General features: G+C 62.7%; 45 protein-coding genes. 27 read left to right on the forward strand and 18 right to left on the reverse strand.

Annotated elements, in window-relative coordinates; translation table 11 throughout:
• Positions 1-1,006 (forward strand): porin (locus tag VGO12_RS12040; protein WP_327512984.1); only part of this gene is annotated, 1,006 nt, incomplete at its 5' end.
• A gap of 310 nt (positions 1,007-1,316) precedes the next feature.
• On the opposite strand, the gene VGO12_RS12045 is transcribed toward VGO12_RS12040, so the two are convergent.
• From VGO12_RS12045 to VGO12_RS12055, 3 genes are all read right to left on the reverse strand, one after another.
• Positions 1,317-2,192, reverse strand: coding sequence for an alpha/beta fold hydrolase (locus VGO12_RS12045; protein WP_327512985.1), 876 nt, complete (start codon positions 2,190-2,192; stop codon positions 1,317-1,319).
• Positions 2,193-2,378: 186 nt separating this feature from the next.
• Positions 2,379-2,876 (reverse strand): BA14K family protein, encoded by a 498-nt coding sequence (locus VGO12_RS12050; protein ID WP_327512986.1) that lies wholly within the window; start codon positions 2,874-2,876, stop codon positions 2,379-2,381.
• 113 nt (positions 2,877-2,989) lie between these two features.
• A complete protein-coding gene (locus tag VGO12_RS12055) occupies positions 2,990-5,056 on the reverse strand; it encodes a lytic transglycosylase domain-containing protein (protein WP_327512987.1) in 2,067 nt (688 codons plus the stop codon).
• 295 nt (positions 5,057-5,351) lie between these two features.
• Here VGO12_RS12055 and dapA point away from each other — a divergent pair, with 295 nt between their 5' ends.
• Positions 5,352-6,236 carry a 4-hydroxy-tetrahydrodipicolinate synthase gene (gene dapA / locus VGO12_RS12060; RefSeq protein WP_327512988.1) on the forward strand — a complete coding sequence of 295 codons (885 nt, stop codon included), beginning with the start codon at positions 5,352-5,354 and terminating at the stop codon, positions 6,234-6,236.
• Positions 6,236-6,715: an SsrA-binding protein SmpB gene (gene smpB / locus VGO12_RS12065; protein WP_327512989.1), complete on the forward strand. Its 480-nt coding sequence runs from the start codon at positions 6,236-6,238 to the stop codon at positions 6,713-6,715. Before dapA ends, smpB begins: the two co-directional genes overlap by 1 nt.
• A gap of 288 nt (positions 6,716-7,003) precedes the next feature.
• Here the strand turns inward: smpB and VGO12_RS12070 are convergent, their stop codons facing one another.
• On the reverse strand, positions 7,004-7,582 hold the full coding sequence (locus VGO12_RS12070) for an NYN domain-containing protein (RefSeq protein ID WP_065777234.1): 579 nt from the start codon (positions 7,580-7,582) through the stop codon (positions 7,004-7,006).
• Positions 7,583-8,047: 465 nt separating this feature from the next.
• Between VGO12_RS12070 and rpoZ the strand changes: the two genes are divergently transcribed.
• The 8 genes from rpoZ to era all read left to right on the forward strand — a co-directional run bounded on the left by rpoZ (position 8,048) and on the right by era (position 15,014).
• The gene (rpoZ, locus tag VGO12_RS12075) at positions 8,048-8,455 is read left to right on the forward strand and encodes a DNA-directed RNA polymerase subunit omega (protein ID WP_077961836.1); all 408 of its coding nucleotides are present in this window, start codon (positions 8,048-8,050) and stop codon (positions 8,453-8,455) included.
• Between the two features lie 305 nt (positions 8,456-8,760).
• Positions 8,761-10,980, forward strand: coding sequence for a bifunctional (p)ppGpp synthetase/guanosine-3',5'-bis(diphosphate) 3'-pyrophosphohydrolase (locus tag VGO12_RS12080; protein WP_327512991.1), 2,220 nt, complete (start codon positions 8,761-8,763; stop codon positions 10,978-10,980).
• Between the two features lie 176 nt (positions 10,981-11,156).
• The gene (locus VGO12_RS12085; protein ID WP_327512992.1) at positions 11,157-11,306 is read left to right on the forward strand and encodes a DUF3563 family protein; all 150 of its coding nucleotides are present in this window, start codon (positions 11,157-11,159) and stop codon (positions 11,304-11,306) included.
• 189 nt (positions 11,307-11,495) lie between these two features.
• Entirely contained in the window at positions 11,496-12,050 is a 555-nt protein-coding gene (locus tag VGO12_RS12090) for a DUF2062 domain-containing protein (protein ID WP_327512993.1), read from the forward strand.
• Positions 12,047-12,466, forward strand: a complete 420-nt coding sequence (gene acpS / locus VGO12_RS12095) for a holo-ACP synthase (RefSeq protein ID WP_327512995.1) — start codon at positions 12,047-12,049, stop codon at positions 12,464-12,466. Before VGO12_RS12090 ends, acpS begins: the two co-directional genes overlap by 4 nt.
• Positions 12,467-12,616: 150 nt before the next feature.
• Positions 12,617-13,360 (forward strand): signal peptidase I, encoded by a 744-nt coding sequence (gene lepB, locus VGO12_RS12100; RefSeq protein WP_327512996.1) that lies wholly within the window; start codon positions 12,617-12,619, stop codon positions 13,358-13,360.
• On the forward strand, positions 13,360-14,076 hold the full coding sequence (gene rnc, locus VGO12_RS12105) for a ribonuclease III (RefSeq protein ID WP_327513027.1): 717 nt from the start codon (positions 13,360-13,362) through the stop codon (positions 14,074-14,076). Before lepB ends, rnc begins: the two co-directional genes overlap by 1 nt.
• Before the next feature lie 8 nt (positions 14,077-14,084).
• Complete coding sequence (gene era / locus VGO12_RS12110) at positions 14,085-15,014, forward strand: GTPase Era (RefSeq protein ID WP_327512998.1); 930 nt, start codon at positions 14,085-14,087, stop codon at positions 15,012-15,014.
• A gap of 138 nt (positions 15,015-15,152) precedes the next feature.
• Here era and VGO12_RS12115 read toward each other — a convergent pair whose 3' ends face one another.
• On the reverse strand, positions 15,153-16,142 hold the full coding sequence (locus VGO12_RS12115; protein ID WP_327512999.1) for a glycerophosphodiester phosphodiesterase family protein: 990 nt from the start codon (positions 16,140-16,142) through the stop codon (positions 15,153-15,155).
• A gap of 175 nt (positions 16,143-16,317) precedes the next feature.
• On the opposite strand from VGO12_RS12115, the gene VGO12_RS12120 reads away from it, so the two are divergent.
• The 4 genes from VGO12_RS12120 (at position 16,318) to VGO12_RS12135 (ending at position 21,925) form a co-directional block, all read left to right on the forward strand.
• Positions 16,318-17,316: a glutathione S-transferase family protein gene (locus VGO12_RS12120; protein WP_327513000.1), complete on the forward strand. Its 999-nt coding sequence runs from the start codon at positions 16,318-16,320 to the stop codon at positions 17,314-17,316.
• Between the two features lie 332 nt (positions 17,317-17,648).
• Positions 17,649-18,953 carry a cyclopropane-fatty-acyl-phospholipid synthase family protein gene (locus tag VGO12_RS12125; RefSeq protein WP_327513001.1) on the forward strand — a complete coding sequence of 435 codons (1,305 nt, stop codon included), beginning with the start codon at positions 17,649-17,651 and terminating at the stop codon, positions 18,951-18,953.
• 139 nt (positions 18,954-19,092) lie between these two features.
• A complete protein-coding gene (locus tag VGO12_RS12130; protein ID WP_327513002.1) occupies positions 19,093-21,399 on the forward strand; it encodes a Tex family protein in 2,307 nt (768 codons plus the stop codon).
• A 208-nt stretch (positions 21,400-21,607) separates the two neighbouring features.
• The gene (locus VGO12_RS12135; RefSeq protein ID WP_327513003.1) at positions 21,608-21,925 is read left to right on the forward strand and encodes a hypothetical protein; all 318 of its coding nucleotides are present in this window, start codon (positions 21,608-21,610) and stop codon (positions 21,923-21,925) included.
• Between the two features lie 52 nt (positions 21,926-21,977).
• On the opposite strand, the gene rkpK is transcribed toward VGO12_RS12135, so the two are convergent.
• The 3 genes from rkpK to VGO12_RS12150 all read right to left on the reverse strand — a co-directional run bounded on the left by rkpK (position 21,978) and on the right by VGO12_RS12150 (position 24,876).
• Positions 21,978-23,291 (reverse strand): UDP-glucose 6-dehydrogenase, encoded by a 1,314-nt coding sequence (gene rkpK / locus VGO12_RS12140; RefSeq protein WP_327513004.1) that lies wholly within the window; start codon positions 23,289-23,291, stop codon positions 21,978-21,980.
• 167 nt (positions 23,292-23,458) lie between these two features.
• Entirely contained in the window at positions 23,459-24,475 is a 1,017-nt protein-coding gene (locus VGO12_RS12145) for an NAD-dependent epimerase (protein ID WP_327513005.1), read from the reverse strand.
• A gap of 77 nt (positions 24,476-24,552) precedes the next feature.
• Complete coding sequence (locus VGO12_RS12150) at positions 24,553-24,876, reverse strand: helix-turn-helix transcriptional regulator (RefSeq protein ID WP_327513006.1); 324 nt, start codon at positions 24,874-24,876, stop codon at positions 24,553-24,555.
• A gap of 50 nt (positions 24,877-24,926) precedes the next feature.
• Here VGO12_RS12150 and VGO12_RS12155 point away from each other — a divergent pair, with 50 nt between their 5' ends.
• Positions 24,927-25,409: an SRPBCC domain-containing protein gene (locus VGO12_RS12155; protein WP_327513008.1), complete on the forward strand. Its 483-nt coding sequence runs from the start codon at positions 24,927-24,929 to the stop codon at positions 25,407-25,409.
• Between the two features lie 86 nt (positions 25,410-25,495).
• Positions 25,496-25,855, forward strand: coding sequence for a hypothetical protein (locus VGO12_RS12160; RefSeq protein WP_327513009.1), 360 nt, complete (start codon positions 25,496-25,498; stop codon positions 25,853-25,855).
• 61 nt (positions 25,856-25,916) lie between these two features.
• Here VGO12_RS12160 and VGO12_RS12165 read toward each other — a convergent pair whose 3' ends face one another.
• A complete protein-coding gene (locus tag VGO12_RS12165; RefSeq protein WP_327513010.1) occupies positions 25,917-26,672 on the reverse strand; it encodes a L,D-transpeptidase in 756 nt (251 codons plus the stop codon).
• Between the two features lie 237 nt (positions 26,673-26,909).
• Between VGO12_RS12165 and recO the strand changes: the two genes are divergently transcribed.
• Positions 26,910-27,656, forward strand: coding sequence for a DNA repair protein RecO (gene recO / locus VGO12_RS12170; RefSeq protein WP_327513011.1), 747 nt, complete (start codon positions 26,910-26,912; stop codon positions 27,654-27,656).
• A gap of 15 nt (positions 27,657-27,671) precedes the next feature.
• Positions 27,672-28,178 carry a PaaI family thioesterase gene (locus VGO12_RS12175; RefSeq protein ID WP_327513012.1) on the forward strand — a complete coding sequence of 169 codons (507 nt, stop codon included), beginning with the start codon at positions 27,672-27,674 and terminating at the stop codon, positions 28,176-28,178.
• A 227-nt stretch (positions 28,179-28,405) separates the two neighbouring features.
• On the opposite strand, the gene VGO12_RS12180 is transcribed toward VGO12_RS12175, so the two are convergent.
• The gene (locus tag VGO12_RS12180) at positions 28,406-30,418 is read right to left on the reverse strand and encodes a PhoX family phosphatase (protein WP_327513013.1); all 2,013 of its coding nucleotides are present in this window, start codon (positions 30,416-30,418) and stop codon (positions 28,406-28,408) included.
• Between the two features lie 195 nt (positions 30,419-30,613).
• Between VGO12_RS12180 and VGO12_RS12185 the strand changes: the two genes are divergently transcribed.
• The 3 genes from VGO12_RS12185 to VGO12_RS12195 all read left to right on the forward strand — a co-directional run bounded on the left by VGO12_RS12185 (position 30,614) and on the right by VGO12_RS12195 (position 35,119).
• Positions 30,614-33,448 carry a DUF2339 domain-containing protein gene (locus VGO12_RS12185; RefSeq protein WP_327513014.1) on the forward strand — a complete coding sequence of 945 codons (2,835 nt, stop codon included), beginning with the start codon at positions 30,614-30,616 and terminating at the stop codon, positions 33,446-33,448.
• Positions 33,449-33,457: 9 nt separating this feature from the next.
• Positions 33,458-34,114, forward strand: coding sequence for an HD domain-containing protein (locus tag VGO12_RS12190; RefSeq protein WP_327513015.1), 657 nt, complete (start codon positions 33,458-33,460; stop codon positions 34,112-34,114).
• Between the two features lie 153 nt (positions 34,115-34,267).
• Complete coding sequence (locus VGO12_RS12195; protein ID WP_327513028.1) at positions 34,268-35,119, forward strand: MOSC domain-containing protein; 852 nt, start codon at positions 34,268-34,270, stop codon at positions 35,117-35,119.
• 21 nt (positions 35,120-35,140) lie between these two features.
• On the opposite strand, the gene VGO12_RS12200 is transcribed toward VGO12_RS12195, so the two are convergent.
• Positions 35,141-36,073: a phytanoyl-CoA dioxygenase family protein gene (locus VGO12_RS12200; RefSeq protein WP_327513016.1), complete on the reverse strand. Its 933-nt coding sequence runs from the start codon at positions 36,071-36,073 to the stop codon at positions 35,141-35,143.
• Between the two features lie 126 nt (positions 36,074-36,199).
• On the opposite strand from VGO12_RS12200, the gene VGO12_RS12205 reads away from it, so the two are divergent.
• The 5 genes from VGO12_RS12205 (at position 36,200) to nadC (ending at position 42,262) form a co-directional block, all read left to right on the forward strand.
• On the forward strand, positions 36,200-37,066 hold the full coding sequence (locus VGO12_RS12205) for an AraC family transcriptional regulator (protein WP_327513017.1): 867 nt from the start codon (positions 36,200-36,202) through the stop codon (positions 37,064-37,066).
• Positions 37,067-37,164: 98 nt separating this feature from the next.
• A complete protein-coding gene (locus VGO12_RS12210; RefSeq protein WP_327513018.1) occupies positions 37,165-38,403 on the forward strand; it encodes an MFS transporter in 1,239 nt (412 codons plus the stop codon).
• Positions 38,404-38,574: 171 nt separating this feature from the next.
• On the forward strand, positions 38,575-39,654 hold the full coding sequence (nadA, locus tag VGO12_RS12215) for a quinolinate synthase NadA (protein ID WP_327513019.1): 1,080 nt from the start codon (positions 38,575-38,577) through the stop codon (positions 39,652-39,654).
• A gap of 57 nt (positions 39,655-39,711) precedes the next feature.
• Positions 39,712-41,310 (forward strand): L-aspartate oxidase, encoded by a 1,599-nt coding sequence (locus VGO12_RS12220; protein WP_327513020.1) that lies wholly within the window; start codon positions 39,712-39,714, stop codon positions 41,308-41,310.
• Positions 41,311-41,353: 43 nt separating this feature from the next.
• On the forward strand, positions 41,354-42,262 hold the full coding sequence (gene nadC / locus VGO12_RS12225; protein ID WP_327513021.1) for a carboxylating nicotinate-nucleotide diphosphorylase: 909 nt from the start codon (positions 41,354-41,356) through the stop codon (positions 42,260-42,262).
• 64 nt (positions 42,263-42,326) lie between these two features.
• Here nadC and VGO12_RS12230 read toward each other — a convergent pair whose 3' ends face one another.
• From VGO12_RS12230 to VGO12_RS12260, 7 genes are all read right to left on the reverse strand, one after another.
• A complete protein-coding gene (locus tag VGO12_RS12230; protein WP_327513022.1) occupies positions 42,327-42,569 on the reverse strand; it encodes a hypothetical protein in 243 nt (80 codons plus the stop codon).
• A gap of 118 nt (positions 42,570-42,687) precedes the next feature.
• Positions 42,688-43,656: an NUDIX hydrolase gene (locus VGO12_RS12235; RefSeq protein WP_327513029.1), complete on the reverse strand. Its 969-nt coding sequence runs from the start codon at positions 43,654-43,656 to the stop codon at positions 42,688-42,690.
• 1 nt (position 43,657) lies between these two features.
• A complete protein-coding gene (locus VGO12_RS12240) occupies positions 43,658-44,197 on the reverse strand; it encodes a tyrosine phosphatase family protein (protein WP_327513023.1) in 540 nt (179 codons plus the stop codon).
• A 1-nt stretch (position 44,198) separates the two neighbouring features.
• A complete protein-coding gene (locus VGO12_RS12245) occupies positions 44,199-44,807 on the reverse strand; it encodes an HD family hydrolase (protein WP_327513024.1) in 609 nt (202 codons plus the stop codon).
• Positions 44,804-45,655, reverse strand: coding sequence for a folate-binding protein YgfZ (locus VGO12_RS12250; RefSeq protein ID WP_327513025.1), 852 nt, complete (start codon positions 45,653-45,655; stop codon positions 44,804-44,806). Before VGO12_RS12250 ends, VGO12_RS12245 begins: the two co-directional genes overlap by 4 nt.
• 148 nt (positions 45,656-45,803) lie before the next feature.
• The gene (locus VGO12_RS12255) at positions 45,804-46,601 is read right to left on the reverse strand and encodes a hypothetical protein (RefSeq protein ID WP_327513026.1); all 798 of its coding nucleotides are present in this window, start codon (positions 46,599-46,601) and stop codon (positions 45,804-45,806) included.
• A 13-nt stretch (positions 46,602-46,614) separates the two neighbouring features.
• Complete coding sequence (locus tag VGO12_RS12260; RefSeq protein WP_093232155.1) at positions 46,615-46,884, reverse strand: hypothetical protein; 270 nt, start codon at positions 46,882-46,884, stop codon at positions 46,615-46,617.
• Positions 46,885-47,091 lie beyond the last annotated feature (207 nt).

The raw sequence follows: 47,091 nt of genomic DNA on the forward strand, positions 1-47,091 counted from the left end.
TTCCGGCGCACAGGCAGCTGACGCAATCGTCGCAGCCGAGCCGGAGCCCATGGAATACGTTCGCGTTTGCGACGCTTTCGGCACTGGCTACTTCTACATCCCGGGCACCGAAACCTGCCTCAAGATCGGCGGCTTCATCCGTTTCCAGACTGATTTCGGCCGCGACGCTGCCGACAACAAGTGGAACCAGGAAGACTACGAAGTTGCTCCGGGCGTAGACGGTCAGTCGACGTCTGACTGGGATGCCTTCTCGCGCGCTTACATCTCGTTCGACGCCAAGAGCGACACCGAGTACGGCACGCTCACCGGCTTCTTCGCTGCTGAATTCAACGCCGACAACGACACCGACGATGGCGACAGCCTCATCGACGTTGACGAAGCCTACATCCAGCTCGGTGGCCTCAAGGCCGGCTTCTTCTACAACTGGTGGGATAAGGGCCTGAACGGCGAAACCGACTCGCTCGGCAACGTCACCGAATTCAACTCGATCGCCTACCTCTATGACGGCGGTTCGTTCCAGGCCGGTATCTCGATCGACGAACTCGAAGGCGCTTCGACGAAGGCTAACGGTGTTGGCGTTTCGGGTATCGTTTCGGCTTCGCTCGGCGGCGTATCCTTCGACCTGCTCGGCGGCTACGACTCTGAATTCGAAGAAGGCGCAATCCGCGCTCTGCTCTCGGCTGACCTCGGCCCGGGCGTCTTCCAGCTCGCTGGTATCTGGGCTTCGAACCCGAACGCTTACTGGGCAAAGTCTGAGTGGACCGTTGCTGCGTCGTACCGCTTCAACGCCACCGACAAGCTCGCCATCACCCCCGGCGTTCAGTACTTCGACAACCTCGCATCCTCGATCACCGACTTCGGCAACGACGATGCATGGCGCGCTGGCGTAACGCTGGACTACAAGATCACCGAAGGTCTCGCGACCCGCGTGTCGGTCCAGTACGAAGATGCTGACAACCGCGACGACCAGGTATTCGGCTTCGTCCGCCTGCAGCGCGACTTCTAATATCGTGTGACTTCGGTCAGAAGAGAGAAGCCCGGCTTTCGAGCCGGGCTTTTTCGTTTGCAGGTCCGTGTGGAGCGCGAGGCCTGTCTCGGCGAACCGGCAGCCGCAGGGTCGTTCCGCGCTACCGTTGAAATCACAGAATTCCGCGCGCCGCCGCATCCGCTCCGGCAGTCCGGGATTTCCGGGCGGATGGCTGTTGGCGGCCGACACGAAAGTGCGTAGCGATCTTTCAGATCAGCGCTGCGTGTCTTAAGTCGTTGATATGGTGGATGTCTTTATCGCAAGGCCACGTCGCTCTCGAACACATGTTCTATGCGATGCTGTCGGCAAAGGCCGTCACGGCCTGACGGGGACCGTCAAGGTGCAGAAGAGGGGCATGACCCTGGCCAAGCGCCGTGTGCGCCAGGATTTTTGGGTTCCGCCGCCTCATGTCGTCGAAGATGGTCTGAGAGAGCAGCTTTGAGTGCTCGCCTCGAACGACCATCAAGGGTCTTTCCGCCAGCGCCTCGAGCTGGGGCCAGAGTGTGGGTAGCGACGTCTCGCCTGTCAGGCCGCGCAACGGCAAGGCGATCGCCGGGTCAAAATCGGCGCAGGGGATGCCGGCTTCATCGCGATAGATCGCCCTTGCCATTTGTTCCCAGTCGGACGCGCCAAGGATCGGAAAGTCGGCACCATGTACGGTTCGCAGATAGTTGGGCGCCTCGGCCCAGCGTGTCGGACCATGGGGCGCGTTGAGGTAGTCCCTGATTGCCAGCAATCCCGCGATCTCGATCACGGGGCCGATATCGTTGAGCACGGCTGCGGCAATCAGGTCGGGGGCCACCTCGATGAGCTGGTGCAGGATCAGCCCGCCCCGAGACGTGCCGATGAAGCAGGCCCTTTCGATGCCGAAATGGGCGCAGGCCGTGACGACGTCGCGCGTTTCGACGGCGATGCTGTAGTTGCTTTTATCCGGGTCACGCGCCGCGTTGCCGCGCCCGCGGTAATCCAGTGAGACAACGGGGTGGCTACCTCCGGATGAAGAGGTGAGGAAGAGGGCGAGCGCGTGAAAATCGCGGCTGTTTCGCGTCAGGCCCGGCAGGCAGACGACAGGTATCGCCGTTGAAATTTCAACCGGTGCGTATCTGCGGGCATAGAGCTGCAAGCCGTCATTTGCCTGAAATCGGTGCTCCCGATACTGCTCCATTCCAACCCCTCCATACCGCTCTGTTGCCGATCCTAGCCGATGATGGCCGTCGGACAAGCGCTTCGGTTGCGGTTTGGCGAAGGGATGGGGCAGATGTCCTTGCGCAGCGCGCTCCGAACAGCGCGGTGCACCGCGCGTTTCCCGTTTCCCATAGCCATCGCTACGGGAAACGGATGGGTGAGACGATCAATACGGCGAGTAACATTGACGCCGGGGGCCACCATAGGGCTGATAGCTGTTGTCGTAGGCGCGATAGGACCGGTAGCGCGCATAACACCAGCGTGTGTGGGAGTTGCCGCCCACGGCCCGAGGCTCGTTGTAATATCTCGGCTGGTTGATCAGGCCGCCGATGATTGCGCCTGCGGCGAGGCCACCGATGATCGCACCGACATTGTCGTTGTCATCATCGTGATAGTACCGGCGATAGCGGTCGCGGTAGTGACCGTCGCGATAATACCCGTCGCGATAGCGTCGTTCGTTCCGTACGGCGCCGCGGTTGCCGCAATAGGGAAGGGCGCAACTCGAACGGCTCTTGCGTCCTTCGCCACGCTCATAGGGGAATTGAACCTGCTGGACATCGGTCGTACGCGAAACGACCACGGGAGCGCCAGGGAAGGCAAAAGCAGACGGAACGCTGCTCAGTGCAGTCACCAGCGACAGGGCAACCATTGTTAACGTCTTCATAGTGCTCACCATTTCCTTCCGAGGAAGTTCCAAGCTCTGGGAAGGAATGGTTGAGCGCGTCGTTTGTGCCGTCCCTCACGATCACGTTTACTTGATCGTGAGGGACGCGAGAATTACCGTCGGCCCATTCTCAGGTCTTCGACGATATCCGCTTTCTGCCCGAGCCGTGATTTGTATACCTGGTAATTCTCCATGACCCGCTGCACGTAGTTGCGTGTTTCCTGGAAGGGGATGCGTTCGATCCAATCGACGACTTCGTCGATCGGCCTGCCCCGCGGATCGCCATAGCGGTCGAGCCAGTCGGGTACGCGGCGCGGACCGGCATTGTAGGCGATGAAGGTGAGGATGTAGGACCCGCCGAAACTGCTGATCTGTTCGCCGAGATAATGCGCCCCGAGCGTTGCATTATAGCCCGCATCGGTGGTCAGGCGTTCCTGCGAATAGGCAAGCCCATATCGGCCGGCCACGCCCTTGGCCGTGCCTGGCATCAGTTGCAAGAGGCCACGCGCATTGGCGGTGGAAATGGCTGCCGGATTAAAGGCGCTTTCCTGGCGCGCAATGGCATAGGCAAGCGCCTTGCCGGAACCGTCGATATTGGCGCTCGGCGGAATGACGCCGACAGGAAAGGCAAGGGCAGCGACATCGATCCCGCGCCCGAACGCAATCTTGCCCACCTGCAGCGACAACTGATGATTGCCGCTTTTTTCCGCGCGCGCGGACAGCAGGGCCAGTTCACCGGGGCTCGTCAATTCATCGGCGAGCGCGCGATAGATGCTGTCGGCGCGCCACGCATGGCCGGTGCTTTCGAGCCGCGTTATCGCCCGCACCGCTTCGCGGTTTTCGAACTGCATCCGGTCTTGAGGCGCGGGTGCGGGGTAGGCGACGTTCAGCGTCTTTCGGCCAAGTCTTGCGGCCGCGAGCTGGCCATAGAACGTTCCAGGGTAACGCGCCGCATTGGCGAAATAGGCGCTGGCGTCGCCCGGTCCGCCGGCCTCTGCCGACCGGCCGAGCCAATACCAGGCGCGTGACGCCGAGAGCGGGCGATTGGAGACGTCGAGTATGCGCCGGAAGTGGCGCTCGGCGATCGCCGGATCCTCCATGCCGCGGAGAGCGAACCAGCCGGCATGGAATTCCGCGTCGACAATGTCGGTCGCCTCGGTTGCCAAATGGCCGGCCGCGACGCGGTAGGCACCGCGAAAGTCGCCGAGGTCGAGAAGACCCCGGCTGATGATACGCTGCTCCACCCACCATTCGCCGGGATCGACGAGCGCCGATGTATCCCTGGGCATGCGGCCGAGAAGTTTGGCCGCCTCCTCGTACTTCTTTTCCTTGCGCAGGTATTCGATCTGAATGAAGAGAAAAGCCGGATCCTTGCGCCAGGCGTTGTCGATAGCGGCAATCAGCGCGGCAGCGTCGCCGGCCCCGCGATTGACGGCAGCCCAGGCGCGGTAAAGTGATTGGGCCTTGCCGAGGTCCCCGAACCGTTCCGCTTGCTCGACCCGGTTGCGATAAAGCAACATCGCCATGCGCCTCTGGTGGTCGCTCGCGGTCAGCAGTCCGGAAAACTCGCCGAGGATCGTCGTTTCGAGATCCTTGTCGAGGGCTTGTTTTCGCCAGACTTCGCTCAGCCGCTTCGCCGCCGCCTCGCTTTTCCCTTGAGCGACGAGTGCGCGAACCAGGATGACGGTCCCTTCGGTCGTTTCCGGCTGCGTGTCGCCAAAGGCGGCCAGCACGTCGGCCGCCGGCGGGTTTTCGCGATAGAGCGCGCGCTCGGAGTTGGCGCGCAGGGATTTGAGACCCGGCCACCCCTGAAGCTCGCGTTGGGCGTCGGCGATCTCGTGGGACGGAACGCCGCGCTGTCCGGAAACGGCAATGGCCCAGGTCAGGATATGCCGGTCGAGCGTGCCTTCGCCCATGGCGTTGCGGATCGCTATCGCCTGGCTCGGCTGCCGGTTGGACAAGGCATCGAGACCCAACTTCAGCTCGCTGCTGGTGATGGCCGGAACTGCCGGAATGGCGCTTGTCGTTTCATCTGTCGCAACCGGGGTTGCGGCACCGTGACTGGCGGGCTTGCGCGCGGGAACCGGTACGCGATCGGGAGTTTCGGAACTTGATGCAGCCGAGGGGAGAAATGCCGCGCTGATGATGACGGCAACAGGCAGAAAGATCGATCCGCGCATCAATGGCCCCGTGTTCCCCGCATCTTGCATTCACTACACTTCCGGATGGTCTCGGGCGAGACTATTGGTCGGCATCAATCATGGCAATTGCACCTTCTCACGCCGTTCGACCTTGGTCGAGGACGCCGACTATGTGGGCTGAACGCCAAGCTTTTGCGCGAAAACCGGCATGAAATGCCGTGTCACAGTGCTTGCCGCGGCCATCTCACATGATTATGGTGCGGCAGTTTTCTAACCGTCGATTACGGCCAAAGCATGAGTGCATAGGTGCTCTTTGCGCCGTCAGGAGTTGTGCATGTTCAAGGGTTCCATTCCCGCTCTCGTAACACCGTTCACCGCCACCGGCGCAGTGGACGCGGATGGTTTCGTCGCGCATGTGGAATGGCAGATAAAAGAGGGCAGCCACGGCCTCGTGCCCGTCGGCACGACCGGCGAATCCCCGACCCTTTCGCACGACGAACACAAGAAGGTCGTCGAGCTCTGCATCGAGGCGGCCGCCAAGCGGGTGCCCGTCATTGCCGGCGCCGGTTCCAACAACACGACGGAAGCGATCGAGCTTGCACAGCACGCCGAAAAGGCGGGCGCCGATGCGATCCTGGTGGTCACGCCCTACTACAACAAGCCGACCCAGAAGGGTCTGTTCGCACACTATGCGGCGATTGCCGAAAGCGTGAAGGCTCCGATCGTCATCTACAACATTCCCGGCCGCTCGGTGGTCGACATGAGCGTTGAAACGATGGCAGCCCTCAGCAAGGCCTATCGCAACATCATTGGCGTCAAGGATGCGACCGGAAAGATCGAGCGCGTGTCGGAACAGCGCATGGCCTGCGGTCCTGATTTTGTTCAACTTTCCGGCGAAGACGCGACAGCGCTCGGGTTCAATGCCCACGGCGGCGTTGGTTGCATCTCGGTGACGGCGAACGTGGCGCCGCGCCTCTGCGCGGAGTTCCAGGAAGCGACGTTGGCAGGCGACTTCGCCAAGGCGCTCGCCTATCAGGACAAGCTGATGCCGCTGCACAAGGCGATCTTCATGGAGCCGGGCCTCTGTGGCGCGAAGTATGCGCTGAACCGCCTTGGCCGCATGAGCCGTGCCGTGCGTTCGCCGCTCCTGTCGACGCTTGAGCCGGGAACCGAAGCGGCGATCGACGCGGCACTTCTCCATGCAGGATTGATGAACTGATGGCACCCAAAGGAAGCCAGCGCACGGTCAACAAGGTTGTGGCGGAAAACCGCAAGGCCCGCTTCAACTATGAGATCGTCGACACCTACGAGGCCGGTCTGGTTTTGACCGGCACCGAGGTCAAGTCGCTGCGCGAAGGCAAGGCCAATATTGCCGAATCCTATGCGACCGACGAGGGCGGGGAGATCTGGCTGATCAATTCCTATCTGCCGGAATATCTGCAGGCGAACCGCTTCAATCACGAGACCCGTCGCCGTCGCAAGCTGCTCTTGTCGAAGCGCGAGGTCAACCGGCTGCAGGGTGCCGTCAACCGTGAAGGCATGTCCCTGATCCCGCTCAAGATCTACTTCAACGACCGCGGCAGGGCGAAGCTCGAGCTGGCGCTCGGCAAGGGCAAGAAGCTGCACGACAAGCGCGAGGCCTCGAAGGAGCGCGACTGGAACAGGCAGAAGAGCCGACTGCTGAAAGATCGTGGCTAGCGTTCCCGCCTTCAAGTGCAAACGCTTGATGGCCTAAGATACTCGAAAACGTGAGATACAGGGTGCGCGCTGGCTTGAGCTGGCCGATCATGCACCGGCTCGACCGTTGTCACAGGCGCAAGGTCAATCAGAACGGAAATGGGTGGAGTGTCGGGGCAGGGCCTGCCTGACGATGCGACCCGCTTCGCTGGCCACCAAGGCGGCCCGGCAATCAAATTTCGGTATTTTCAGGTTTCGAAAGAATCTCTGGCCTGGCGCGGAACGATTCCGGCGCTTCGGCGTTTACCCCTAAATTTCAACGGGATCTGCGACGGGCTCGCTGTGTCTCGGGGTACGTTCGGAGGGTTCACGGCCGATTTCGGCGCGAAGCGTGGCAAGGTCGATGAAGTGATCGGCCTGGCGGCGCAGGTCGTCGGCGATCATCGGCGGTTGCGTCGACATTGTGGAAACGACGGAAACCTTGCGGCCGCGGCGCTGCAGCGCTTCGACGAGGGTGGTGAAATCGCCGTCGCCGGAGAAGATAACGAGATGGTCGACGGTTTCCGATTGCTCCATGGCGTCGATTGCAAGTTCGATGTCCATGTTGCCCTTGATCTTGCGGCGTCCAAGTGAATCGGTGAACTCCTTGGCAGGCTTCGTCACGACCTTGTAACCGTTATAGTCTAGCCAGTCGATCAGCGGACGGATTGACGAGTATTCCTGATCTTCGATCAGGGCGGTGTAGTAGTAAGCGCGCAGCAGGTAGCCGCGCTTTTGAAACGCCTTCAGGAGTTTGCGATAGTCGATGTCGAAGCCAAGGCTTTTCGACGCCGCGTAGAGATTGGCGCCGTCGATAAAAAGTGCGATTTTTTCGCGGGGGTCGAACATCGTCGTTCCTTTGTCAATGGCGGCGCATCAATACCACCTGCCAGCGGTGCGCAAAAATAAGTCGTTTACATTAATAATTGCTGATATTGCAAATAATGTAGCTTATGTATTGCATTATTCCAGCCGATCGCCCGCGAATATAGCTAGTTTTAGCAGTTGCTATAGGTCGTCCACACCCCAGCTCCGCCTTTTCTACCGGACGTTTCCGCCAGTCGATCCGCGTTGCAACCAGGGTGTGTGGCGTAGGTCTCCAACCCGTCCGGATCGCATTTTATCACGAAGTATGACGTTACGTGAGCACCACTTGAAGGAAAAACTTGAACTTGGCTTGTTTTGATTGTATCCGGGCGGCTAAATCCAGAAATCGGAGCCGACGGGGCCGTTGCTAGACGGCCGTTCCGGTTTCGAGTCGTCAATCCGTGCAGCGGCGATTGCCGCCGCGCTCCGAGCCCAAAAGGACAGGCAATGGCCCGCGTCACCGTCGAAGATTGCATCGACAAGGTCGATAACCGTTTCGAACTCGTTCTGCTTGCCAGCCACCGCGCGCGCCTGATTTCTCAGGGCGCCGCCATCACTATCGATCGCGACAACGACAAGAACCCGGTCGTTGCCCTTCGCGAGATCGCGGATGAAACGCTTTCTCCCGGCGACCTCAAGGAAGACCTGATCCACTCGCTGCAGAAGCATGTCGAAGTGGACGAGCCCGAGCCGGATCCGGCTTCGCTGCTGCAGACGGACGCCGAGACGACGTTTGCCGAAGTTGCCGAAGACGAAGACCAGCCGGAAGCCATCACCTTCGACCGCATGTCGGAAGAAGAACTGCTGGCCGGCATCGAAGGCCTGGTTCCGCCGGAAAAGAGCGACGACTACTGAGATCCGTCGCGGAACGCCCGTTCCCACGTGTTTTCAAAGGAGTGCGCCACTCGTATGATTGGCGCACTTTTTTATTGATTTCGTCTGCAGCGCCGCGCGTCCTGTCAGAGCAAGTGTCGCTGTAGCACTTTGGACTGCAGCATGTTTCCTTCAGGCCCGATTAAGGAAACATGCAGTAGAGCCGGACGAGGAAGTGTGTGCGGATTTCCGCCCGCATCCCGCTCTCTCTTGTGAGTGACGATCGCGTTCATGATTTTGAGGTCGCTTCGGCCTGAAATCTTCCTGATCTAGAGGACCGCCAGCGAATGATGCGCCAATACGAGCTCGTTGAGCGCGTGCAGAAGTACAAGCCCGACGTCAATGAAGCCTTGCTCAACAAGGCTTACGTCTATGCGATGCAGAAGCATGGCCAACAGAAGCGGGCAAGCGGCGATCCCTATATTTCCCACCCGCTGGAAGTCGCCGCGATCCTGACGGAGATGCGGCTCGATGAATCGACCATCGCCGTTGCACTGCTGCACGACACGATCGAGGACACGACGGCAACGCGCCAGGAGATCGACGATCTCTTCGGCGAGGATATCGGCGCACTCGTCGAGGGGCTGACGAAGATCAAGAAGCTCGATCTCGTCACCAAAAAGGCCAAGCAGGCCGAGAACCTGCGCAAGCTGCTTCTCGCCATTTCGGACGATGTCCGCGTGCTCCTGGTCAAGCTTGCCGACCGGCTGCACAACATGCGTACCCTCGACCACATGTCGGCGGAAAAGCGCGCCCGCATTTCCGAAGAAACGATGGATATCTATGCGCCGCTCGCCGGCCGCATGGGTATGCAGGATATGCGCGAGGAGCTGGAAAACCTCTCGTTCCGCCACATCAACCCCGAAGCCTTCGAGACGGTCACCCGGCGGCTGGAAGAACTGTCCCAGCGCAATGAGGGGCTGATCAAGAAGATCGAGGACGAACTGCGCGAGTTGCTTCAGGCCGAGGGTCTGAAGGCGGCCCAGGTCAAGGGGCGGCAGAAGAAGCCCTACTCGGTCTTCCGCAAGATGCAGTCGAAGTCGCTGTCCTTCGAGCAGCTTTCCGACGTCTGGGGCTTCCGCCTCATCGTCGACGACATTCCGTCCTGCTACCGGGCGCTCGGCATCGTCCACACCCGCTGGCGCGTGGTGCCCGGGCGGTTCAAGGATTACATCTCGACGCCCAAGCAGAACGACTACCAGTCGATCCACACCACGATCGTCGGCCCCTCGCGCCAGCGCATCGAGCTGCAGATCCGCACGCGTCGCATGAACGATATCGCCGAATACGGTATCGCTGCACACTCGCTCTACAAGGACGGGGAGGGGAACGCCTCCGATACGGCGCTGTCGCCGAATTCCAATGCCTATTCCTGGCTCAGGCGCACGATCGAATCGCTTGCCGAGGGCGACAATCCGGAGGAGTTCCTGGAGCATACCAAGCTCGAGCTCTTCCAGGACCAGGTCTTCTGCTTCACGCCCAAGGGCCAGTTGATCGCGCTGCCGCGCGGCGCGACGCCGATCGACTTTGCCTATGCCGTGCACACCAACATTGGCGACACCTGCGTCGGGGCCAAGATCAACGGCCGCATCATGCCGTTGGTCACTCGTCTCAACAACGGCGACGAAGTGGAGATCATCCGCTCGGGCATCCAGGTGCCGCCGCCGGCTTGGGAAGAGATCGTCGTCACCGGCAAGGCGCGTTCGGCGATCCGCCGGGCGACCCGGGCTGCCATCCGCAAGCAATATGCCGGTCTCGGCTACCGTATCCTCGAGCGCACCTTCGAGCGCGCCGGCAAGACGTTTTCGCGCGAGGCACTGAAGCCGGCGCTGCATCGCCTCGGCCAGAAGGAGGTCGAAGACGCGATCGCTTCGGTTGGCCGCGGCGAACTCTCGTCGCTGGACGTGCTGCGCGCGGTCTTCCCAGATCATCAGGACGAACGCGTGACGGTGAAGCCGAGCGCCGACGACGGCTGGTTCAACATGCGCAGCGCCGCCGGCATGGTGTTCAAGCTGCCCGGCCACTCCAAGGATGCCAACGGCTCGGTCGAAGGGCCCGAGGCTTTGCCGATCCGCGGGATCTCCGGCAATGCGGAGGTGCACTTCAGCCCGGCCGGCGCGATCCCCGGCGACCGCATCGTCGGCATCATGGACAGGGACAAGGGCATCACCATCTACCCCATCCAGTCGCCGATCCTGCAGAAATTCGATGAAGAGCCGGAACGTTGGATCGACGTGCGCTGGGACCTGGACGAGGCCAACAGCAGCCGCTTCATGGCGCGCATCGCCATCAGCGCGCTCAACGAGCCGGGAACACTGGCGGAACTGGCCCAGGCGATCGCCACCAGCGACGTCAACATCCGCTCGCTGTCGATGGGGCGCGTGGCCGCAGACTTCAGCGAATTGCAGTTCGATCTCGAAGTCTGGGACCTGCGTCAGCTCAACCATCTGATCACGCAGCTCAAGGAACTGCCGAGCGTCTCGCTGGTGAAGCGGCTGTTCGAATAAGCGGCCCGCGCCACGCCGGCACGCTATCGCCCGCAGATGCCTCCAAAACAGGCATGGGCGCATGATAAAACGGCAAGCCATGTCGTGGGAGCATGGCTGCCGCTACTTCCTGGAACTGGTAGAAAAGGGGGCGCTAAACTATCTTCAGCGTCGGGAGGTAAACAAAGAGGTTTGCCATGTTCAATCAGTTGAAGAAAATCACCCGCGCCCTGCGCATCCCTACTCAGGAAGAGCGTGAGCTCGCCTATCTCAACAATTCGGTCGATCGTATCGATCTCGAATACCGTCAGCGCCAGATCGATCGCGGCCTGTTCCGCAACTACTAAGTCGATCGCGTCCCGCCTTGTGGCGGGATGCTGAAGCCATGCGCTCCGTGAATGGCTTGTGTGCGACATATGCGCGGCGCGGTCGCGGGTTGCAAGCGAAGGGCATGACGCCTATCTTGCGGCCAGCAAACAGGCGGACGCGCCCTCTTGTGCCGGCTGACGGTGTCAAGACGCGGTCATGACGGCATAATGTTATTCAGACGCAGAAAACCGGTCACGATTTCCGAAAGACTTCGCGCGTTCCTTTGGCCGCGCAAGGGTCTTTCGCGCGGGCCGCGTTATATCGCGCTTCGCATCCTGCGCCTGTCGTCGACGCCGCACGCGATCGCCGTCGGTGTGGCAGCGGGTGCTGCATCCTCCTTCACGCCGTTCTTCGGGCTGCATATCATCATCGCGGTCGGGATCGCCTTTCTGTTTTCGGGCAACCTTGTTGCCGCGGCAATCACGACGGCGCTTGCCAATCCGGTGACGATCCCGATGATCCTCACCGCCTCCTACGAGCTCGGGATTGCGATCCTGGGGGTGGAGAGCGCGCACGCCGCAAGCAGCGCCGATGTGATGCGAATGGTCGAACATTTCGACTTTTCCGCTCTCTGGGGACCGGTTTTCAAGCCGATGCTGATCGGCTCCTTGCCCTTGTCGGCCGCAGGTGCCGTCATTTCCTATCTCGCCGCCTATCAGGCGGCCCGTCTTTTCCAGAAGCGGCGCCAGGCGCGCGTCAAGGACCCCGGATCCTCCACATGATCATTGGCATCGGCAGCGACCTGATCGATATCAGGCGGATCGAAAACTCGCTTTCGCGCTTCGGCGAACGCTTCATCCAGCGCTGCTTCACCGAGGTGGAGATTGCAAAGTCCGAGGGCCGGAAGAACCGTGCGGCGTCCTATGCCAAGCGATTTGCCGCCAAGGAGGCCTGTTCGAAGGCGCTGGGCACCGGCCTTGCCCAGGGCGTCTTCTGGAAGGACATGGGCGTCATCAATTTGCCCGGCGGAAAGCCGACGATGAAGCTGACCGGTGGTGCGGCGGAGCGGCTCGAGCGCATGTTGCCGCCGGGGCATCGGGCAGCCGTTCACCTGACCATCACCGATGATTTCCCCCTGGCGCAGGCCTTCGTGATTATCGAAGCGCTGCCCGTTGCCCCGGTTGAGGGAACGGTTTAGAGCATTTCGCTGGAAAACCCGGGCCCGGGCGATTGAAGGGCAGGCGATCTGCATCATATGAGACCGGAATGCTGGGCAGGGTCGAGACTGCGGACCAAAGATAAGAGCAAGCCCCAAGAGGGTGTTGCGATGATAAAGGAAAACAGACGCGTGGCAGAAAAGACAGAAGCGAAGCAGAGCGGCCTCTGGGAGAACGTGAAGGTCGTGATCCAGGCGCTGCTCCTGGCCGTCGTCATCCGGACGGTCCTCTTTCAGCCCTTTACCATTCCCTCCGGTTCGATGATGCCGACGCTGCTTGTCGGCGACTACATCTTCGTCAACAAGTTCGCCTACGGCTTCTCCAAGTATTCGCTGCCGCTCTCGCCGGATCTCTTCTCCGGTCGCATCTTTGCAAGCGAGCCGAAGCGCGGCGACATCGTGGTCTTCCGCTTCCCGCCGAACCCGGACATCGACTACATCAAGCGCCTCGTCGGCCTGCCGGGCGATCGCGTTCAGGTGCGCAACAGCATCCTCTACATCAACGACAAGCCGATCGACCGCGTTCCCGATGGCGGCTTCCGCGCCGACGACCAGTATGACACCGGCGGCGACGTTCCTGTTTACCGCGAGACGATGGACAACGGCGTCTCCTACGACACGCTCGATCAGTTCCCGGACTCCCGTGGCGACAACACGCGCGAATTCATCGTGCCTGCGGGTCATTACTTCATGATGGGCGACAACCGCGACAACTCCGCCGACAGCCGCTTCGATGTCGGCTTCGTGCCGGCTGAAAACCTCGTCGGGCGCGCCAGCATGATCTTCTTCTCGCTTGGCAACGACACGTCGTTCCGCGAAATCTGGAAGTGGCCGGCGAACCTGCGCTACGACCGTCTGTTCAAGGCGGTCGAATGATGAAGTCGCGGTCGCTGAGCACGGAGGACCGGGCCAAGCTCGAGGCTGTGATCGGCTATCAGTTTGCAGAAAAGGAGCGCCTCGATCGGGCGCTCACCCATTCCAGCGCCCGTAGCGCCAAGGGCTCGAACTATCAGCGGCTCGAGTTTCTCGGCGACCGGGTGCTTGGGCTTTGCGTTGCCGAACTGCTGTTCCAGACGTTTCGCGATGCGAACGAGGGCGAGCTTTCGGTCCGGTTGAACCAGCTCGTCAGCGCCGAAAGCTGCGCCAAGGTCGCCGACGACATGGAATTGCATCAGTTCATCCGCACCGGCTCCGACGTCAAGAAGATTACCGGCAAGGCGATGATGAATGTGCGCGCCGATGTGGTAGAGTCGCTGATCGCAGCGATCTATCTCGACGGCGGCCTCGAGGCGGCCCGCGGGTTCGTGATGCGCCACTGGAAGGACAGGGCTGCGCGCGCCGATGGTGCGCGCCGCGATGCGAAGACCGAATTGCAGGAATGGGCCCACGCCAAGTTTGGCGGGTCGCCCACGTACCGGACGGATGACCGGTCCGGTCCCGATCACGATCCCCGCTTCACGGTCACCGTGGAGGTGGCGGGTGTCGCGCCGGAGACTGGGACCGACAGGTCCAAACGCGGCGCCGAACAGGTCGCTGCGACGAAATTGTTGGAACGCGAAGGCGTGTGGCGGAAGACTTCTGCCGGAAATTGACGGAAAAAATGACGGACATGGAAAAAGATACGGCCGCCGAAGGCGCGCCGACCCACTCGGGCTTCGTGGCGCTGATCGGCGCGACCAATGCAGGCAAGTCGACCCTGGTCAACCGCCTGGTGGGCGCCAAGGTTTCGATCGTCAGCCATAAGGTCCAGACGACGCGCGCTATCGTGCGCGGCATCGCCATCCACGACAACGCCCAGATCGTCTTCATGGATACGCCCGGCATCTTCAAGCCGCGCCGCAGGCTCGACCGCGCCATGGTGACGACCGCGTGGGGCGGCGCCAAGGATGCCGACGTGATCATGTTGCTGATCGATAGCGAGCGTGGCCTCAAGGGCGATGCGGAAGCGATTCTCGAAGGCTTGAAGGAAGTCCACCAGCCGAAGATCCTGGTTCTGAACAAGATCGACCAGGTGCGGCCCGAGGACCTGCTGAAGCTTGCGGCGGCTGCCAACGAGACGGTCCAGTTCGAGCGCACCTTCATGATCTCGGCGCTGAACGGCTCGGGCTGCAAGGATCTGATGGATTACCTGGCAGAGACTTTGCCGGAAGGTCCCTGGTACTATCCGGAGGACCAGATCTCCGATCTGCCGATGCGCCAGCTTGCAGCCGAAATCACCCGCGAGAAGCTGTTCCTGCGCCTGCATCAGGAACTCCCCTACGCCTCGCATGTCGAGACGGAGAAGTGGGAAGAACGCAAGGACGGCTCGGTGCGCATCGAGCAGGTGATCTACGTCGAGCGCGAAAGCCAGAAGAAGATCGCACTCGGCAAGAACGGCGATGCGATCAAGGCGATCTCGACCGCTTCGCGCAAGGAGATCTCGGAAATCCTCGAGCAGCCGGTGCACCTCTTCCTGTTCGTGAAGGTGCGCGAAAACTGGGGCGACGACCCCGAGCGGTTCCGCGAGATGGGACTGGAATTCCCGCGGTAAATTCTCGCGCGTCGACCTGTTGCGATACGATATCGGCACCCGTGCAAACGGGTGCCTTTTTGTTACCGGCCTCACGCGCCGGATAAGTGCTTTCGCATGCAGCCGTTCCGGATGACGCAGCGACCTTGGCGCATGCGGTCAGCCACGCCCGGCTTCTGCCGCTTGACGCCCCTTCAATGCGGGTCCGATGGTCTCGACACGATTGGTCCAGACGTAGCCGGCAAATCCTGGCGGCACCAGATCGAGATCTTCCGTGGTGTCGATGCCGGTGGAGAAGTCACCGCCTTGATAGGGGCCGATCAGGATGATTTCGCTGCCGGCCGCTTTCATGCGCTGGGCGAAACGGTCGGGCCAGCCCCAAAGGTAGGGCGCGTAATTTCCAGGCACGATGACAAACGTGTTTCTGCAGGCCTCCGGCACCAGGCCGGTCCATCCATAACCGAGATAGTGGGTAAAGCAGGCCATCACCGACGACCGGTCATAACCGCGCATGCCCTCGATCGTCTTCTGCGCCTCACGCGTCGGGTTCTCGCCGCCATAGACCCCGAAGACGGCTGCGCGCCATTCCGGCTGAGCGTCAAGAAGGGCGGCCAGCGCCGTTCCTTCCTCGGTGCGCCGGCTCTTGAAGTTGACCAGAAACTTGCGGTCGGGCAGGGCTGCCAGGACCTCGTCAAGCGTCGGCATCTGGCCAACCCCCTTGCCGCGGAAGGGATAAGTCTTGCCGCCGTCGGCCGTGTAACCGTAGCCGATATCGAGGGTTTTCAGCGTTGCCATCGGCGTCTCTTCGGTCACGCCCCTGGCTTCCGTGCGGCAATCCAGCGTCCAGTCATGGAAGATGGCGAATTGCTTGTCGGGGGTCAGGTGCACGTCGAGCTCGACCACGTCGGCGCCGGCGTCGAAGGCCGCCTGCATCGAGGGAATGGTGTTCTCGAGATGGGCGTGCTCAGGCGGATTGATGATCGTCGCCGTGCAGGTGTCGTTGCCGACATTCGCCTTCGCATAGGTCTGGTGGACGCCGCGGTGTGCAAGCAGCTTTGCAGGGCCGCCGGGCGGGGTGGCAAGCAATGATGTGTTCAGCAGCCAGACGATGGCGGCAAAAAGGGCAATGACGGCAAGGACTTTCTTCATCCCGATTCTCCTCTTCAGAATCCGGATTGCCCGACATTGTGGCGCGACGATGTTGCTGCACGCGTGGCGTGCGTTTCGCGGATTGCGAACAATGTGTCACCCGTGCGCACAATTGACCCACGCGGCACCGGCGTGAGAGGTAGCGGTCGCTGATTTTGCGATCGGGAGAAGTGAGATGCCGCAGCTTGTCGAGGGAAAATGGGTCAAGGGTGATGTGGCGGCCAGCGAGATGAAGGGCGGTGCGTTTCATCGCGAGCCCACCCGTTTCCATCGCTGGATCACGCCGGATGGCGAGCCCGGTCCCGAAGGTCAGCAGGCCTTGCCGGCCGAGGCGGGCCGTTACCGGCTGTTTGTCTCCTATCTGTGCCCCTGGGCGTCGCGCACCATCGCCTTTCGCAATCTCAAGGGCCTGCAGGACATCGTCGGCCTCACGGTTTCAAATCCGGAGCTCGGTGAGGACGGCTGGGTCTATGACGGGCCAGTGGACGCAGGTGCGCGTATCGGGAACATCCGCTTTCACCATGAACTCTACGTCGCCAGCGACCCGACCTACACCGGCAAGGTATCGGTACCGGTTCTCTGGGACATGAAGGACGGGCGGATCGTCAACAATGAGTCCGCCGACATCATCCGCATCCTCAACTCCGCCTTCGACGATCTGACCGGCAACAGGCTCGATTTTTATCCGCGGGCACTGCGTGCCGAGATCGAGCGCTGGAACGGCCCGATCTATGAGCGTGTCAACAACGGCGTCTACCGCGCCGGTTTTGCCAAGACGCAAAGCGCCTATGAGGAGGCGGTAGCGGGCCTGTTCGGCATGCTCGACGAATTGGAACGTCACCTTTCGGCCAACCGTTACCTTGCCGGCAAGCATCTGACGGAAGCCGATATCCGCCTTTTCGTCACGTTGGTCCGCTTCGACGCGGCCTATCACGGCGCCTTCAAGTGCAATGTCCGCCGGATCGAGGACTATCCGGCCCTGTCGAACTATCAGCGTGAAATCTACCAATGGCCGGGAATGCGCGAGAGTGTGCGCATCGACCACATCAAACGCGGGTACTACGGCATTGCGCACATCAATCCGACCCGCATCGTGCCCGCCGGCCCGATCCTCGACTTCGATCGTCCGCATGACCGCGCGCGCCTTTGGGGGGAAGGCGTCCTTGCCGCCTGATTGCTTCCACCAGCATTTGCTAAGGAAACAAATTTATGAGGGGCCATTAAGAACCCATTGTCGATCGGTCGGAACTTCCTAAGTTAATGGAAGTTCTGATGGATAGGAGCCCGACGGGGTTTGGCCTGACGACGAACCGGTCGCTGATGCGCGTCGAAACTGAAGCGTCGGCCGGATGGTCGCAAGGCTAGGCCGGAGCCGGTTCTCGTCGCTCCCGGACGCGCCCGCATCCCCTCCCGTACGCGCGCGCATTTCTCTGGAAGCCCCGAAAGAGCCGACCCATCGCATCTCCTGTCCGCCAGGGCATGTCGGTCGTCTGGTAGGGGTGAGACATGAACGCAGCCTTTTTGACATTGCTTCGCCGCCTGGTTCGTCGCGGCAACCTGACAGTCACTTTTTCGTCCGGTGAACGGCTCGTTTTCGGCGACGAAAGCGGCAAGTCGGCGGCGATCCGGATCGTCGACCCGGAGGCGGAAGCGGCAATCGTTCGTGATCCGGCGCTTCGTTTCGGCGAGTTGTACATGGACGGGCGCGTCCTGATCGAACAGGGCGATATCTTTGACGTGCTATCGATCGTAAAGGAAAACGGCATCGAGAACGCGGCGAATGCCACCAACACGATGACCGCCCTCTGGCATGTGCTGCGTCAGCAGCTGTTGAGCCGCCTGCCGGTCAATCGGAACAGGCGCAACGTCGCCCATCACTACGATCTCGACCGCAAGCTGTTCGACCTGTTCCTTGACGAGGACTGGCAATATTCCTGCGCCTATTTTCAGCCCACGGGAATATCGCTCGATGCCGCCCAGCTTGCCAAAAAACGGCACATCGCCGCCAAGCTTTTGCTTCAGCCTGGACAAAAGGTGCTCGAAGTCGGCTCCGGCTGGGGCGGAATGGCGATGTATCTCGCCGAATCCTCTGGTGTCGAGGTCACTGGCATCACGCTGAGTGCGGAGCAGCTCAAGGTCTCGCGTGACCGCGCCGAAAGGCGCGGCCTGTCCGACCGCGTGCGGTTCGAACTACAGGATTACCGCAGCCTGCAAGGCCGGCAATTCGACCGCATCGTCTCGGTCGGCATGTTCGAGCATGTCGGCATCGGCAACTACGGCAACTTCTTCGGCAAGATGAAGGAGCTGTTGAAGCCGGATGGTGTGATGCTGCTGCATTCGATCGGCCAGGTCTACAAACCCTGGGCAACCAATCCGTGGATCGAGAAATACATCTTCCCCGGCGGCTACATACCGGCCCTTTCCGAAGTTCTGCCATCGGTCGAACGCACGTGGCTTCTCGTCAAGGATGTCGAGATCCTGCCTATGCACTACGCCTGGACGCTCAGGGCCTGGCGCGAGCGCTTTGTTGCCCGGCGCAAGGAGGTGCTGAAGCTCTATGACGAACGCTTCTTCCGCATGTGGGAGTTCTATCTGGCGGCGTCCGAGACCGCCTTCCTCTATGACAAGCATTTCATCTTCCAGCTTCAGCTGTCGCCATCGCTCAATACTGTTCCCGTCGCGCGCGGCTACATCGAACAGCGCGAGCGGCAGCTGATCGAGTTCGAGAAGCGCCGGCCACCGCTTGAGCCGGTCAACACCTGGGACGTGAAGCCGGAAGCCGAGCCCGTCGAGCCTGCCATGGCGTGCTGAGCCGATGGTCGTTGCGCCTGTATGCGGGACGGCCGACCCATCTTCTGTGGAGTTCCGGTTTTCCCGAGACGGCCTTCACTTGGCCTTCAAGGTCTGCGCCTTTATGGTCGCCGACCAAACAGCAAAGACGGAACTCCCCATGGCAAGCCCTGCAAAACCCATCGCCGCCATCATCGCCGCCGAAATCAAGGCAACGCCGTCGCAGGTTGTTGCCGCGGTCGAGTTGCTCGACGAGGGAGCAACGGTGCCGTTCATCGCGCGCTACCGCAAGGAAGTGACCGGTGGGCTCGACGACACGCAGCTGCGCAACCTTGCGGAGCGCCTGACCTATCTGCGTGAACTTGAAGCGCGCCGCGCCTCGATCCTCGATTCGATCCGCGGCCAAGGCAAACTGACGGACGAGCTTGAAGCCAAGATTGCCGCAGTCGACACCAAGGCCGAGCTCGAAGACATCTATCTGCCTTACAAGCCAAAGCGCCGCACCAAGGCGGAGATTGCCCGTGAGCGTGGTCTCGGCCCATTGGCCGAGGCGATCCTTGCCGACCGTTCTGTCGCGCCCGCGGACCGTGCGACCGCCTTCCTGACCGCCGAGGTGGCCGACGTGAAGGCGGCGCTCGAAGGCGCGCGCGACATCATCGCCGAAGGCATGACGGAAAATGCCGATCTGCTCGGGCGCCTGCGCACCCATATGAAGGGGGCCGCCTTTCTGCGCGCCAAGGTGGTCGACGGCAAGCAGGAGGCGGGCGCCAAGTTCTCGGACTATTTCGACCATTCCGAACGCTGGGCCACGACCCCTGGCCATCGCGCGCTTGCGATGTTGCGCGGTTGGAACGAAGAGGTTCTCTCCGTCGATATCATCGTCGACCAGGACGACACCTCGCCGGTCAAGCCGGTCGAGCGCATGATCGCCGCCGCCTACAATGTCGGCGCGCATCTTCCGGGTGACAAGTGGCTCGCCGAGATGATCGGCTGGACCTGGCGGGTGAAGCTCTCCATGTCGCTGTCGCTCGACCTGATGCGCGAACTGCGTGAACGGGCCGAAGAGGAGGCGATCCATGTCTTTGCCCGCAACCTCAAGGACCTGTTGCTTGCCGCACCCGCAGGGTCGCGCGCGACGATGGGGCTCGATCCGGGCATCCGCACCGGCGTCAAGGTCGCCATCGTCGATGGCACCGGCAAGCTGCTCGAAACCACCACCGTCTATCCGTTCCCGCCGAAGAACGACGTGCGCGGCACCCAGGCCGAGCTCGCGTCGCTCATCCGCAAGCACAAGGTGGAACTGATCGCCATCGGCAACGGTACCGGCAGCCGCGAGACGGAAAAGCTGGTCGCCGACATGTTGCAGCAGCTCCCGGCGCCGAAGCCGACCAAGGTCATCGTTTCGGAGGCCGGCGCATCCGTCTATTCAGCCTCGGAAACCGCGGCGCTCGAGTTTCCGGGCCTCGACGTCTCGCTGCGCGGCGCGGTCTCGATCGCCCGTCGCCTGCAGGATCCGTTGGCGGAACTCGTGAAGATCGAACCGAAATCGATCGGCGTCGGCCAGTACCAGCACGACGTTGACCAGTCGAAGCTCAGCCGCTCGCTCGACGCCGTCGTCGAAGACGCGGTGAACGCCGTCGGCGTCGACGTCAACACCGCTTCGGCGCCCCTGCTTGCGCGCGTGTCCGGTCTTGGCAAATCCTCGGCCGAGGCGATCGTTGCCCATCGCGATCAGACCGGTCCCTTCGCCAGCCGCAAGGAACTCTTGAAGGTGCCGCGGCTCGGTGCACGCACCTTCGAGCAGTGCGCCGGCTTCCTGCGCATTCCCAACGGCAACGAGCCGCTCGACGCCTCCTCTGTCCACCCGGAAGCCTATGGCGTTGCCAAGAAGATCGTTGCAGCCTGCGGGCGGGACGTGCGCGCCTTGATGGGTGACAGCGTCGCCCTGAAGAAGCTCGACCCGAAGACCTTCGTCGACGAGCGCTTCGGATTGCCGACCGTCAAGGACATTCTCGCCGAACTGGAAAAGCCGGGCCGCGATCCGCGCCCGAGCTTCAAGACCGCGACCTTCGCCGACGGCATCGACGACATCAAGGATCTGAAGGTCGGCATGCAGCTCGAAGGCACCGTGACCAACGTTGCAGCATTCGGCGCTTTCGTCGACATCGGCGTGCATCAGGACGGCCTCGTACATGTGTCCCAGCTCGCGGACCGCTTCGTCAAGGATCCGCACGAGGTGGTCAAGGCAGGCGATGTCGTGACCGTGCGCGTGACCGAGGTCGACGTCCCCCGCAAGCGGATCGGCCTAACCATGCGTAAGGACGGTGGCGCAGAGCAAGCCCGCGAGGCAAGGACGAGCGCGCCCGCCGGCGGCAATCGTGGCGCGCAAACGCGTCAGCAAAAGCCGCAGCAGCCATCCCAGGGCGCTTTCGGCGCGGCCCTGATGGAAGCGATGAAACGCAAGTAGTGATTTGCGTTGGCCGGGGCGCAACGGGCCCCGGCTGGCACGCTTTATAAATTAGATAATTGTAATAATAGCGCCTTTCGACCATACTGTCCGTATGGCGGTTGCGCGCGCCGTGCATCTCGCGCGATGCCGCTGTCAAAGCCGGTCGCCGACGAAAGGTCAGCGGAGCCTCTTCCTCCGCCGAGCGTCCGGCGAAAGGAGTTGCGTCATGGTTCGCAAGGCGATCCGCAGTCTGGCGCTGGCCGCACTTCTGACGGCCGGAGTGACGGCTGAGCCGGTTCCGGCAGTTTCCCAGGCACCGATGAATTGCGCCGACCGATCCGAAGTGATTGCGTTTCTGGCCGGGCAGTATCGGGAGAAACCGGCCGCCACCGCCCAGATCAATGCGCAGGCTATCATGGAAATCTACGCCGCCGACAACGGCAGCTGGACGCTGATCGTCACCGATGTGAACGGTCGCAGCTGCGTCATCCTTGCCGGCAAGAGCTGGGAAGCCCTGCCGGCGCTGCCGGTCCCGAAGGCATAGGCCCAGGAGAGGAGAGGAGGGTGCTTGGGCGCCCCCGATTGCGGCCAGTCTCTCAGAGCGACCGGCCGACGCTCGAATAGGTGAAGCCGTGCTTCACCACCTCGTCCTGGCGATAGATGTTGCGCAGGTCGACGAGAACGGGCGTCTTCATCACCGTCTTCAAACGGCGGAAATCAAGCGCGCGGAACTCGTTCCATTCGGTGACGATCACCAGGGCGTCGGCTTCGTTGGCAGCCTCATAGGGATCGCCGGCATAGTCGATGCCGTCGATGATCTTCCTGGCGTTCTCCATGCCCTCGGGATCGTAGCCGATGACGTGGGCGCCGGCATCCTTCAGCGTCTGAACGATCGCGATCGCCGGGCTGTCGCGCATGTCGTCGGTGTTCGGCTTGAAGGTCAGGCCGAGGATCGCGATCTTGCGGCCACGCACGTCACCGCCGGCAGCCGCAATCACCTTACGGCCCATCGCCCGCTTGCGGTTGTCGTTGACCGCAACGGTCGTCTCGACCAGCCGCACGGGGCTGTCGTGATCCTGCGCGGTCTTCACCAGCGCCAGCGTATCCTTCGGGAAGCACGATCCACCGTAGCCGGGGCCTGCATGCAGGAACTTGGACCCGATGCGGCCATCAAGGCCGATGCCGCGGGCGACGTCCTGTACATTGGCGCCGACCCGTTCGCAGAGGTCGGCCATTTCGTTGATGAAGGTGATCTTCATCGCGAGGAACGCGTTGCCGGCATATTTGATCAGCTCGGAGGTCCGGCGGGAGGTAAAGACCAGCGGCGACTGGTTGAGGTAGAGCGGACGGTAGACCTCGGTCATGACGTCGCGTGCCCGCACGTCGTCACCGGAAAGACCGATGACGATCCGGTCCGGCCGCTTGAAGTCCTCGATGGCAGCGCCTTCGCGCAGGAACTCCGGATTGGAGACAACGGCGAAATCGGCATCGGGATTGGTCTCGCGGATGATGCGCTCCACCTCGTCGCCGGTGCCGACCGGCACGGTCGATTTCGTGACGATGACCGTGAACCCCTTGAGGTTCTCGGCGATCTCGCGTGCGGCGGCGTGGACATAGGAGAGATCGGCGTGTCCGTCGCCGCGGCGCGACGGCGTGCCGACGGCGATGAAGATGACGTCGCTGTCGGCAACGGCGGCGACGAGATCGGTCGTGAACGTGAGCCGACCCGAGGCGACGTTGCTTGCGACCAGCTGTTCGAGGCCCGGCTCGAAGATCGGAATGCGCCCCTGCATCAAGGCGTCGATCTTGCTCTCGTCCTTGTCGAGGCAGACGACGTCATGACCGAAATCCGCAAAACACACGCCGGAAACAAGGCCAACATAGCCGGCGCCGATCATCGTGACTTTCATAGGCTCTTTCCCTTGTTGTGTTCCACAGCGAGCTCAGACCATAAAACGTGCAAATGCGTATTTTTGCAATTGCTTATGCGCTCGGGTGTACACCCATTTATGCCCGCTTGCCGTCAAGGCAAGCGTTCCGTCAGCAAGTATTTGAGTTCAAAATAGGTAGGTCCGATTTATCGGCGCGTACTGAAGTAATCCTTGTACCAGGCGGCAAAGCGCGCGACGCCCTCCTCGACCGGGATCGCCGGCTTGAATTCGGTCAGCGCTTCCAGGAGTTCGGGCGAGGCGTAGGTTCGCGGGACATCGCCCTGCTGCATCGGCAGCATGTTTTTGAGCGCCGGCTTGCCCACGGCCTTTTCGACGGTTTCGACAAAGGTCATCAGCTCCACCGGTTGACCGCCGCCGATGTTGACGACGCGGAACGGCCCCTGGCGCGACAGCGTGTCCTCGGCCTTTTCGGCGGGTACGCGGTTCTCCTCGGCGGGCGCCACGTGCGACAGGCGGAGGATGCCTTCCACGAGGTCGTCGATGTAGGTGAAGTCGCGGCTCATGCGGCCTTCGCCATAGATATCGATTGCCTGCCCCTTGTGAATGGCATCGACGAACTTGAACAGCGCCATATCAGGCCGGCCCCAGGGGCCATAGACGGTGAAGAAGCGGAACGCGGTCGTCGGCACCTTGTAGAGATGGGCATAGCTGTGCGCCATCAGCTCCATCGATTTCTTGGTGGCGGCATAAAGCGTCATCGGTTCGTCGGCGCGATCGGTTTCGGCAAACGGGATTTTCTCGTTGGCGCCGTAGATCGAGGACGTCGAGGCGAGCATCAGGTGCTTGGGTTGAAGTTCGCGCGCAAGCTCCAACACGTTCCAGGAGCCGATGAGATTGGAATCGACATAGGCCTTCGGATTTTCGAGGCTGTAGCGCACGCCCGCCTGAGCGGCGAGGTGAATGATGACCTCGGGTTCCGCGAGTTCCGCCGCCCGGTGAAGCGCGTCCCTGTCCTCGAGCATGCCGACGACGGCCTTGAAGCCGTTCGAGCGCTCGAGGATCGCGTGCCGATGCTCTTTCAGGGTGACGTCGTAGTAAGGGGTCATGCCGTCGAAGCCGACAACGAAATGTCCTTCGTCGATCAGCCTCTTGGCGAGATGAAAGCCGATGAAGCCTGCGGTACCGGTGATGAGATAGCGCACAACAATATCCCCGAGTTGCCTGTCGGCCGTTCATACGAAGAAAGCGGATCGATTGAAAGCCGAAACGACGATTCTGGTTACCGGTCGAGGTCCTGCTTGAGCGCCGACAGGACCGACATGGCGTGGCCGGCATACTGGCTGATCCAGCGATCATGAATGGCCTGAATGGGCAACGCATTCAAATGGTTCCAGCGTTCGCGCCCCTCGCGCCTCACCATCACGAGTTCGGCCTCTTCGAGAACCTTCAGGTGCTGCATCACCGTGCATCGATCAAGGTCGCCGAACTGCTCGCACAGCATGCCGGTCGTCTGCGGGGCAAGCTTCATGGCGTCGAGCATCCTGCGGCGAAGGCCGTTGGAGAGCGCCTTGAAGACGAGATCGTCTTTCGAATCGGTTGACATGTTATGTTTTTATAACATATTCTGACCGGGCTCAATAGGAGGAACACGCCATGCCCTTCGAATTCCGCGTGAATGGGCGGATCGATCGCCCCGTCGCCGAGGTCTTCGACGCCGTTGTCAATCCCGACCAGCTCAGCCGCTACTTCGTGACGCTCGGTGGCATCAGCGGACCGCTGGTCGCCGGCGCCACGGTGATCTGGTGGGGAGAGGTGCCGATCATTGTCGAGGAGGTTGCCGCCAACGAGCGCATCGTTCTTCGTTGGGATGCCATGGTTGGCAAGGGCGAGGAGCCCTACAAGACCCGGGTGGAGATGCGCTTCCAGCCGCTTGAGGATGGCGCCACCATGGTGACGATTGCCGAAAATGGCTGGCGTGAGAACGAGCAGGGGCAGAAGAGCTCCTACATCAACTGCGAGGGCTGGTCGCAGATGCTTGCCTGCATGAAGGCCTGGCTCGAACACGGCATCAACCTGCGTGAGGGCTACTATGTGAGCGAGCTCTCCGGAAAACCGGCCCTGGAGCCGCAGGTCTAACGCGGCCGGGGGCCGCCTACAAGGAACCAACAGGTCGACAACGACCCGCACCGACAGGACGTCGTGCGGCAACAGGAGCGTGTGCAATGACGAGAATCACGGGCGGTATCAACATCGCGATGAAGGTGCCTTCGCATCAATTTGACGCGGTCGTCGCCTTCTATCGCGACACGATCGGTCTGGAGCCGATCTCGGAAAAGCTGCCGGCGATCGGCTTCAGGCTTGGGCCGAACCAGCTGTGGATCGACGAGGCGTCGAACTACAGCCAGGCCGAGGTCTGGCTCGAGCTCTTTGCCGACGACCATGCCGCAGCACTCGGCCGCCTGGCCGCCAGCAACGTGGTCAGGTGCGACCATGTGGAGGAACTTGGAAAGGACTTCCGCGGAGGCTGGATCATGAACCCGGCCAACATCGTGCACATGGTTCGTGCGCCGGACGCCTGGTAAGAATCCTGCCCTCGAGCGGAAGGGCCCGAGGGCAGGACATGAATTTATGGGTGCTCCGGTCTCAATAGGCCGGCGGCAGGCCGCCATTGCCGACCGAGGCCATCGGCACGCCCGCGGCCGGCGTGCTCATGGCCGGCTCGCTCATCGGCGGTTCGGCCTGCAGCACGACGACACGCGAATCGAGCGGGACGCGGCTGTAGAGGTCGATGATATCAGGGTTGAAGAGGCGGATGCAGCCGCTCGACACGGCGGTGCCGATCGACCAGGCTTCGGTGGTGCCGTGGATGCGGAACAGCGTGTCCCGGTTTCCCTGGAAGAGATAGAGTGCGCGCGGTCCAAGCGGGTTGCGCACGCCGGGTTCCATGCCGCCAGCAAGCGGTCCGTAGCGCTCGGGCTCTCGTGCCACCATGTCCTGCGTCGGCGTCCAGCGCGGCCATTCGGCCTTGCGGGCGATGCGCGCTTCACCTTCGAATTCCAGGCCGGCCTTGCCGACGCCGATGCCGTAGCGCATCGCCATGCCGCCATCCTGGACGAGGTAGAGGAAGCGGTTCCGGGTGTCGATGACGATCGTGCCCGGCGGCTCGTGAGTCTGGTAGGCGACCTGCTGGCGCAGGTAGCGCTTGTTCACCTTGCTGATGTCGATCGCGTCGAGCGGGAACTTCTCGTTTGGCAGCGCTCCGTACATCGCCACATAGTATGGATCCGGTCCCTTCGGCTTGACCGGTCCCGGGGTGACGCAGCTTGCGAGCGTCGAGGTGGCGAGAAGAAGGGCGAAGAGCTGCGCCAGGCGGCCGGCGCTGTTCCGGGACACACACATAATGAAATATCTTGATCCTGCTTATTGTCATTTCGGGCGGGAGGCACGGCTTTGCCGCGCTCCCGTTCTAATGTCAAACATGGCATCGGGGCGGCGACAGCATGTCGCAAATGAGGTAACCGGCAGGTGTAACCGAAAGGCGACACTCGCTCGCACCCGAAATCCGACGGCTCCGCTGTTCATCACATGCACCATCATCGCTTGATCCGGCTTTGGCGGCGGGTGTATGCCATTGGGATGCAATGGAGCGACCAGGCCATCATTCTCGGGGTTCGGCGGCACGGCGAAAGCTCGGCCATTGCCGAGGTCATGAGCGCCGCCCACGGCCGGCACCTGGGCATGGTCCGTTCGGGGCGGTCGCGCGCCATGCAGCCGGTGCTGCAGCCAGGCAACTCGGTGGAGGTGACCTGGCGCGCGCGGCTCGACGAGCATATGGGCGAATTCCGCATCGAGCCGGTGGAACTGCGCGCTGCCCGGCTGATGGAAACGGCGACCTCGGTCTACGGCATCCAGGCGCTCGGCGGGCTCTTGCGCCTGCTGCCGGAACGTGACCCGCATCCGCATCTCTACGAAGCGCTGACCGTCATCGTCGATCATCTCGCCGATCCTGCCGATGCCGGTGAATTGTTCGTCCGCTTCGAGCTGGCCGTTCTCAACGATCTCGGCTTCGGCCTCGACCTCACCGAGTGCGTGGCAACCGGCGCGCGCACCGAACTGGTCTATGTCTCGCCGAAATCGGGCAGGGCCGTCTGTCGCGCCGCCGGCGAGCGTTACGCTGACCGCATGCTGGCGCTGCCGGGCTTCCTTTCCACCGAAACACGTCGGGCTGCCGATCCGGACAGCCTGACGGAGGCCTTTCGCCTCACGGCCTTCTTCCTTCACCGCCATGTCTATGAACCGCGTGGTCTTGACGTCTCATCCGCCCGCGACGGTTTCGTCCATGCGGCGCTCAAGGCGCTCAAAGCCCAGGCCTCGGCCGCCTGACACCAGGAGTTCCAGATGCTTGAACTTTATCCCGGAATGCCCGTATCCGGCATCGGCGTCCTGCCGCTTGATCGCGTTGCTCGCGATGGCGGCCTGAAGGCCATGCAGGATCTCTTGAGCGGCGAACTGCCGGCCCCGCCGATGTCGGCGACGCTGAAGTTCGGCCTGGTGGAGGTCGAGGAGGGCAGGGTGATGTTCCGGGGATTGCCGACCGAAGAGCATCTCAACCCGCTTGGCACCGTCCATGGCGGATGGACGGCGACGATCATGGATTCGGCCCTCGGCTGCGCGGTCTTCGCCACGATCAAACCCGGCGAAGCCTATACGACGATCGAGTTCAAGCTGAACCTGGTGCGCCCGCTGCTGCCGGGCATGGGCGAAGTCTTTTGCGAGGGGCGCATCGTGCATCGCGGGCGCACGATCGCGACGTCGGAGGCCTGGCTGCGGGACGGCAACGGCAAGCTGTTGGCCCATGGCACGGAAACCTGCGCGATCTTTCCGATCGACAATCTGCGGCGCTAAGCAACTCCAGGAAAAGTGCGTAGCGGTTTTCCGTCCGGAGTTGCGGTACGAAAACCAACTCCAGGAAAAGTGCGTAGCGGTTTTCCGTCCGGATTTGTGGCACGAAACCAACTCCAGGAAAAGTGCGAAGCGGTTTTCTGTCCGGAGTTGCGTCACGAGAAACCAACCCCGCAACGAAAGACGCCGCGCACGAATGCGCGGCGTCTGTCTGCCAATCGCCGCCTTTGTCAGCCGATACGGCCGCCACCCTGTTTGGTCACGGCAACGACGGCCGGGCGCACCGGCATGTCGTCCTTGAAGTCCGGCCAGCGGGTGGCCGGGGTCTCGTAGGTCGCAAGACCCGCGTCGCCTGGATGCTGGACCGCGAGGAAGAAGGTATCAGATGTCGGGTTGAAGCAGGGGCCGCACATCTCGGCGCCGACAGGCACGCGGAAGAAGAGCTTCGATGTGCCGCGCGCGGCACCATCCGTGTCGACCGCCCAGATACCATCGGTGCGACCGGTGTCCTTCTCGTTATTGCCGTCGGTCGCCACCCACAGACGGCCCTCGGCGTCGATCGCACAATTGTCCGGCATCCCGAACCAGCCGTTCTTGGTGGTCGCCGTCGAGAACGACGCGCCGACGTCGGCAACAGCAGGGTCGCCACACTTCAGGAGCACGTCCCAGCGGCTTTTCAGCGAGGCAAAATTGCCATCCGTCTCGGTGATCTCGACGATGTGGCCGAAGGCGTTCTTGGCGCGCGGATTGGCGGCGTCGACTTCTTCTGCCTTGCGCTTGGTGTTGTTGGTCAGCATGACATAGACTTTGCCCGTGCCGGGGTTCGGCTGAATGTCTTCCGGCCGGTCCATCTTGGTGGCGCCAAGGGCGTCTGAAGCAAGGCGGGTGTTGATCAGCACGTCGGCCTGCGATGCGAAGCCGTTGGCCTCCGTCAGCGGACCTTCGCCATGGGTGAGCGGCATCCAGGTGACGGTGCCGTCTTCATCGAACTTGGCGACATAAAGCGTGCCCTCGTCGAAGAGATCCATGTTGGCGGCACGGTCGTCCGGGTTGAACGTGCCCTTGGTCACGAACTTGTAGACATAGTCGTAGCGCTCGTCGTCACCGGAATAGAGCACGACGCGTCCGTCCTTGTTGACGATCGATTCGCAGCCTTCATGCTTGTAACGGCCAAGCGCGGTGCGCTTCTTCGGCACGGAGGTCGGATCGAGCGCATCGACCTCGACGATCCAGCCGAAGCGATTGGCTTCGGTCGGCTCCTTGGCGACATCGAAGCGGTCGTAGAAGGAAGCCCATTCATACTGGCCGCCGGGCGCGCCGAGGCGTTTCAGCTGCTTGTATTCCGGGTGGTCCTCGGCGATCTCGCCGCCAAAATAGCCGTTGAAGTTCTCCTCGGCCATCATGTAGGTGCCCCAGGCAGTGACGCCACCGGCGCAGTTGTTGAGCGTACCGAACACTTTTTTTCCGGTCGGGTCGGACGGTGTCTTCAGGCGGTCGTGCCCAGCCGCAGGTCCCGTGACCTGCATTTCGGTGTTGGCTGTGATCCGACGGTTGTACTTGCCGTCGAGCACCGGCTGCCACTTGCCGTCGACCTTGCGGATCTCGACGATGGTGCCACCATGCGCAGCCATCTCGATATCGACCAGCTCCTTGCTGTATTCGCCGAGGACGACCTTCTCTTCCTCGACCTCCTTGCCGTCCTTCGTCACCTTTTCCTTCACGATCGAGGCGAAGGCGGGGAACATCAGTTCGGCATTGGTGTATTCGTGATTGACGACGAGCAGCCCGTGGTCGGCGCTGCCCTCGAGTGGGATGAAGCCGACATAGTCGTTGTTGTAGCCGAACAGCTTTTCCTGGGCGGCCGCGGTCTGGTTCTTCGGGTCGAAATCCGGGCTGTCGGCGAAGATCTTGTCGCCCCAGCGCAACAGGATATCGGCGTCGTAACCCTCGGCAACGTGATGCTTTTCGTCGATGCCGACCTCGATCTCGGTGAAGTCGAAGCGCGAACCGTCCTCGGCGCGTGCTTCGTCGGCCGTCAGCAGCGCGAGCGGGCTGACGGTCGTGGAAATCGCCGCAACCGCGAGCGAGCCGCCGATGAACGAGCGACGCGAGAAACGACGATGGATGATGTCACCCATCGTCGGGTTGGTGGAACAGTTCTGGCCAATGTCTTCCAGCTCTTCCCTGCGCCCCGTCAGCGTCTTGAATTCGGTTTCTTCGGTCGGTCCGAGGTGCGTGTCCATGATCGGCTCTCCTGGTTAAACGTGGAAACCACCGCGGCCGGACCGCGGTGCTCATCCGCCTGTACCAGTCGCGCGGTGACAGTTCTGCGACATTTCCGTGAAGAGATTGCAGCGCTCGCCCGTCTATGGATTTGGTGAGCGCACAAAAGTCTGTATGGTTGCGCCTGCCGGCGATTGCGACTGCCAGGGGAAAACATGTTCGAACTCATTGCTTTAGCTGCCTTTGTTCTCGCCCTCTCCGCCCATTTCGGCGGGCGGAAGGCGGCCGAGCGGATGGAGCGCGAGCTCGCCGCGCTGAAGGCGGAGCTCGTCGGGCTCAAGGCGTCGGGAGGCGAAGTCGCAGCACCCGCCGAGGCAGACGAAGGCCTTGCCACCGCACCGTCGGCCGCCGCAGAGACCGCCGATGAGGCAGCCGTGCCGTTGTCGGCAGACGGTGCGCGTGGAGAGGCGCATCTCGTTGGCGACGCGATCGAGAACGAGGAGGCGGGCTCTGCCCACGACGCGGTGCCGGAAACGGTGCCCGTTGCAGCCATGGCGCTGGGTCCGAGCGAGAGCCTCGAAAGCAGGCTCGGCGCGCGCTGGGCGGTCTGGGTCGGTGGCGTTGCCCTGGCTCTCGGCGGCGTCTTCATGGTCAAGTATTCGATCGATGCAGGGCTTCTGAGCCCCGCCGTTCGCCTGACACTCGCCGCCCTGTTCGCGCTGCTGCTGCTTGCAGCCGGTGAGGTCATTCGCCGACGCGCCGTGCCCGTGATTGCCGATGAATTCCGGAACGCGATGATCCCCGGCATCCTGACCGCCGCTGGCGCGGTCACGCTGTTTGGCGTCGTTTATGCCGCCCACGGCATCTACGATTACATCGGCACCACAACGGCCTTCCTTCTCCTTGCCGTGATATCGCTTGCAACGGTCGGCCTGTCGCTGCTGCACGGCCAGGCGCTGGCCGGCCTCGGCCTGCTCGCCTCGCTGTTGACGCCGGCTCTCGTTTCCAGCAACGAGCCGAGCCCCTGGGTTCTCTTCGGCTTCCTGTCGGTCGTCTGGCTCGCGACCCTTTTCGCCTCGCGGGTGCGGCACTGGACCATCGTTCCAACACTCGCCAATGTCGGCGTCGGGCTCTGGGGGCTCGCCTATGTCGCGCTCAGCTCTCCGTTCGAACCGCGGCCAGTGGCTCTTGCCTTGCTCGTCATCATCGCCGGGGTCGGTCTTCTTTGGCCCGGCGGCCGCGAAGCTGAGCTGGTCGTCGATGTGCCGGAAACGCCCGAGACACCCGAAGGATCGGAAACGACCGCACGCCCCCGTCCTGTCGCCGGACCGTGGGAGCGCCTTTTCATGCCGCCCCATGCGGCGATCTCCATTTCGGCGGCCATCACCGTTACCGCGCTGGCCTTGCTGCTGATCAGTCCGGCGGTTGCCGCGATTCGCTATCCTGTGAGCGAATTCACTGTCGTGATTGTCGGGCTGGCGATCCTAGGCGCATTGCGGCCGACGGCCGTTTATCCGGCTCTCCTGTCCGCAGTCGGGGCGGTGACCGGCGTCTGGAGCTTGACGGCGCTGAGTGGCGTGCTCGCCTATCTCGACCCTTCGCTGGCTGACGCCCTGCCGGCCATCGTGTTGCCGGGCAGCACCGCCATGGTCACGGCGATGCTGCTTGCGGCGTTGTTTGCCGTATTCGGTGGTTTTGCGCTGGTGCGCCGTCTTGCCACGCATCCGCAATACGCGATGCTCTGGGCTGGTATTGCAGCGACCGTTCCGGTCGCCCTGGTCGCCATGTCGTTCCTGATGACCGGCAATTATTCCTTCGACCTGCCGCATGGGCTCTTCTCGCTCGTGGCCGGTGCCGCGTTGCTCGGTCTTGCCGACTGGCTCTACCGGCGCGACGGCGAAACGCATGTGGTGAACGTTGCAGCCGGGCTTTTGATTGCCGGATCCTTCGCCCAGTTCGTCCTCTTCCTTCACGCCTGGACCGACGGGCTGGTCACGACGCTTACAATCGCGGTGCTCGGCACGGCCTATGCCTTCGCGACGCGCCTCCGCCACTGGCCGATCCTGCCCTGGATGACGGGTGCGGCGGCGATCGTGGTTCTCGGCCGCATCGCCTGGGAGCCGACGATCGTCGGGGCCGGCAATCTCGGAACGACGCCGGTCTTCAATGCACTGTTGCCGGGTTACGGCATTCCGGCGGCCCTGCTCGTTGCGTCAGCCTACTTCCTGAGGGCCTGGCCGGATACGCGTGTGCGCAATCTGCTACAGGCGCTCGCCAGTCTCTTCGTGCTCCTGACGCTGGCGATCCTCGTGCGCCATGCCATGAACGGCGGCGTGCTCGACAGCTCGGTGCCGACCCTTGGCGAACAGTCGATCTACACGCTGCTGGCGATCGGCGCCTCGGCGATCTTCCTCAGCCTCGACCTGAGATCGCCAAGCCCGGTCTTCCGCTATGGCGGCATGGGCCTCGGCGTACTGTCGATGCTGTCGGTGCTTTCCGCCCACCTTGTCGGCCTCAACCCGTATTTCAGCGGCGAGCTCCTCGGGCGGTTCCCTTTCTTCGACCTGCTGCTGATCGGCTACCTGCTGCCAGGCATGGGCTACGCGGCGCTTGCCTGGTATGCCCGCGACAAGCGGCCGCTTGCCTATGTCTCGGCCCTTGCCGTCAGTGGCGCGGTTCTCGCCTTCGTCTGGGCGAGCCTGTCGGTGCGCCGTGCCTGGCAGGGGGAAAACATCGCCGACTGGAAAGGCTTCCTGCAAGGAGAGACCTACACCTACTCGGTCGTCTGGCTGTTGCTTGGGGTGCTTCTCCTGATGCTTGGCTCGCGCTTCCACGCAAAGACCATCCGCATCGCCTCGGCGGTGCTTGTCTTCGTCGCCGTGTTGAAGGTGTTCCTGATCGACATGTCGAACCTCGAAGGCTTCCTGCGGGCGCTGTCCTTCATCGGCCTTGGTGGTGTACTGATCGGTATCGGTCTCTTCTACCAGAAGATTCTCTCCGGTATCGGTGCCGCGCCAAGGGCGCCGGCGACCCCGGCCGAACAGCCATAGGAAATCCCCGTGACGCATGTCTTGAAACTGGCGGCAGCGTTTGCGCCGCATGAGGATCTCGCGGCCGCCTTGCTGCCCCACGCCTTTGCCGCCGACGATGGCTCCCACGACGCCGCGCATTTGATCCGCGTCTGGAAGAATGCCACCCGCATCCAGGCTTCAGAGGGTGGAGATCAGCGCCTGCTGGCGGCGGCCGTCCTGCTGCACGACTGTGTGTCGGTCGAGAAGAATTCGCCGCTTCGCCGGGAGGCGTCGCGGCTCGCCGCGGAAAAGGCCGATGGCATTCTGCGCGCGCTCGGCTGGGACGACGCAGCGATTTTCGCCGTCGGCCATGCCATCCTCACCCACAGCTTCTCCGCCAACATCGCCCCGGAGACGCTGGAGGCAAAGATCCTGCAGGACGCCGACCGGCTCGACGCCATCGGCATGGTCGGCGCCGCCCGCTGCTTCTATATCGCCGGCCGCATGGGGAGCGGCCTTTACGACCCGCTCGATCCGCTCGCAGAGGCGCGCGATCTCGACGACAAGGCCTTCGCCATAGACCATTTCGAGACCAAGCTGTTCCGGCTTGCGGACGGATTCAAGACCGCGGCGGGCCGCCAATTGGCAACCGAGCGGGAAGGGCGGCTGCGCAATGTCCTTGCCATGATGCTGGACGAAATCTGACGCACGGCCGGTATAGGTGCGCGGATTGCACCGGAACATTTCTCCGTTTCCATCCGGCAAAGAAATGATCTAGGCCTTTCAACGGATTGCGATGGCCCGATGAATCGGATCGTCAGGCGCATGAATCAGTTTCTGAAGACGGGGGAAGTGTCCATGAAGGTGACCGGTCTCAACATCCATCCGCTGAAAAGCGGCCGTGCGATTGCGCGCGATGCGGTTCTCGTCAATCTCGATGGATTGGAGGGTGACCGGCGCTTCATGCTGGTCGAGCTCGACGGACGCTTTATCACCCAGCGCGAGTTGCAGCCGCTGGCCCAGGTCGAGGCCAGCCATATCGAAGGCGGCGTGTTTCTGAAAAAGGGCAGGGACGAGATTTCCGTGCGCTTTGATCCAGATCGCCGGCAGACGGTCGTTGTCTGGGGCAGCGAGGTCGATGCGGCCGTGTCCGACGAGGCCACGAACGAGACCCTCTCTACCTGGTTCGGCCGTCCGGTCAAGCTTGCGCACATGGATCAATCGGCCGAGCGTCTTGTCGGCGCCGATTGGGCAGGGTCAGCCGCACCCGTCGGATTTGCCGACGGCTTTCCGATCCTGATCACCACGACCGGGTCGCTCGCCGATCTCAACCGGACACTTGCCGACAAGGGCCAGCAAGCCGTCGGCATGGATCGCTTCCGCACCAATATTCTCGTCGATTGCGACGACGCCTGGGAAGAGGATTTCTGGGAAAGCGTCGAGATCGGCGGCATCACCTTCGATCTCGTCAAGCCCTGCGCCCGCTGCATCATGACGACCCAGGACCAGGTAACAGGCGAGCGCATCGGTGGCAATCCGATCCAGGGACTGGCCGAAAAGCGCATGTCGGCCGACCGTCGCGTGCCCGGCGTGCTCTTCGGCTGGAACGCCGTGCCGCGCAACGAGGGTACCCTCAGGCTCGGCGACGAGGTCAAGATCATCGGCCGTCGCGGTGAGCGCTGGCCGATGAAAGTGCGCGCTTCGGCTTAAGCAAGGAGCGCTCCTGGGCGCTCAGACCCAGGGCGTGATCCCGAGCAGTTTGGCGCCGAGATCCGAAAGGCTGGCGGCGGAGGCATTCTGCTTCTCCCACTCGCGCGGGTCGCCCGGGAAGGCGTCACGCTTAGGGTGGTCGAGCTCGCGCCAGAGCCGCACCCGTTCCGCGCGCTCGGCCGCATTGTCCCAGTCCGCTGGATGCATCGAGATGTACTGCGCCATGCGCACGCGGCCGTCGGAGTGGTTCGGCCGCACGCCATGGGCAAGCAGGCTGTTGAAGATCAGGAGGTCGCCGGCCTCCATCTCGATGTTGACCGCCGAGAGGCCTGTCATGTCGGGGTGCATCGGGTCGCGATCAGCAGCCTGCGTCTTCTCCCACGCTTCAAAGTTTTCGAACAGTTCCGGCACGCACTGGAACCCGCCGACGTCACCGTCCTGCTTTTTCAGGCTCAGCACCCCCTGGACGCCGATCGGCGGCGGGCGGATCGAGGTGTCGACATCCCAATGGATGAAGCCGTTGGGATTGCCCTTCACCTTTTTCGGCGGATTGAGATTGGCGCGGTCGATCGTCACCCAGAGGTCTTCGCGATCCCAGATGTCGACGAAGGCGCCGTAGATGCGCGGCTCCTGCCGGTTGTCCCAGAGATATTGGTGATTGTAGATTTCCAGCATGCCGGTGTTGTTGAGCTCCTTCATCTTGTGCTCGCGGCGCTGCGGCGTGTACCAGGTCGAGGGATCGGCCGGGTCCTTCTCGTCGAAGCGCCAGAGCAGGTCGACGAGGCGCTCGACATTGGCGGGCGGTACAGCCTGGCGCACGATGACATAACCCTTGGTGGTCCAGTGCTGCCAGTCGGCCTCCGACAGCACGCGCAAGGGCAGCCGCTTCGTGATGTCCTTCAGTTGAGTTTCGAGATGGGCTGCTGTGGGGTGGCTGTCTCTGAGCGCCTGCATCAATGTCTCCTCGCCGGAAATGTTCTGTGGTCGATGGAGAAATCCTAGCGTCGCGAACGGCGCTGTGTTGCATCGAACAGGCAATAACAGATACTATTCTGGCGTCTGTCGCGGGAGAAGTGCAACATGAAGGCCATTTTGCAGAAGATTTCAAGGCCGACCAATGCCTCGTCGATCCTGCTCGACCGCCGTCTCGACGATGCCATTCCGTTTCAGTGGCACCATCATCCGGAGTTCGAACTGACGCTGACGCTGAATTCGCGCGGCCAGCGTTTTATCGGCGATCACATCGGCGCCTATGACGACGCCGATCTCGTGCTCGTCGGCTCGAACCTGCCACACACCTGGCATTCATCCGGCAAGGCCGACGAAGGTGAGCCTCATGTTGCGCTGGTCCTCTGGTTCCACCCGGATTGGGTCGAGCGTCTGGAAGAGGGCTTCGTCGAGCTGGCGGGCGTGAAGGCGATGTTTGAGAGGTCGGCGCCCGGCTTGCAGTTTTCGTCCGAGATCGCCGCAAAGGTCCGGCCGATCTTCGAAGGGCTACGAAAACTGCCGGCGGAGGAACGATTGCCTGACGTGCTGTCGCTGTTGACGATGCTTGCGCGCGAGCGTGAGGTCCTGACCCTGTCGAGCCGTGTCGTCACGCCGTCAGGGCGCAGCGTCGACCGTGGGCGCCTCGATCGGGTTCTGGACCACATTCATCTCCACTATGCCGAGAACCCGTCGATGGACGAACTCGCCGATCTTGCCGCCCTTAGCCTGTCCGGCCTGCACCGGCTGTTCCTGCGCCACCTCGACATGCCGGTCTCGGAGTATCTGATGCGGCTGCGGATCGGTGAAGCCTGCGCACTGCTGTCCGGATCCCGACGATCGATCGCCCACATCGCCGATGCAGTCGGTTATCGCTCGCTTGCCAATTTCAATCGACAGTTCAAGGCAGTGAAGCGCATGACGCCAAGGCAGTTCCGGAGCCACTTTCTGAGCGCCCCCTGAACCAGGCATCAATTCCGGTGATTGCCCGGTCAATTTAATTGGCTTTTATCTGTTTTAGCCAACGCATAGGGTGTCTTTCGTTCAATCGGAGATATCCCATGTCCGCTGTTTCCGGGGCATCCGCGCCGTCCGCCGCTCGCCAGGAGATGCCCTGGCTGATCATTGCGGCCGGCTCGATCGTCGCGATGCTCACCTTCGGTCCGCGCTCGGCGATGGGCTTTTTCCAGCTGCCGATGCTGGCCGATACCGGCTGGGACCGCACCACCTTCGGCCTTGCGATGGCGCTCCAGAACCTCTGCTGGGGGCTGAGCCAGCCCTTCTTCGGCGCGATCGCCGACAAGTTCGGCACCTGGCGGGTGCTGACGATGTCGGGGCTCCTCTACGCCGCAGGCCTCATCATCATGGCGCATGCCAATGCGCCGATCTGGCTGCATATCGGTGGCGGCGTGCTTGTCGGCATGGCTGTCGGCTCCGGTTCGTTCGGCATTCTTCTTTCTGCCTTTGCCCGCAACGTCACGCCCCAGCAGCGTTCCATGGCTTTCGGCATTTGCACGGCGGCGGGCTCTGCCGGCATGTTCCTTTTTGCGCCGCTGAGTCAGGGCCTGATCTCTGCCTATGGCTGGTCCGACAGCCTTGTTTATCTTGGCGTCATGATGCTGCTGGTCCCGCTCGTCGCCATTCCCCTGCGCGGCAACTCGTCCTCGGGCATCCAGTCCGAGGCGCAGTACAAGCAGTCGATCGGCGAGGCGCTGAAAGAGGCGCTCGGACACAAGAGCTACCTGCTCCTCGTTTCCGGCTTCTTCGTCTGCGGCTATCAGGTCGCTTTCATCACCGCGCACTTCCCCGCCTATATCGGCGATATCGGCATCGATGCGCGTTATGCGGTGATCGCGCTGGCGCTGATCGGCTTCTTCAACATCATCGGTTCCCTGTCTGCAGGCTTCATCGCCCAGCGTTACTCAAAACCCTATTTCCTGGCGCTGATCTACATCGCGCGCTCGGTGGCGGTGACCGCCTTCCTGCTCCTGCCGCAGACGCCGACCTCGGTGATCGTCTTTGCCATCGTCATGGGCCTGCTCTGGCTGTCGACCGTGCCGCCGACCAATGCGCTGGTCGCCATCATGTTCGGCACCCGGCACCTCGGCCTGCTCGGCGGCATCGTCTTCCTCTCGCACCAGGTCGGTTCGTTCCTCGGCGTCTGGATGGGCGGCTATCTGTACGACCACTTCGGCTCCTACGATCCGGTGTGGTGGCTCGGCGTGGCGCTCGGCGTCTTCGCAGCGATCGTCCACTGGCCGATCGAGGAGAAGGGCGTGGCGCGCCCGGCGATGGCCTGAACGCCCACAAAAATCGGAGCGCCGCGAAAAGCGGCGTTCCATTCTTGAATTCTGTCACAAAACTTTCTAAATCAACCCATGCGGCTTTGCCGCTTTTGTTTTGGTTCTATTATGCTCAAGTTGAGCATAATAGAAAAGCCGCCCAGGAAGAGGGGCGGAGAGGAGACTTCGATGACGCAGCTTGATTCCCGCACGCAAGGCGTGGCGAACCCGGTTTTTGTGAGCGCCGCAGAGCGCTTCGGCATTATCGAAAGACCCGAACTTGCATTCACGCCGGCCGTCGCGCGCGAAACGGAGCACCTCTACCAAAAGGTCAAGGATTTCATTCCGGCCATCGAGTGGCCGGTCTATGCGCCCTACGTTCACGCCATCAACAGGCTGAAGAAGGAGCGCAATGCGGTCATCCTGGCGCACAACTATCAGACGCCCGATATCTTCCATTGCGTCGCCGACATCGTCGGCGATTCGCTGCAACTGGCGCGTGACGCCGCCAAGGTCGATGCCGAGATCATCATCCAGTGCGGCGTGCACTTCATGGCCGAGACTTCCAAGCTGCTGAGCCCGGAAAAGACGGTGCTGATCCCCGACGGCAAGGCCGGATGCTCGCTGTCGGAATCGATCACCGGTGCCGACGTGCGCCTGTTGAAGCAGCGCTACCCCGGCGTTCCCGTCGTCACCTACGTCAACACGTCGGCCGACGTGAAGGCTGAGACCGACATCTGCTGCACGTCCTCGAACGTGCTTGCGGTCGTCGAGAGCTTCGCATCCGACACGGTACTCTGCATCCCGGACGAATACCTGGCGATGAACGTGGCTCGCCAGACCAACAAGAAGATCCTGACCTGGAAGGGACACTGCGAGGTGCATGAGCGCTTCACCGCGGCCGAGCTTCTCGCCTACAAGGAAGCCAATCCGGGCATCGAGATCATCGGCCATCCGGAATGTCACCCGGATGTGATCGCCGTCTGCGACTTCGCCGGTTCGACCGCCGGCATGATCAACTACGTCAAGGACAACCGGCCGTCGAAGGTGCTGCTCGTCACCGAATGCTCGATGGCTTCGAACATTCAGGCCGAGATCGAAGGCGTCGAGTTCGTCAAGCCGTGCAATCTCTGTCCGCACATGAAGCGCATCACGCTGCCGAAGATCCTCGACAGCCTGCTCACCATGACGGAGGAGGTTCTGGTCGATCCTGGCATCGCCGATCGCGCCCGCCTTGCGGTCGAGCGCATGGTGAACCTCAAGCAGTAACAATTTCTGCCGGTCCACGCGTCCGGCTCTGGCATGCGCATTGGAGGAGAATGAAACATGCTGACCGACCATTTTCGCCCGCAATCCTTCAACGGGATTGACGACATCGTCATCGTCGGCGGTGGTCTGGCCGGCCTGTTCTGCGCGCTGAAGCTCAGCCCGCGGCCAGTGACGATCCTCGCGGCCGCGCCGATCGGCCATGGCGCGTCGTCCGCCTGGGCGCAAGGGGGTATCGCCGCGGCCATGAGCCCGGGCGACACCTTTGAAAAACACGTGGCCGACACGCTTGCCGCCGGCGCCGGCATCGTCGACGAGAAGATGACGCGCATGATGGTGGCCGAAGGCCCCGCCCGCATTCACGACCTGCTCGATTACGGCGTGCCCTTCGATCGCGACCTCGAGGGCAAGCTGGTGCTCTCGCGCGAGGCGGCCCATTCCGAGCGGCGTATTGTCCGCGTCAAGGGCGATATGGCCGGCAAGGCGATCATGGAGGCGCTGATCGCCGCCGTGCGCAACACGCCGTCGATCCGGGTGATCGAAGGCTACGTGGTCGAGGAACTGGTGCGCGAGGGCCGGTTCATCTCCGGCGTCATCGCCAGGCCCGATGCCGGGCAATCGAAGAAGCGCGTGTCGTTTCCGGCCCGCGCCGTCGTGCTTTGCTCCGGCGGTGTCGGGCACCTCTACGCCGTGACGACCAATCCGTGGGAAGCCTGCGGGCAGGGGCTCGGCATGGCGGCCCGCGCCGGCGCGATCATCGCCGATCCGGAATTCGTGCAGTTTCACCCGACCGCGATCAACATCGGCAAGGATCCGGCGCCGCTTGCCACCGAGGCGCTGCGCGGCGACGGCGCGCAGCTTGTCAACGCTGCCGGTCATCGCTTCATGCTCGACATCCATCCGGACGGCGAGCTTGCGCCGCGCGACATCGTCTCGCGCGGGGTGTTTGCCGAGGTACAGGCCGGTCGCGGCGCCTTTCTCGATTGCACCAAGGCGGTGGGCAAGCATTTCCCCGAGATGTTCCCGACCGTCTATGCCTCGTGCATGGCCGCCGGTATCGACCCGGTCACACAAGCCATCCCGGTGGTGCCGGCGGTGCATTACCATATGGGCGGCGTTCTCACCGACGCCGAAGGCCGAACCTCGATCGATGGGCTTTGGGCCGCCGGCGAAGTGACGTCGACCGGTGTGCATGGCGCCAATCGCCTCGCGTCCAACTCGTTGCTGGAGGCCGTGGTTTTTGCCGCCCGCATCGCCGAGAACATCAAGGGCAGCCTGCCAACGCCGCAACTGACGCAATGGGGTGACAATGCCGGCGAGAACGACGATCCCGTGACGGTGGAGGACAGCCCGCAGCTGAAAGTGCTGCGACAGCTCATGAGCGACTGCGTCGGCGTGATCCGCACGCGGGAAGGCCTCGTGAAGGCGATCCGCGAGATCGAGCAGCTGGAGCGCAACAACAGCCGCATGCGCTTCACCAACATCATCACCACCGCCAAGCTGATTGCCGTCGGCGCGCTGCGCCGCGCCGAAAGCCGCGGCGGCCACTTCCGCGCCGATTGCCCCAGGGAGCAACCGGAGTGGCGCCGCCGCACCTATCTCACGCTCGCCGAGGCCGATCGCCTGGCACGGGAAGTGGCGGAAACGGAGCCGGCATAAGCCGGCCGGCGTGCCTATGAGCGAAATCAAGGACGAACAGCCGATGACAGCAGCCCTCCGCCCCGAATTGCCAGCGCTGATGATCGAAGACCAGGTGCGGGCAGCCCTGACAGAGGATCTGGGCCGTGCCGGCGACATCACCACGCTGTCGACCATCGGGCCGCAGCTGACGGCAACGGCCGGCATGAATGTCCGCGATGCAGGCATCGTCGCCGGCCTCGATCTCGCCCGCGCCGCGTTTCGCCTGGTCGATCCGTCGATCCGATTCGAGGCGCTTGTCGCCGACGGCGACCGGGTGGCGGCGGGAACGGCGATCGCGCGCATTTCCGGTCGCGCACGCGGCGTCCTCTCAGCCGAGCGGGTCGGCCTCAATTTCCTCATGCACCTCTCGGGCATCGCCACCTATACGGCGAAGTTCGCCGATGAGATCGCCCATACGCGGGCCAAGGTCTGCTGCACCCGCAAGACCATTCCGGGCCTCAGGGCGCTCGAGAAATACGCGGTGCGCCTCGGCGGCGGTTCCAACCACCGCTACGGCCTCGACGACGCGGTGCTGATCAAGGACAACCACATTGCCGTCTCGGGCGGCGTCGCGGGAGCCGTCCACGCGGCGCGAGCCTATTGCGGCCATCTCGTCAAGATCGAGATCGAGGTCGATGGCCTCGACCAGATGCGCGAAGCGCTGACGGCGGCCCCCGACGTCATCCTGCTCGACAACATGGGCCCGGACCGGCTTGCCGAGGCGGTCGGCATCAACCGGGCGCACTGGCAGCTTTCTGCCGACACCTACGCGCTCGATCCCCGTCGCACGCGCCTCGAGGCATCCGGCAACGTGAACATCGATACGGTGCGGGCGATCGCGGAAAGCGGCGTCGACTACATCTCGACCTCGAAGATCACCATGGCCGCCCCGACGCTCGATATCGGTCTCGACGTGGCGATAGAGGGCTGACGGGCCAGGCAGTGGAGGCGAAGTTCGAAAGCACGCTCCTTTTGGAACGGCGTGCTTTAGCGGATCAACGCTGCATGATGAACGGGCAGGAAAAGCGCTCGCCGACGGTGATCTGCGTGCCGCAGTCGTAGCGGCAGGTCTTGAACTGTCCGTTGGTGTCCTGGCTGTTGAGGTTGCAGATCGTCGTCTGCGGCTGCATGCCGCCGTCCTGCTGGTTCTTGAAATAGTCGGGCATCTTCGGCTTCTCGTCGACACCCGATTGAGGCGTGCCGAGCAGCGACGTCAGTAGGGTCAGTGCGAGCAGCATGGTTGTCACCTCGGCTATTTGCGGCAGACGAAAGCGCGTCTGCGCGGCATAACGCATGTAGGGCGGAATTCGCGAATTATTAGACGCCGCGCCGATTTTCGGCGTCAGGCTTGCGCTATCACCGACCGCCGACCTTGAGCCCAGGGGCGGGACGCTCGTCGAGGATCTGGCGGCGGAAACGAAAAAGTGCCGCCGGGCGACCGCCGGTGGACGATAGCGTCATGCCCGTCGGTTCCACCAGCTCGGCACCTTCGACGAGGCGTCGGAAGTTCTGCTTGTGCAGATGGCGCCCCGAAATCGCCTCGACGGTTGCCTGCAGGTCGGTCAGCGTGAACTCTGGCGGCATGAGCTCGAATACGACGGGTCGGTACTTCAGCTTTCCGCGCAACCGCGCGATTGCGGTCGCGACGATGCGCCGATGGTCGTGGCGCATCGCCTGGCCAACGGTCAGAACCTGCTGGCCGTCGCCGTGGCCGTCAAGCACTGCTTCGGGCACCAGACCTGCCTCATAGAGCAGCTCGTAGCGCTCAAGCACCCGCTCCTCGTCCCATGGAAAATCGTCAAGGCCGAAGGCAAGGCGAATGCGCGCACGACGGCGGACGATGCGCTCGGCCTGTCCCTCGCCGGAAACACCGTTCTCCCAGCGGGAAAGTGCTGGAAGGATCGCCTGGTCGAGCACTACAGGGCGTCCCTGGCGCCAATCCTCCCAGGGCAGATATCCGTACCAGTCGCGCCAGTGCGCACCGGCTTCGGCCAGTCGTTCTGTATTTTCGGCATCTGTACGGGTCAGCGCCAGGTAGCCGACGGAGACCATGTGCTTGCCTTCCTCGCCCGGAAGCCGCTGCCGGCCCCGGTCTCCGAAGGTGTACAATTGTTCGATATAGCCGAGTTTCAGCGCCGTTCTCTTTTCCACACGGTCGCGCAGGCTCGTCTCGAAGGTGCGGTGCTGCGCCGGGTCGAAGGGACCGAAGGGCAGGCTGTCGCGCGCATCGCCATCCGTTTCGCTGACCGCGAGGATGCGCGGGCTGCGCTGGACGACGGCGACGATCGCAGCGTTGAGACCGATTTCGATCGCCGTCGGCTGCATCTCAGGTTGCAACGGCTGCTCCTGCGGGCAGAAGCGGCAAGACAAAGGGCGCATTGCCGTCGGTGTCGGCGCCGCGGCCGATCGCTCGCACGGCAGCGATCAATCGCCCGTCGCGTTCGAGCACCGCATCGCCGATCTCGACGAGCCTGCTGTTCGGCGTCGCAAAGGGCGAGGCTTGCCGCAGGCGCTCGACCAGCGCCCGGTCGTCCTGATCCGGATCGGCCGCAAGGGCGGCGATCAGCGCCGCGGCGGGCGATCGCGACACGCCCATCCAGCAGTGGACGAGCAGCGGCCGCGCGCGATCCCATTCACGGGCGAAGGCGACGATCTGCCGGACATGGTCTTCCTGCGGCGCGACGAGATCGCCGGTGCCGGCAAAGGTGATGTCGTTCATGCCGAGCGTCAGATGCCGCGCCTTGGCAATGACACCCGGGCGATGAAAGTCCTGACCCTTGGCAACCAGACTGATCATCTCGGTGCAGCCGTGGCGGACGGCCATTTCGGCGATGCGGGCAAGGGGCGAAACGATGATCACGGGCATCTCACACGTCCGCATGGACAGGTGTCCGCCCGGCTTCCAGCACCAGGAAGCGTTCGGTAAACAGCCGTTGCGCCTCGACTGCCGGGACGGGCTCGATCAGCAGGCTCTCGCGGGTGATCCCGCGCGGCTGGCCGAAGAACTTGCGCGCCTCTTCGACGGAAAAACCGGCAAGCACCGTCGCCTCGAAATAGGCGGCGACATGGTCGGCCTTCTTGATCTTGTCCTTGAGTTCCTTGGAACAATGCGCCGGCAGGCCGAAGCGCAGGTGAATGGCGCTTTCCAGCCGCTTTTCCACCGACTTGTAGCCGCCGCCAACCACCGCCTTGAACGGCGAGATCATGTCGCCGATGACATATTCCGGCGCGTCGTGCAGAAGCGCCAGCAGGCAGTCGTCGGAGTTGCATTTGTTGCTGCGGCGAAAGATGTCCTCGACCATCAGGCTGTGCTGGGCGACGGAGAAGGCATGGTCACCGGCGGTCTGGCCGTTCCACCGCGCCACGCGCGCCAGGCCATGGGCGATGTCGCTGATCTCGACGTCGAGCGGCGAAGGGTCGAGCAGGTCGAGCCTGCGGCCGGAAAGCATGCGCTGCCAGGCGCGGGTCGTCGTCACGCGCTTGCCTCGTCGGCACTCGTCGGGAAGGTGAGGCCGGTCCATTCGGGCAGCACCATCGTCACGGGCACGTCGCCCGCAAGCAGCGGAACCGCGTTTGCCATGGCCTCGCCGGCCTTGTCGATGCGCACGATCGCCAGCGCAGATTTACCCTGAACCGTGCCGAGCGCGCCGATGGCCTTGTCGTTGGCGGTGATGGTCGTTCCGGTCGGCGGCAGCGCCGTTTCAGCCGTGACGATCACGACCCGACGGCGCGGCGTGCTGCGATGCTGCATGCGCGACACCACTTCCTGGCCGACATAGCACCCCTTCTTGAAGGAAAGGCCGCCATTCTTGTCGAGCAACACGTCGTGCGGGAAAGCGTCCTGCGATGCGAAGTCGAGGCCGGCAACCGCAATGCCCGCGCCGATCCGCAGCCGTTCGAGCGCAGCCGCATCCGTCGCGTCGCCCGCACGGTCTCCGCCATAGGAACGGAAGACCGCAGCGCCCGCCTTCTCGAAGCGATGATCGCGGTAGCTGCCCGGTGCCGCCTCCTCGCCAAAGGTCACGTCGATCGCCGGGGTCGTGTCGAGGGCAAGGTCGACGGCCGCGCGCAGCTTGTACATGGTCAGCCGCTTCATCAGTGCTTCGGCCTGATCGCGTGCCGTTTCCAGCCGGAAGCCGTCGCCGTTGCGCGAAACAAGGAAGTCGAAAACGATCTTGCCCTGCGGCGTCAACAGCGCGCCGGGTTTGGCCTCGTCCGGCGCAAGCCCGTCGAGGTCGGTGGTGATCAGTCCCTGAAGGAGATCTTCGGCATCCTTGCCGGAGACGGCGACAAGCGCGCGATCGTCGAGGCGGACTGTTGGCATCGTTCGATTCCTGCTCGGCGGGGATCCCGCTCTACTTTTCAACCGATCACGCTGGTGAAGCCCGGGACGATTCGATCAGGGCGCCGTGGTGATCTCTTGGCGAAGAGGTAGGATGTTCAGCCGCCAACGGCAAGCAGGTCGCCGGCGCTCAGTCGCCGGCGATGAAGAATTTCCACTTGCCGTCGGGCATGATGCCGACGCGGTAGAAGTTGTAGCTGCCGAATTCTTCCATGTCGGCGAAATCGCCGGCTGTCACCAGCCGGAACAGGTCGACCTTTTCCGGTGCTGTCAGCGTCGAGAGTTTCTTCTCGGCGAAGTAAGGCCAGACATAGGCTTCCTGCGGCGTGCCCTTGTCGACCAGAACGAAGCCGGTCGACAGCACGTCGAGCAGGATCGCCAGGATCTCGACGCCTTCCTGGTCGCCCGAAAGACCCTTCAGGATCGCGACCGGGTCTTCGTCGCCGGTCACGCCGGTCACCTGGGTCTGGGTCGGGCCCTTGCCGAGCAACGGACGCAGGCGCTCCATGTCGCCGGAAGCCGCGGCTTCGACGATCAGCTCACGCATCCTTGCGACGGGGGCCGGGATCTTCGAAACGTCGGTCAGGACCTCCACAGGCCCATCCGCTTCCGGCTCTTCGGCGGCGGGCGCCTCATCCTTCGCCGTCGTCGCCGATTTGTTGATCAGCGGATCGGGCATCGGGATTTCGAGTGGCAGCCGCTCTTCTTCGTCCGGTTCTTCCGCCACCGGTTCGCTGACGACGGGCGGCGTCGCCTTCTGCTGCGGGTCGCTTGCGGGCTGATCGCCGGGCACAGGCTGCGGCGCGCCTTGCAGCTCGCTGAGTGCGAAGGCAGGGGAGAACGCTGCCGGCGTTGTCGAGGCGACACCAGCCAGGAGCAGCGTGACGAGGCGAACCGGAACGGTCCGGTTTGCAAGATTCCGAATCATCGGGCAGTCCTGATTACTGAAGCGTGCGCTGGGGCGAGAATTCGCCGGCGAGCACGCGCTCGCGAAGCGAGTTGAGCATCGCTTCCGCACCGTCTTCGCCATGAAGCCGAACGGTTTCCCGCATGGCGAGCGCGATGGCCGCATCGGCGATGATTTCCGGCTCGATACCGTCAGCCATGCCATCCGCCCAGGCTTCACTCTGATGTTCGAGCGCAGCCTGCATCTTCTCGTGGACGATCATGTCATCGATGTCGGTCAGGCTTGGTTCCATCATTCGTTCCATGCGACTTCCATTGTGCAAGCGGTTCATTCTATGGCCGTCCGGCTGAATTCTAGCTGAACGCCCGGTACGGACTCGCCACTTCTTACCACTCTCTTAACGAACTTAGCAGCCTTTTCCCGAAACGACACGGGGTCGTGAGAAAAGAGGTTAATTTATTGCTAATTTCCAAAGCGGGCGACGATTTCTGACGCAAGTGTTGCGCCTTCG

It is taken from the genome of Ensifer sp. (genome assembly GCF_035999135.1).
In the GTDB taxonomy this organism is placed as follows: Bacteria; Pseudomonadota; Alphaproteobacteria; order Rhizobiales; family Rhizobiaceae; genus Ensifer.

What these genes read in the sequence shown, in the direction of transcription:
- VGO12_RS12090 (WP_327512993.1), top strand. Translation starts at nt 11,496, where the DNA reads ATGTTATTCAGACGCAGAAAACCGGTCACGATTTCCGAAAGACTTCGC.
- VGO12_RS12150 (WP_327513006.1), bottom strand. Translation starts at nt 24,876, where the DNA reads ATGTCAACCGATTCGAAAGACGATCTCGTCTTCAAGGCGCTCTCCAAC.
- VGO12_RS12135 (WP_327513003.1), top strand. Translation starts at nt 21,608, where the DNA reads ATGGTTCGCAAGGCGATCCGCAGTCTGGCGCTGGCCGCACTTCTGACG.
- smpB (WP_327512989.1), top strand. Translation starts at nt 6,236, where the DNA reads ATGGCACCCAAAGGAAGCCAGCGCACGGTCAACAAGGTTGTGGCGGAA.
- VGO12_RS12235 (WP_327513029.1), bottom strand. Translation starts at nt 43,656, where the DNA reads ATGCAGCCGACGGCGATCGAAATCGGTCTCAACGCTGCGATCGTCGCC.
- VGO12_RS12210 (WP_327513018.1), top strand. Translation starts at nt 37,165, where the DNA reads ATGTCCGCTGTTTCCGGGGCATCCGCGCCGTCCGCCGCTCGCCAGGAG.
- rnc (WP_327513027.1), top strand. Translation starts at nt 13,360, where the DNA reads ATGAAGTCGCGGTCGCTGAGCACGGAGGACCGGGCCAAGCTCGAGGCT.
- VGO12_RS12050 (WP_327512986.1), bottom strand. Translation starts at nt 2,876, where the DNA reads ATGAAGACGTTAACAATGGTTGCCCTGTCGCTGGTGACTGCACTGAGC.
- VGO12_RS12160 (WP_327513009.1), top strand. Translation starts at nt 25,496, where the DNA reads ATGACGAGAATCACGGGCGGTATCAACATCGCGATGAAGGTGCCTTCG.
- VGO12_RS12055 (WP_327512987.1), bottom strand. Translation starts at nt 5,056, where the DNA reads ATGCGCGGATCGATCTTTCTGCCTGTTGCCGTCATCATCAGCGCGGCA.
- VGO12_RS12255 (WP_327513026.1), bottom strand. Translation starts at nt 46,601, where the DNA reads ATGATTCGGAATCTTGCAAACCGGACCGTTCCGGTTCGCCTCGTCACG.
- VGO12_RS12175 (WP_327513012.1), top strand. Translation starts at nt 27,672, where the DNA reads ATGCTTGAACTTTATCCCGGAATGCCCGTATCCGGCATCGGCGTCCTG.
- VGO12_RS12230 (WP_327513022.1), bottom strand. Translation starts at nt 42,569, where the DNA reads ATGCTGCTCGCACTGACCCTACTGACGTCGCTGCTCGGCACGCCTCAA.
- acpS (WP_327512995.1), top strand. Translation starts at nt 12,047, where the DNA reads ATGATCATTGGCATCGGCAGCGACCTGATCGATATCAGGCGGATCGAA.
- VGO12_RS12165 (WP_327513010.1), bottom strand. Translation starts at nt 26,672, where the DNA reads ATGTGTGTGTCCCGGAACAGCGCCGGCCGCCTGGCGCAGCTCTTCGCC.
- VGO12_RS12155 (WP_327513008.1), top strand. Translation starts at nt 24,927, where the DNA reads ATGCCCTTCGAATTCCGCGTGAATGGGCGGATCGATCGCCCCGTCGCC.
- VGO12_RS12085 (WP_327512992.1), top strand. Translation starts at nt 11,157, where the DNA reads ATGTTCAATCAGTTGAAGAAAATCACCCGCGCCCTGCGCATCCCTACT.
- rkpK (WP_327513004.1), bottom strand. Translation starts at nt 23,291, where the DNA reads ATGAAAGTCACGATGATCGGCGCCGGCTATGTTGGCCTTGTTTCCGGC.
- VGO12_RS12250 (WP_327513025.1), bottom strand. Translation starts at nt 45,655, where the DNA reads ATGCCAACAGTCCGCCTCGACGATCGCGCGCTTGTCGCCGTCTCCGGC.
- nadA (WP_327513019.1), top strand. Translation starts at nt 38,575, where the DNA reads ATGACGCAGCTTGATTCCCGCACGCAAGGCGTGGCGAACCCGGTTTTT.
- VGO12_RS12200 (WP_327513016.1), bottom strand. Translation starts at nt 36,073, where the DNA reads ATGCAGGCGCTCAGAGACAGCCACCCCACAGCAGCCCATCTCGAAACT.
- VGO12_RS12115 (WP_327512999.1), bottom strand. Translation starts at nt 16,142, where the DNA reads ATGAAGAAAGTCCTTGCCGTCATTGCCCTTTTTGCCGCCATCGTCTGG.
- VGO12_RS12240 (WP_327513023.1), bottom strand. Translation starts at nt 44,197, where the DNA reads ATGCCCGTGATCATCGTTTCGCCCCTTGCCCGCATCGCCGAAATGGCC.
- VGO12_RS12070 (WP_065777234.1), bottom strand. Translation starts at nt 7,582, where the DNA reads ATGTTCGACCCCCGCGAAAAAATCGCACTTTTTATCGACGGCGCCAAT.
- VGO12_RS12180 (WP_327513013.1), bottom strand. Translation starts at nt 30,418, where the DNA reads ATGGACACGCACCTCGGACCGACCGAAGAAACCGAATTCAAGACGCTG.
- nadC (WP_327513021.1), top strand. Translation starts at nt 41,354, where the DNA reads ATGACAGCAGCCCTCCGCCCCGAATTGCCAGCGCTGATGATCGAAGAC.
- VGO12_RS12120 (WP_327513000.1), top strand. Translation starts at nt 16,318, where the DNA reads ATGCCGCAGCTTGTCGAGGGAAAATGGGTCAAGGGTGATGTGGCGGCC.
- VGO12_RS12195 (WP_327513028.1), top strand. Translation starts at nt 34,268, where the DNA reads ATGAAGGTGACCGGTCTCAACATCCATCCGCTGAAAAGCGGCCGTGCG.
- VGO12_RS12220 (WP_327513020.1), top strand. Translation starts at nt 39,712, where the DNA reads ATGCTGACCGACCATTTTCGCCCGCAATCCTTCAACGGGATTGACGAC.
- VGO12_RS12080 (WP_327512991.1), top strand. Translation starts at nt 8,761, where the DNA reads ATGATGCGCCAATACGAGCTCGTTGAGCGCGTGCAGAAGTACAAGCCC.
- dapA (WP_327512988.1), top strand. Translation starts at nt 5,352, where the DNA reads ATGTTCAAGGGTTCCATTCCCGCTCTCGTAACACCGTTCACCGCCACC.
- VGO12_RS12205 (WP_327513017.1), top strand. Translation starts at nt 36,200, where the DNA reads ATGAAGGCCATTTTGCAGAAGATTTCAAGGCCGACCAATGCCTCGTCG.
- VGO12_RS12125 (WP_327513001.1), top strand. Translation starts at nt 17,649, where the DNA reads ATGAACGCAGCCTTTTTGACATTGCTTCGCCGCCTGGTTCGTCGCGGC.
- era (WP_327512998.1), top strand. Translation starts at nt 14,085, where the DNA reads ATGACGGACATGGAAAAAGATACGGCCGCCGAAGGCGCGCCGACCCAC.
- recO (WP_327513011.1), top strand. Translation starts at nt 26,910, where the DNA reads ATGCAATGGAGCGACCAGGCCATCATTCTCGGGGTTCGGCGGCACGGC.
- VGO12_RS12260 (WP_093232155.1), bottom strand. Translation starts at nt 46,884, where the DNA reads ATGGAACGAATGATGGAACCAAGCCTGACCGACATCGATGACATGATC.
- rpoZ (WP_077961836.1), top strand. Translation starts at nt 8,048, where the DNA reads ATGGCCCGCGTCACCGTCGAAGATTGCATCGACAAGGTCGATAACCGT.
- VGO12_RS12045 (WP_327512985.1), bottom strand. Translation starts at nt 2,192, where the DNA reads ATGGAGCAGTATCGGGAGCACCGATTTCAGGCAAATGACGGCTTGCAG.
- VGO12_RS12130 (WP_327513002.1), top strand. Translation starts at nt 19,093, where the DNA reads ATGGCAAGCCCTGCAAAACCCATCGCCGCCATCATCGCCGCCGAAATC.
- VGO12_RS12185 (WP_327513014.1), top strand. Translation starts at nt 30,614, where the DNA reads ATGTTCGAACTCATTGCTTTAGCTGCCTTTGTTCTCGCCCTCTCCGCC.